Raw genomic sequence first — 57671 nt, forward strand, 5'->3', positions numbered from 1 at the left:
TATGAACCGACGATTTCCCGCGCTTCAATCGCTTTGCCGTAAGACGAAAACATCGCCTTTATGAGCTGCCACATTGCTTCATATCCTTGATGAATATCAATCGCTTTCGTCGTTTCCGGAAAAACAAGCGATACATTGAGCACCCCTTCATCAAGCACGACGGCAAGTCCCCCGGAATTGCGGACAATCACCTTGTATTGGTTTGTTTCTAAAAAAGACACGGCTTCCTGCAGATGGGGAAGCTTTGTATCTTGAATCCCTAACACGACCGTATTGTAATGCACCCAGGTGCGGACGACGGCATCAGACTGTCCCGTTCCAACCGATGTGCAAAGCGTATCATCAATAGCAAACGATTGTCTTGCATCAAACATCGGGCCGAAATGCGATTGGTCAATAATACGCCATTTCGCCTGCTGCAACAATTCGTGAACCATTATGTTTATCTCCCTAAGCAAAGTAATTTTAAAAAATTATATCATAATATATAGAAAAAGGATGACGGTTCTTGTCATCCTTTTTCCGCATTACAGCGATTGCGCTGCAGTAATGAGCGTCAGTTTGTACACATCTTCGGCGTTGCAGCCGCGCGACAGGTCGTTCACCGGCTTATTGAGCCCTTGCAAAATCGGGCCTACCGCTTCAAAGTTGCCAAGACGTTGTGCGATTTTGTAACCGATATTTCCCGCTTCTAAACTTGGGAAAATAAATACGTTTGCATCTCCTTGAATCACCGAATCTGGCGCTTTCTTTTTCGCGACAGATGGAACGAACGCTGCGTCGAACTGGAACTCTCCGTCTAATACTAAGTCTGGGGCCATTTCTTTTGCAAGGCGCACCGCTTCAACGACTTTTTCCGTTTCCGGCGATTTTGCCGATCCTTTTGTCGAAAAGCTTAACATCGCCACGCGCGGTTCGATATCAAACATTCTGGCTGTATTGGCGCTCTCAACGGCGATTTCCGCTAAATCTTGGCTGTCTGGCGCAATGTTAATTGCACAATCGGCAAACACGTATTTCTCGTCACCGCGCACCATAATAAATACGCCTGACGTTTTACGGACACCTGGTTTCGTTTTAATAATTTGCAGTGCCGGTCTCACTGTATCGGCAGTCGAATGGGCCGCGCCGCTTACAAGCCCATGCGCTTTATCCATGTACACAAGCATGGTGCCAAAATAATTTTCATCAAGAAGCATTTCACGCGCTGCTTCTTCGGTCACTTTTCCTTTACGGCGTTCGACAAATGCAGCAACAAGCTCGTCCATTTCTTCGTATTGGTGCGGATCGATGATTTCGACATTCGGAAGCGTCAATCCAAGCTCACTTGCTTTTTGTTTTACCGCTTCTTTGTTGCCGATCAAAATCGGCATTACAATTTGTTCATTTGCCAGGCGGCTTACCGCTGTTAAAATACGCTCATCCAATCCTTCCGGAAAGATGATTTTTCGCTGCTTTCCTGCTACTTTTGCTTTTAATGCGGAAAATAAATCATTGCTCACGAACGAATCCTCCTCAACTAATAAAATCCCCTATATACTAGCATACTCTTATTATGGAGAAACGCAATGAAGTTAAGCCCTTACAACAAATAGTTGTTTTATTAAAATAATTCAGTTTACTCCGCTTCCTATGCGGCTTTCGCGCGTTTTTTGGCTAAACTATGGTATAGTGAAAATGTAAACTATATATAAACAAGGAGTGAAACAAAATATGAGCGAAGCGGCACAAACACTCGATGGCTGGTATTGCCTTCATGATTTCCGCTTGATCGATTGGAGTGCGTGGAAAACTTTAACGAGCGATGAGCGCGAAGCAGCGATTCATGAGTTTTTATCTTTAGTCGAAAAATGGGAAGAAACAGAAGATAAAAAAGAAGGCAGCCACGCCATTTATACGATCGTCGGGCAAAAAGCAGACCTTATGTTCATGATTTTGCGTCCAACGATCGAAGAATTAAACGAAATCGAAACGGCGCTAAACAAAACAAAACTGGCTGAATGTTTAGTACCGGCCTATTCTTACGTTTCCGTTGTCGAGCTAAGCAACTACCTAGCCTCCGGCAATGAGGACCCTTATCAAATTCCGGAAGTGCGGCGCCGCCTCTATCCAATTTTGCCGAAAACGAAGCATGTTTGTTTCTATCCGATGGACAAGCGCCGGCAAGGCAATGACAACTGGTATATGCTTTCAATGGAAGAACGGCGCAATTTAATGCGCGCCCATGGCATGACTGGCCGCAAATACGCCGGCAAAGTGACGCAAATTATCACCGGCTCCGTCGGCTTGGATGACTTTGAATGGGGTGTTACATTATTCTCCGATGACGCTTTGCAATTTAAAAAACTCGTTTACGAAATGCGATTTGATGAAGTGAGCGCCCGCTATGGAGAATTCGGATCGTTTTTTGTCGGCAATCGCTTAACAGCAGAGAAGGTATCGTCGTTTTTCCATGTGTAATGAATCCCCGCTTCTTCACTGAAGGAGCGGGCTTTTTTCGCATGTGCTTCATTTTTGTCGGACAGCCCCCTTTTTTCTGTCATATCCCGCTTTTTTCCCCCATACATATAAATCAGAAATTCGCTTAGAAAAATTACGAGGACGTTGTCACCATTTCTCCTTTGTATCAATAGCCTATTATTATCGAGAAAAAAGACAATTGAGGTGACGACATGGCTGTTGTTGCACATACAGAGGAAGACGTAAGACTGCTGGCAAGGCTGATGCGGGCGGAAGCAGAAGGTGACGGACGGCTTGGCATGTTAATGGTAGGTAACGTCGGAGTGAACCGTTGCATTGCCAATTGCCTTGACTTCCGGGGGATACGCACCATCCGCCAAATGGTATTTCAAAGCCCGGGCGGTTTTGAAGCAGTGCAAAAAGGATATTTTTATCAACGAGCAAGACAACTAGACATGCAATTAGCCCGTCAGGTGATTCGCGGCTGGCGGTACCATCCGGCCACCTATGCGCTTTGGTTTTTTAAACCTCCAGCGGGCGCAGATTGTCCAGCACAGTGGTTTGGTCAACGGAACGTCGGTCGTTATAAGTCACATTGCTTTTTTGCGCCATCGCCGAGTGATTGCCCAAGAGTATATTATTAAAATTCCTTAGAGGAGGTTTTTCCATGTCGAAAAATTCCTATGAAAATGCGTATAATCCTCTAGACGATGAACGCCAACAACCATATCAATTTTATCAACCTTATCAGCCGTATCCATATGGTTATATGTATCCACAAGCTTATTACCCAACAGCTTATCCATACTATTCCCCGCAACCGATGACGACACCAACTCCTGCATTTGGCTTACAAACGCCTTCTTTCGCAATGCAAACGCCGACAACGGCGAGCCAGCCGTCCATTCCGGGGATGCTGCCGATTGAAGAGTCTTACATTGAAAACATTTTGCGCCTCAACAAAGGAAAACTCATTACCGTATATATGACGTTTGAAAACAACCGGGAATGGAACGCAAAAATATTCCGCGGCAACATCGAAGCGGCAGGGCGCGACCATTTGATCTTAAGCGATCCGCAAACAGGAATGCGCTACTTATTGCCGATGATTTATCTTGATTACATCGTGTTTGAAGGAGAAATTTCCTATGAATATCCGTTTGCCGGAGCGACGGCGCAATTGAGCAGTTATTCCCCACGATAACCGCAAAAAATAAGGTTGCTAAACGCAACCTTATTTTTTATGCTGCTGCCCCGCCTTTGAAAAAGCTTCAACCTGGACGCACATTCCCCCGATTATGTGATGCCAATCACACTTAGCCCGCATCCCACATTGTATAATGGTCTCGAACAAAGCAAAAGAGGTGACCCGGCATGGCCTGGGTAGTTCATAAAATTCTATTGGGAATGCATATTATCCTCGCGATGATTTGGGTAGGAGGCATTTTCTTTATCGGTTGGGGAATCTATCCCGTAGCGAAAACGATGCCGGTTTCCCAGCAGCAGCTATTTTTTCGTTCTCTTATGCAATGGACGCATTGGCCGCTTACATTGGCAGGCTCCGGAGTGATCATAACCGGCATTTTGCTCGGCACCGTCGCTGGACCGATCCGCCATTGGCATGACTTGTGGAACACGACATACGGCCATATATGGCTGGCCGCCCTTCTCATCGGCCTTGTTACCTTGGCATGGGGAGTGTTTGTCGGCTATCGGCAGGCAATAAACATTTTTACCGACGATTCCCTTTGGCAACAAGCAGAAAGCGGTGACTCCGTGCCGTTGGCGAAGGCAATGGCGACCGTCGTCGCCGTAGAGTCGGTAGAAGTCATCGGCTTTGTCGCTTTGATCATCTGTATGCTTTTGCTGCGCTGATAGAAGCGTACTTATGCTGCAAGGAGGTGAACAGATTGGGCATCACGAAGAAACACCGTTCTGGTTATCGTCGTCATAACTGGTCCTATCGCTTTTCGTGGGTTCACCTCATGCGGCCGCTAACCTTCACTGGCACGCTCAGTCCGGTGCTGGCCGGCACTGTCTTAGCCGCTAAAAAGGGGCACGTCCGCGCCGACATGTTTGCGGCAATGCTTGTCGCCGCCCTATTGGTACAAGCGGCGACAAATATGTTAAATGATTATTTTGACGTCCTGCGCGGCCAAGACCGCGACAAGTGGGCGACACCCGGAGATCCGTCATTCGGCCGCGGCCCCGCTCATCATGTTGTTCCTGCTGTCGCCGGTGTCATGCTCTCTGCGGCGGTGCTGCTTGGTGCATACCTAGCCTGGCACAGCCGTTTATGGATTGCCATCGCCGGCACTTTAGGAATCCTGTTCGGTTACGCCTACTCGGCTGGCCCACGTCCTTTATCGTCGCTAGGCTTAGGGGAGCTTGTCGCTGCTGTATTCATGGGACCGGTGGCCACTTCCCTCGCCTATACCGTGCAAGGCGATCCACCCGATGTCCAGGTTTTTGCGGTCTCTTTTCCTTTCGCCCTGCTGATCGCTTCCATGATTTTATCCAACAATATACGCGATATCGAAAAAGACCGGACATTTCGCCGCACCTTGGCGATCGTTCTCGGACGCGCGGGCGCTGTACGTTTTCTTGCCGTTATACTCGCCCTCGCCTACTTGTCCATGATTAGTTTGATCGCTTTCCATATCGTTCCATGGACAGCGGGAATAGCCTTGCTTGCTCTGCCACTAGCCATTCGGCTTCGCTGGTGTTTCCGCTGTGGAGCCGAACGGATGGAAGAAATCAGCGGCATGAAATGGGCTGCCTGGCATCACTGGGTCTTCGGATTGCTCTTTGTTTTTGGCATATGGTTATCCCCGTAAATGAACGTCAGAAAAACTTTCAGCCATTTGCCACCCGCAAAGAACCGTTTATATTCGGAAAAAGAAAGAAGGAGCGCTTCATGGAAACGCTCCTTTCAACCTATTTTCATTGCCGCATAACCGATCAACACCCACGCAATTAAAAACGCAACGCCGCCAAACGGGGTGATCGCTCCAAGCGGTTTGATTTGCGTCACGCTTAACACATACAAGCTTCCGGAAAATAAGACAATGCCGACAAACATCATCCAGCCGGCTATGCTGATCAAGCCTGCTTGCGGAAACTTGCCAAGCAGCAGCCCAACGGCCAACAGGCCAAGCGCATGAAACATTTGGTACTGCACCGCTGTTTTCCATATTTCAAAATAACGGTCGGGAATTTTCCCCTCGAGCCCGTGCGCCCCAAACGCCCCCAGCGCAACAGCTAAAAAGGCATTCAGCGCTCCAAGGAAGACAAACGTTTTCATGGTATCTCCGCCCTCTCCTGCACAGTTTTCACCCCTATCATAACGTATTTCGACAACAAAGAAAAACCCTTCTGCTTCAGAAGGGTTTTTCAGCGCTGCTGTAAATACATTTCCAGCACTTTTTTCACTTTTTCTTCTTCATCACGGTCGGCGTGAATTTCATAATGATCGCCATCCACTTTTGCTTCAATTTGCGAAAAACCTTGGTTTCGCAAAAACTGTTCCACATCCACTACGTCCTCATTAGAGCCAAACAGCGTCTTATATCCGACAAAATCGCCGTTCACATATACTTCGTAACGATCGTGGGACAATTTTACTTCATTTTCATCGGTATCAACAAAAGGGAAAAAATCAAAACGATCTGACATATTGCCACCTCCGTTTATTGACCATTATTCCCTTTTGCCTACCGATTATAAGAAAATCACGCTTAAAAATCGAATAGCGACGGACCGTTCGCATCGTCGCCGATATCGATTCGCTCTCCCTTTTCTTGCCGAATCAAAAGCGGCGGCGCTTCCGGCAAAGAAACCGCCGGCATTTCTCGTTTTTCCTCTTCTTCCAACACCAAGTCGCATAAAGCACGCACAGCGGCGATATGCTCCCGCACGCGCTGCGGGCTGCCCGCCGTCCTTGCTCTTTGCAGCTCTTCCTCCATTTTTGCCAAAATCGTCGCAATCGAAATCGCCAATGTGTTCACTCCTCGTCTCATCCATATCACTTAAGCTTTGTTTCCTATGTTCTCAATCTGCCAGTCAATCGGATCGTACCCGCATTGCTGCAAAAACGCGTTCGTCCGCGAAAACGGGCGATGGCCAAAAAAGCCGCGTGACGCCGAAAACGGGCTTGGATGCGGCGCCTCAATAATGTAGTGATGCCGATTCGTAATGAGCTCTTTTTTAGCCTGCGCATGCCGCCCCCACAAAAGAAAGACGACCGGATCTTGCTTTTCGTTTACGAGCTCAATGACGCGATCCGTGAAAAACTCCCATCCTTTTCCTCTATGGGAATTGGCCTGCCCGCGACGCACCGTCAATACAGTGTTTAATAACAACACTCCTTGCTTCGCCCATTTTACCAAATATCCATTGTCTGGAATGTAACATCCTAAATCATCGTGAAGCTCTTTAAAAATATTGACAAGCGACGGCGGCAGCGGCACTCCCGGTTTGACAGAAAAACTCAGCCCGTGCGCCTGTCCCGGCCCGTGGTACGGGTCTTGTCCTAAGATCACGACTTTCACTTGCGCATACGGCGTATAGTGAAGCGCATTAAAAATATCGTACATGTCCGGATAAATCGTCCGTGTACGGTATTCTTCTTTCAAAAATTCGCGCAGTTTTATGTAATATGGCTTATGAAACTCTTCTTCCAATAGCGGAGCCCAGTCATTTTTCAAAATAGCCATCTCGCTAACCCCTTTTCGTTTGCTTATTATTAATGTACCAAATCGAACAGGCTAAATAAACCGTTCAGAGAGGGAGATAAATTCCATTTCCTCCTTTTTCTTCTCCTAAAAAATATCCATCATAGTTGCTGTTTCAATATTTTAAAATATGGGTAAATCTGTTGTAAACATTGAAAGGGAGTGGTTTGATGGCCGTTGTTGCTGTTTTTGCGAAAACATCGGAAGCCATTCGCGCCATTCACGCATTGTTACAGGCCGCCCTGCCAAAACATCGTCTTGCGATCGCCACGACGGATGAAGAGGCGGCGAAATATATCCAAAACGAAACAGGCGTGACTGTATCCTCTTCTTTTGACCAAACCCATCTTTTCGAGAACATAAAGCATAGCCACTCAAGAAGCATATTGTTAGCGATTGATGAACCTGTTCATGAGAGCTGGATGGACATTTTGGAAAAATGCGGTGCCACCGTACAAACAAAGGAAAGCCAGGAATTGATCAGCGGCTATATGACGAATAATGAAAAAGACGTTAAGTTGCTCGGAAAACAAATGGAAAAACTGCGAACCAACAAAGAACTACAAGCGTACGGGAAAATACCGGATCCACTGCAATAGCCCAATTTATGGTATGATAATGATATAAACAAAAAGCATCCATCATTCGGCAATGAGGTGAACAGACAATGAACACGAAACTGTTTGACGTCATTCATGAGGAACAGAGCGACAGGCATGTCATCTATGTAAAAGGCGAGCTCGATTTGGCAAGCGCTGAACAATTCCGAAACATCGCCGAACCGCTGGCCAATGATAAAACCAAAACGCTTGCCATCGATTTGAAGGATTTAACCTATATTGACAGCACCGGAATCGGTATTTTTGTATCATTACTAAAACGGCGCCAGCAATTGCAAGCTCCTGTTTTGATTGAGAACATTCCGCCGAAAATACAACGTTTATTCGACCTTACCGGCGTCTCCCGCTTTTTTGCAGCAGAACGTGAAACAACAAAACAGAAAGGACAGAAGGCGAACGATGAAAGAGTTTGAACAAGTTGTGCAGCTATCGATCCCAGCGAAAGCAGAGTTTATCGACTTAGCACGCCTTTCGTTATACGGAGTGGCGGCAAAAATGGGATTTTCCTACGAAGACATCGAAGACATGAAAGTCGCCGTCTCGGAAGCGTGCAATAACGTCGTGCTTCATGCCTATGATGATGAACCCGGACGCATCGATCTTCGTTTTGAAATGCAGCCCGATGCCATCCGCATCATCGTCAAAGACTATGGGAAAAGCTTTAACTACGAACAAGAAGCAAAACAGGCGGCATCCCTTCACCATCAATCATTAGACGCTGCGAAAATCGGTGGTCTCGGTTTGTTTATGATGCAGGCATTGATGGATCAAGTAGAAGTATTAACGATTGACGGAACGGAAGTTATTTTAACCAAATTTCTCAATCGGAACGAAGGAGAGCATAACCATGAATTCATATCCTCCTCTTCCATCCAAGAGCAACCTTAAGCAGCTTATTCGCGATTACCAAAGGACGAAGGCAGAAGAAGTCGCGACCAAGTTACTGCTCCATTTTGAACCGCTGATCATCGCCGCCGCCAAAAAAATGTCGCGCAACCGCCCCGATCTTTACGAAGACTTATTCCAGGTTGGACGCCTTTCTTTTTTAAGGCTGCTAGAGCATTATGACCCAAACCAAGAGACAAACCTGAAGCCGTATGTGATGAAAAGCTTGATCGGCTATATGAAAAACTATTTGCGCGACAAAGCATGGTATATTCAAGTCCCACGGAAAGTAAAAGAAAAAGGCGCCAGAGTGCAACAAGCGATTGACGAGCTAACCATGAAGCTGGAACGCTCTCCGAATGTCGAAGAAATTGCCCAATATTTAGGCTTATCCGTTGAAGAAACGATTGAAATTTTAGCAGGTCGCGAGCATTATCAAGCCATTTCCATGGATGCGCCGCTGCAGGATGGAAAAAAAGACGCGAGCACGATTGGCGAATTCGTCGCCGACGAAACGGATGATTTTGAAACGCTGATTAACCGCCTCGACTTAGAAGATGCGATGCAAAAGCTAAGCGAACAAGAACGGCTCATACTGAAGAGGATTTTCCACCGCGGCGAAACCCAGCGCTCTATCGCGAGCCAGCTTGGCATTTCCCAAATGACTGTCAGCCGCATTCAAAAGCGAGCCATGAAAAAGCTCAAACAATGGTTAGCGGCCACCAATACATTGTAACGGCACAAAAAAAGAGAAAAGGACCCTTTTCTCCTTTTTCTCATTTGCGGCGAAGCAATAGCAATGTCTGATCGTCTTTAATCTCGTATTGGTGATATGCTTTTACTTGTTCATACAAATCATGAATGATTTCTTGCGCCGATTTTGTCGTATCGATTTTCTTCATCATCTCGGCCAATACAGAAAAGTCATCCCCTGTTTCGCTGTCTCGCCGCTCTGTCACCCCATCGGTATATAACAAAATGATATCCCCTGACTCCAGGCGGACAGACTTCGTTTCAAAGGCAAACTGCGGAAACAGCCCAAGCGCGCATCCTTCTGTTGCCAGAGGCACGCATTCATGCGTTTCCGCCCGATATAAAAGGCCTGGCTCATGCCCCGCGCTTGCGTAGGAAAATGTATGGTTCTTTTCATTGTAATTTCCAACAAACATCGTGACAAACATGGACGCCTCCGTATAGTCATACACAAACCGATTTAATAAATCCAAATAAATATGCGGCTGCGTTCCGTAATGAAGAGTGCGGTCAAGAATAAACTTCATTAACGTCATCAGCATCGCCGCCGGGATCCCTTTTCCCGACACGTCAGCGATGCCGACGGAAAAGGACGCCTGGTGAGCGGAAAAATGGTAAAAGTCGCCGCTTAAAATGCGGGCAGGAACGCTTAATACCCCGACATCCACATAGGAAGGCAGTTTCATCTCCTTTAGGTCCTGGAGAAGAGATCGCTGCATGTTGGCGGCCAGCGACAGCTCCAAATCAAGCTGCTGCCGCTCGCGTTCCAACCGCTCCTTTTCTTTTTTCTCCGTCATATCGCGGAATACGACCACCATGCTCGTCAACGTCCCGTTTTCCAACACCGGCGCCAACGTATAGCTCACCGGCAAATACGTTCCGTCTTTGCGGCAGAATTCCTCTTCATCCACGCGGATGACTTCCCCGTTTTTTAACGGCTTAATCAGGCGAATAAGATCTTTGCGGCTCCACACGTCACTTGTCGAGCCGACGCGATATATAAATTCAAACAGCGGCTTATTCCTCGCCTCGGCAAACGACCAGCCTAACAGCCGCTCCGCTTCCGGATTCATCCATACGATCCGCCCTTCCCGGTTTAGCATAATGACCCCTTCGCCAAGGGCATTGGTCATCATTTCAAGCTGTTGTTCGTGCTGCTTCAACTCAATATATGGCTGTTCAATATTTTCTAAGTAAATACCTCTCATGAAATACAAAAAACCGACAGCCTTATAAATATGGGCCCATAGCGCGTATAAATCGTTAACGCCGACATCCATCGCCAGCTGGCATTCGCAAAGGATAAAGAAAAACAAAGCAAGCAACAAATATAACAGCGCTGGCGACCGTCGCTTCCAATAGCGGCGGAATATCCAAATCATTGTCGCGGCGTGAATGAAACATACCGCATATTCCATTCCGTGTTTCCAGAGCGTTGTTCCTTTTCCCTCCACAACGACAGCTGGCAACATCGAAGAATATAAATAAACGGCGACAATCATCGCAACCGTATATACAAACGAAAAGAAAAATGCATGGAGCCGATGGTCGCTCGGTTGCTCTATCACTTCATCCGGACGTGAAAAAATAAACAACAACCCTAACGCCGCGGTACTCCGTGCTAATATCCAAAACCAAACCGACTCATGAAACGACGGCCGCGTTAAAAACGGCGGCATGCCCGGATAGGCCAGCGTATGAAACCAATCCAATATCCCAACGGAAAAAAAGAGCGCCGCCAGCCATAACCGCTGCATCGACAGCGTATGCGGAAAAATCATCCACCCTTGAATGGCGATGGAAAAGGAAACAACAATGCTAATAAACTCTAAAATTAGATGAATAGAAACATAGCTCGTCCCGTCGTAAAACGGCATCAACTGCTCATACCCAACGCGATGCAAAACAAAGAAACAGAGGCTAAAGGCGGCGAGCGATAAATGAACGCGTTCAAAACGATATAAATTTTTCAGACTCACAAATGCGGAAACCTCCATGCCTGTTTATACAATTTATGTATTTATTATAACATAGCACTTTTTACCAAACCTATAAGCATATTTTCCCCATTCAACAGGTAACGGAAAGCGCACGAAACGTTCATGGCGGCAAGCATGATAGATATAATAGATATAATAAATGGCAACATGTAGATAAACTTCCTTTTTCATTACCGATTAGTTTTCCCCTCTTGAAACAAAAAAACCAGCGCACGAAAAGCGCTGGCTTTTGTTTTCTTTTCCCTTAAAACTGTATCTTTTCTTCCAAAAAGCTTTTTAGCTCCGCAATCGGAATGCGCACTTGCTCCATCGTGTCGCGGTCACGCACCGTCACCATGCCGTCCTGTTCGGAATCAAAGTCGTACGTGATGCAGAACGGGGTGCCGATTTCATCTTGACGGCGGTAGCGTTTGCCGATCGAACCGGACTCGTCATAATCCATCATGAAATATTTCGACAGGTCTTCATAAATGCGGCGCGCGCCTTCCGATAGCTTTTTCGACAGCGGGAAGACGGCTGCTTTATAAGGGGCAAGCGCCGGATGCAAATGCATCACCGTCCGTGTCGTGCCGTCTTCGAGCTCCTCTTCGTCATAGGCGTCAATCATAAACGCGAGCGTGACACGGTCCGCGCCAAGAGATGGCTCAATGCAGTAAGGGACGTACCGTTCATTCGTTTCCTGATCGAGATAATGGAAATCTTCGCCGGAATATTCCATATGCCGTTTCAAATCGTAATCGGTTCGCGACGCGATGCCCCACAGCTCGCCCCAGCCGAACGGGAATTTGTACTCGATATCTGTCGTCGCGTTGCTGTAGTGCGACAGCTCTTCCTTCGTATGGTCGCGGAGGCGGATATTTTCCTCTTTCATCCCTAATGACAACAGCCATTGTTTGCAAAACTGTTTCCAGTAATTAAACCATTGCAACTCTTCGCCAGGCTTGCAGAAAAACTCAAGCTCCATTTGTTCAAATTCGCGGGTGCGGAACGTAAAGTTGCCTGGCGTAATTTCATTGCGGAAGCTTTTGCCAATTTGCGCGATGCCAAACGGCAGCTTCTTTCTCATTGTGCGCTGCACGTTTTTAAAGTTGACGAAAATGCCTTGCGCCGTTTCCGGACGCAAATAAATCTCATTGGCGCTCGATTCGGTGACGCCTTGATATGTTTTAAACATTAAGTTAAATTGGCGCACGTTCGTGAAATCATGGCTGCCGCATTCCGGGCACACGATGTGATGCTCTCGAATAAGCTCTTCCATTTTCTCAAACGGAAGTCCGTCGACCACGATTTCGATTCCTTTTTCTTTTAGCGCATTTTCAATCAGCTTGTCGGCGCGGTGGCGCGCTTTACACTGTTTGCAGTCGACCATTGGATCGTTGAAGTTGCCTAAATGGCCGGACGCTTCCCACGTTTTCGGGTTCATTAAAATCGCCGCATCCAAGCCGACGTTATACGGAGATTCTTGGACAAATTTTTTCCACCATGCCCGCTTAATGTTATTTTTTAATTCCGTTCCTAACGGCCCGTAATCCCATGTGTTCGCCAAACCGCCGTAAATTTCTGAGCCAGGAAAGACAAAGCCGCGATGTTTGGCGTGGGCTACGATTTTTTCCATTGTTGCTGCCATCTTCGCTTCCTCCTCCACAATTGCTTTTTTTTCGAAAACAAAACGCCCTCGCCACTAGGCCTGATGCCTAGGGACGAGAGCGTGACTCCCGCGGTTCCACCCTAGTTGATGCGATCGTCTCGCATCCACTTTTTGAACGAGCAACTCCGGACTGCCGTTTCATTAACCATCTTCACCGGGCTTCCACCATCCCCGGCTCGCTAGCGAAGAGAGGGTTAACTACTATTGGTCCATCATCGTTACCATATACCCATTTTGCTAATTATAATAGCAAAATCGCAAAACGCTCGTCAATGGCCCGCCGCATTTTTTACACGCGATTTTGCCGCTCGGCCAGCCTAGATACGATCGGAAACCCGTCCCATATCACTTTGCTGTTGGCGCGCCGCTTTTTCACCTCCGGCTCTTCAAGGAGCAGCCAAAAGTTTTTCATCGGCAAGTCGCCAAGCCCATGCTTTTCACTTAAACGGTTTAAGTACATGCGCCGCTTATCATCCATCTGTCGCGACAAGTTGTCGCCGTTGTCCGCAAAAGCGTACAATACGCTCGCCACCGCGACGCGTTTGACGCGACACGCAGCGGACACGCGTAAAAAAAAGTCCCAGTCCCAATAATGGTGAACATACGGATCGAAGTAGCCAAGACAGTCATGAATCGCTTTTCGGTACAAACTCCCCGACGGCACATAAGTCGAAAATTTCCGCATCGCTTCCCGGTCATATTCATAAGCGAATAAAAAGCGGGCCGTCGGGATGCGCTGATTGTTTTCGACTCGATAATGGAAAATTTCCACATCAGAATAGACAAAATCGGCATCCGCGATTTCCGCGACCATCCGCTCCATATGAGACGGAAGCAGTAAATCATCGTCATCGCAAAGCATGACAAGCTCCCCGTTTGCCGCTTTCACGCCGATATTTCTCGCCTCAACATGTCCGATATTGTCGCGACAATGAATGAGATGGACATCGAGTTCCGGGTATAGCGCGACAATGTCGTCGACGCGCTCGCCGCCGTCATTGACAAGGACGACTTCAAAATGCCGGTACGTCTGCCTGCTTAATGACTCTAGCAGCTCCGCGAGCGGGTGCGGGCGATTATAGGTAGGAACGACAACCGATACAAGGGGACGCAAAGCCTGTTCACCGCCTCTCTTTTTCTCCCCGCAAAAAAGAAGAAGCAATTACCCTTAAGGTATAGCTTCTTCCCTGTTTTGTCAACCGCTATGCCAGTTCTTGCCGCTTTGTTTCTTTGCCGAGCGCCCAGACGGCGATGACGCCGATAAACACGGACAGGCAAAACACCGCGAAAATGGTGGTGATGGCGGCATGCTGGGCGACAAGATAGCCGACAAAAAGTGGGCCTAAAATGCCACCGAGGCGTCCAAATGACGCGGCCATCCCCGCTCCCGTGCCGCGGATCGACGTCGGATACTGCTCCGGTGTGTAGGCATATAACGCCCCCCAAGCACCAAGGTTGAAAAAGGAAAGCAAAATGCCCGAAGTCATCAGCTGCGCAAGGGAATCGGCGTTTCCAAAGAAGTACGCGCTGACAGCGGTGCCGATTAAGTACGTGATGAGCACAAATTTCCGCCCCGCTCGTTCAATGAGCCACGCGGCGCTGAAGTAGCCCGGCAACTGCGCCAGCGTCATCATCAGGACATATTCGAAACTTTTAATGAGACTAAACCCTTTCATCACGATCACGCTTGGCAACCATAAAAACATGCCGTAATACGAAAAGACGACGCAAAACCAAAGCACCCACAGCATGATCGTTTCTTTACGATAAGGAGTCGACCAAACTTTTACGATATTGTCCCATACCGTCTCTTCTCTCCGCATGCTTGCAAACCGCGGCGAATCCGGTAAACCCCAGCGCAAATAGAGCGCGTACAGCGCTGGGACGGTCGCAAGCAGCAACGCCATTTGCCATCCGTATTTCGGAATGACAAAGTACGAAATGAAAGCCGAGACAAGCCAGCCTCCCGCCCAAAAGCTTTCGAGCAGGACAACGACCCGTCCCCTGTCTTTCGCCGGGACACTTTCCGCGACAAGCGTCGATGCGACCGGCAATTCACCGCCCAATCCCATGCCGATGAGAAAACGCAGCACTAAAAACGCCGCCAATGTCGTCGTCAAGGCAGATAGCCCGCTGCCGACGGAAAACAATAAAAGCGTCAAAATAAATACATTTTTTCTGCCGACCCGATCAGCTAACAAGCCAAATAAAAGCGCGCCAACCGCCATCCCGATCGAGTTGACGCTGCCAATCCATCCCATTTGTTCCACCGTCAACCCCCAATCTTTTTGCAACGCCGCCATAATAAACGACAACATGCCGACATCCATCGCGTCAAACAGCCAGCCAAGTCCGGCCACTCCTAACAGCTTCCGCTGCGAAATTGCCTTTTGATTCATGTCAATCCCCCTATTATTACAAGTGTAAAGACACTTTCTTACCTCATTATAGGGGGTTTTAGCTGTTTATTCAATAAAGATTGGGTTGGTTTTATCATGAAAATATGGGCAGTTTTTGATTTTTATAGATGTTTGGATACGATGTTCTGCATGAGCAAAAACATTCCCCAGGCGCCAATGCCAAGGGCAATAGATACAATCAGGGAAAAAGAGGCCTTCAAACATAAGGCTGTGACTAGCAGCAAAAAAGCGGTTGCCGGAAATCCCCATAATACGCCAAATAAAAATTTACTTAAATGTTGTGTTGCTTCCCCTTGAACATATAGCCAACATAAACTGAACAAACTGACTAACGGTAATGCTGCGATCATTCCCCCGAACTTCGGATATATTTTTGCCACTTCTGTGATCACACTAATTAAAACGGCGGAAACGATTACTTTAACTAACGCAAACATTTTTTTGCTCCTTCACTGAGAATCGCAAACGCTTTTCGAATCAGTTCGGCATCGCATGGATCCATTTGTACCAGAACTTTTTTTAATTTTTCTTTGTCTAATCGGGTATGCCGATATAAGATGTGCCTTCCTTCCTCTGTTAACACAACAAATACTTTTCTCTCATCAAGGCTGCCTCTTTTTTTACTAACCAATCCTTTTTTTATCAACCGCTTTGTATGTTCGGAAGCCGTGTTATGAGATACTGCCAAATGTTCTGCTAAATCTCCAATTGTCGCCTCTCCGTTTTTTTCAATATACTGCAATAAGCGAATGGCTTGGTGTGTAAGATTGTCCTTGTTTGTATAGTGCAGCAAGTAATAAATATCGGTCCATTGCTCGTTAATCATTTCGATCATGTCGTCAATCTGCATCTTTATCGCTCCTCCTTTAAATATATCTTAATATACGATATAATCTTAAGTAAAGATATAATAAAAAGAGGATAAGCCATTGACTTATCCCCTAGTTATGCCAGATTATCTTGCAAATACTTCTTTAATTGTATACTCCAGCCACGCTTTCACCGTCGTAAACGCAAACGGAACATTGAGGCGTTCTGTCCACTGATGGGCGTCGCGCCCGACCGGACCGACGTTCAGCACCGGAACTTGAAATTTCGCCAGCGCGTCAAGCGGCAAATCATAGCCGCGGTTCCAGAGCGGCATATTGTCGGTAAGCGCTCGCAAGGAAGCAGGCGACTGCTGCAGACCGGCGTAGCTTAAGTCGGAGATGCCGCCGAAGTAATGCTGCTGCACGAGCGAAACTCCATGTGTTTCTTTCGCATACGTTTTTAGCTTGGCAACGAGCTGCCCGATAAGCGGATCAGCGCTGGAATTGACGGCAGGATAATATGGCGGCGCGTAAAACAGAACGATCACCGGCGCAAAATCTTTGCAAAGCATCGCCAGCTGATCGACAAGTGCGATCGTCTTCTCGCGTTCATCTTTGTTCGTATTCTTCGCCAAAATGTTGGCTTCCAGCTCCTCCACTTTTATCTTTCCAAACATCTCTACCGCTTTTTTTCTTAGCTCGGCAAACGTCCATACATGGACAGCAAGCGATGTTGGCGACGATTGTTCCAGCTTGGCGAAGCGGGATGCCTGAACGTGGTACCGTTCTTCGATTCGTTTCGCCGCGCGCTTAGCCACTTCCACAAGCGAGCTCGTCACGTCATCGAGCGATTTTTGCTGCAAAAATAAATTAAATAACGTCACGGCGCGATGTGGTATTTGTACAGAATAATCCTCCTTTAAATCGGTTTGCCACAAATTCGTTGGCGGCGGGCTGACTTCCCCGCGAAACACTTCACAAAAATCGGTGTTTAGCTCTAATTCATTCACGATTTGTGCGACCATCCAATTAGCGTTAAGACCTGCAAACGGTTCGCCGACATGTGTTTCTTTCCCGTAACAATAAAAGCCCGGAAGCACTTTGCCGATGGAGCCAGTGTAAATGTAATTCGTTTTGTCGCCTGGATAGCGCGTAAACATCGGTTCGGAATTGAGCACAAGTCGATAGGTTAATCCGTATTTTTCCGCCATTTCAACAAGGACCGGCACCGCCGCGCGCATTCCGGCCGAGTTCGCCTCCTCGTCCGGCACCGTTAGCAGCAATAAATTGCCGTTAAACTTGCCGTGGCATGCCTGTTCGATGAGCGCCATATGCAAAGCCAGCCCGCATTTCATATCCATCACGCCGCGGCCAAACAGCCATTCTCCTGCTTCCATGTCCGCCTGCACGTCCGCAGGAAGCTGCGGCTTCTGATCGCAAAACCGCTTCGTCAGCTCCTCTGGCGAAAAGGCGGCATCCTTCCATGCTCCGTAATCTTGCACATCGACGACATCAAAGTGGCTGAGAAGAATGACGGTGTCGCGTACTTGTTCCGCTTTTTTGGCAAGCGCTGTCACAAAATAGCGCCCGTCCTCAGTCGGGTGCAATTGGACAAACTCATTATTTCCCCGGAAATAATCAAGGGTGAGCAATTGGTCCGCTATATATTGCGCCAGCCGCACTTCCGCTTCTGTCCCGCTGATGCTTGGATATTCGACTAAGCGACAAAGCAGTTGTTTCAACTGCCCGGTTGTTTGCCATTTCATACCGATCCCCCATTGCCATCATTATTTCTTTTATTTTAGCAAAAAAATAACGCCGCAACCTATCGTCATTGCGGCGCTACAAACTCCATTTTTGGATGTCGTCATTTTTTCGCTTTTGAAACGCGATGCCCACACCCATAACCATTTTTTCTTTTCCGTCATCCAACACGACGACCGCATTGTTATTTAAAATTTTGTGGATTCTTAATGCCATCATGCCATCCCCCGATCAGCATGGTATTATGCTTTCATCTCTATACGGAAAAGAACCGTTTCCCCTTTTACCGCCGTTGTTTCCGATGATTTTTCTAAACTTGCCACTGCATCGCCGTTCGTCACAATGATCGGGGTGATCGTGCTTTTCGCTTTTTGTTGGACAAGCCCGAAATCAACCGTTAATAAGCGCTGGCCTTTTTTCACACGGTCCCCCGCCTTGACGTGCGCCGTAAAACCTTCGCCGTTCATGGAAACCGTTTCTAACCCGACATGAATCAACAGCTCAACGCCCGCTTCGGAACGCAATCCAACAGCATGCTTTGTCGGGAATACTTGTACGACTTCGCCGTCCACCGGCGCCACGACTTCCCCGCCTGTCGGCTCAATCGCGATGCCGTCGCCCATCATTTTTTGTGCAAAAACCGGATCCGGAACCTCTTCCAGCGGTTTTATTGTTCCTGTCAATGGAGCGACAACATCCTCATGTGCCGATTTTTCTTTTTTGCCAAACCATTTTTTAAACATCGTGTTCATCCCTTTCTTATTCTTGCTCTTCTACTCTTTAATATAACCGCACAAAAAAGACGGGAAACCCTACGGCAGTGCCCGTCTTAGATCTTGCCTGCATGCGCAGTTATCATCCCTGCATGCCGGCTTTTTCATATTCAGAGTAGCTAGAAGCGGCGCATTTGTCAAAGAAAAATGCCTATCCTTTCAAAACCACGCGCTCGCTATGCTAGTTGCTTTAAGCGGCGGCAATTTCCTCCGTTACTTCCCGCGTCGTCGCCTTTCCGCCGATATCAGGCGTTTTCACGCCGTCCGCGGTCACGTCTTCGATCGCCTTTAACAGTACATTGCCCATTTTCTCTTCTCCGAAATAATCGAGCCAGTTTAGCCGTCCAAATTGCAGCCCGTCATCTGGCATCATTTTTCCGTACTCCGTGTAATACTCACAATTCCATGGAAATTCGGTAAAGGTGAAGCGCAGCCCCCGTGTACATCGGCAATCGTCAGCAATACGTTTAAAGCGGCAGGCACGACTTCCTTGCCGATTCCATCTTCGGGAATGACCGCAATCTCTAACTGTTTCCCTTCTATTCGCCACCTATGAAAACATTTCTCCAAAGGCTGGATGCAATCATACATCATTTCTTCATTTGGTTATTCGATATATCGTGCTGCAATTCCTACGCATAAAGCAACATGTATCATCGAAAAAATCGTTTCATGGTAGAATAGAAATACACTATTTCGCATGGAGGAAACGATATGTCTCATTACGATGACCCTTTTCGCAGCAATTTTGACAGCCTAGAAGAGTTTGCCGACCATATTAGCGAACTTTTACAATGCCCGATTACGATTGAAGATGCGAACCATCGGCTGATCGCCTACAGCGCCCACGACGACTATACCGACCCGGCGCGGACGGCGACAATTATCAGCCGGCGCGTGCCGGAAAAGGTAATTAATAGTTTATGGAAACAAGGAGCGATTCCGGCGTTGCTAAGGAGCCGCGAGCCTGTCCGTGTCGCTGCCATTTCCGAAGTCGGCCTTGGTAGTCGCGTTGCCGTCTCGATTTGGAAAAACGATGAAGTGATCGGCTTTATTTGGGCGCTCGAAACCGACCGCACGTTATCGCAAGAGGATATGGAACTGCTAAAAAAAGCAGCCAAAGCCGCGAAAAACAAAGTATTGCAGCTGTATATGCGCAAAAACAAAAAAGAAGAGCGGGTGCAAGAATTGTTTTGGAAGCTGCTGACCGGGCACATGACGACAGAGGAGGAAATTAAAGAAAGCTTTGCGACGATGCAAATCCCGGCTGCTCCGTTATTTTCTGTAATCGTTTTCCGCTTTGCCACCGAAATAACACGGGAAATTGAAAAGCAAATTTCGTACTTGCTGCAGACGACCCAGCAAATCCAGCTTCTTCTCTATACAACCGACCGCAATGATGTCATCTTGTTAGCCGCTCCGAAATCAATGAATCAGCCGTTAAAAGAATTGCACACGTTTATCGAATCATTCGCACTCAAAATGAAAGAGCGCTTTCATATCAACAGTGTCCAAAGCGGCTTCGGCGGCATCTATGAAACATACACGTCCATTGAAAAAAGCTATCAAGAAGCGTTGACCGTGCTGAAAATAAAAGAGAAATTTTCGGAACAAATTTGTTCTATTTATGGATATCAACAACTTGGTATTTATCAATTTTTTGATTTATTGTTGGAAAAAAAGCGGCAAGGGGAGTTCATCAATCCGTCCTTAACCAAATTGCAGGCTTATGATCAAAAGCATCATAGCGATTTAGTGAAAACGTTTGAAGTCTTTTTCGACCACGACAGCAATGTCAATGAAACGGCAAAAGCGCTGAACATTCATCCGAATACCCTCTCCTACCGGCTGAAACGCATCGCCGAGATCGCTGAAATGGACTTGCATGATATGAATCAAAAAGTAAAATTGTATATTGATATTAAATTGGCCAAATATGAAGCGCTTCATTAACTTTGTGGAAATCCACAAAAGGGCGGCGCTTCTTTCTTTTTTCCTAACAAAGCAAAAATAGAAACAACCATTTATACTGGAATTGAGGCCATTTATAAGGAGGATTTTGCTGATGATTATTGGGGTACCAAAGGAAATAAAAAATAACGAAAACCGTGTCGCTATTACACCAGCAGGTGTCATGTCATTTGTTCAGGCAGGACATACCGTGCTGATTGAAAAAGATGCAGGAATTGGAAGCGGTTTCACCAATGAGGATTACGCAAGCGCCGGAGCGCAAATTATCGAACAAGCGCAAGACGTATGGGCAAAAGCGGATATGGTGATGAAAGTAAAAGAGCCGCTGCCAAGCGAATACGGCTATTTCCGTCCGGGATTAATCCTATTCACCTACTTGCACCTTGCCGCTGAACCGGAATTGACGCGCGCCCTTAAAGAAAAAGGCGTCATTGCCATCGCCTACGAAACGGTGCAAGTCGGGCGCACACTTCCGCTGCTTACACCGATGAGCGAAGTCGCAGGACGGATGGCAGCACAAATCGGCGCGCAATTTTTAGAAAAGCCTTACGGCGGAAAAGGAATTCTCCTTGGCGGCGTGCCGGGAGTAGGCCGCGGCAAAGTGACGATCATCGGCGGCGGTGTCGTCGGAACGAACGCAGCAAAAGTCGCTGTCGGGCTTGGCGCGGATGTCACAATTATTGATTTAAACGCCGATCGTCTCCGCGAACTAGACGACATTTTCGGCCACCAAATTACGACGCTAATGTCCAATCCAATGAACATCGCCCAAGCAGTCGCAGAGGCCGACCTTGTCATCGGCGCTGTGTTAATCCCTGGCGCGAAAGCACCAAAACTCGTCACGGAAGACATGGTAAAAGCAATGAAGCCAGGCTCTGTCATCGTCGATGTCGCGATTGACCAAGGCGGGATCGTGGAAACGAGCGATCACGTCACCACGCACGACAACCCGACATATGTGAAGTATGGCGTCGTTCACTACGCTGTCGCCAACATGCCGGGAGCGGTTCCAAGAACATCGACGCTTGCCCTAACGAACGTAACGCTTCCGTATGCGCTGCAAATCGCCAATAAAGGCGTTCACCAAGCGATCGCCGACAACCATGCACTCAAACTTGGCGTCAACGTCGCTAATGGCGAAATTACGTATGAAGCAGTCGCCCGCGACCTTGGCTATAACTATGTCCCAGTAGAAGAAGCGTTAGGAAAACAACTAGCTGCAAACTAATCGATCATACCGGTGCTGCCCGCCTTCCGCAGTGCCGGTTTCTTTATATACCCAATCACTTCTCTATCTTATCGAAATGATTTGTGCTATGATTAAATAATACATAATCACTGATACCACACAAAGGAGGAATACGTCATGGCAATGCCTAAAGCACTGACAATCGCCGGCTCTGACAGCAGCGGCGGCGCCGGTCTGCAGGCAGATTTAAAAACGTTTCAAGAGCTTGGCGTATATGGAATGACCGCAATTACAACAATCGTCGCAATGGATCCGCATAACCATTGGTTTCATCAAGTGTTTCCAGTCGATCTCTCAACCATTGAAGCACAGATTGAAACGATCGTCGTCGGCGTTGGGGTTGACGCAATGAAAACAGGAATGCTGCCGACGACCGATATTATTGAACTCGCGGCAAAAACGATTGAAAAACATCAATTAACGAATGTCGTCATTGACCCTGTGATGGTGTGCAAAGGAGCAGACGAGCCGCTCCATCCGGAAAACACGGTTTGCTACCGCGAAGTGCTCGTTCCAAAAGCGACGGTCGTCACGCCAAACTTGTTTGAAGCAGCTCAGTTAAGCGGACTTCGCCGCATCGAAACGGTGGAAGATATGAAAGAAGCGGCAGGCCGAATTCATGAGCTTGGCGCTAAATACGTCATCGTCAAAGGCGGACGCAAAATTCCGCATGAAAAGGCGGTTGATGTCCTATACGATGGAAAAACGTTCGAACTATTGGAATCTGACCGCATCGAAACAACGTATACACACGGGGCAGGCTGCACGTTCTCGGCGGCCATCACGGCCGAGCTCGCCAAAGGCAAACCGGTAAGGGAAGCGATTGCCACGGCGAAAATATTTATTACCGAAGCCATCCGCCACTCCTTCCCGCTCAACCAATACGTTGGTCCAACGAACCATGCCGCATATCGCCGCTATCATCAACAATAAGGCAGGAGGAAACCTCTCCTGCCTCCCTTTTGCTTTATACAAAAAAACAAACGTGATAATATAAAGACAAAAAATTACAAAAGAAGGATGTGTGATACGATTGCGGGTATCTGCTGTACAATATCATTTGCATACGATCAGTTCGTTCCAGCAATTTGCCGATCAAGTGACCCATTACGTGAAAACGGCGCAAGAATTTGAAGCGGAGTTTGTTTTGTTCCCGGAATTTATGACGACACAGCTTTTGTCCATTCCATCCAATACAGGCAAAACGCCAACGATCGATGACTTGCCAAATTATACAGAACCGTATTACGAACTATTTACTTCACTGGCGAAAGAAACCGGCATGTACCTAATCGGCGGCACGCATGTCATTTGCAAAGACAAAAAATTGTACAATGTCGCGCATTTATTTACCCCCGACGGACAAATCCACCAGCAAGCCAAGCTGCACATTACCCCGACGGAAGTAAAGGAATGGGGCATTGCTCCGGGAGAAAGCGTCAATGTGTTCGAAACGGAAAAAGGAACAATCGCGCTGTTGACGTGCTATGATATTGAGTTTCCGGAAATCGTCCGCATCGTGCGCGCCAAAGGGGCGGACGTCATCTTTTGTCCATCGTGCACCGATGACCGCCATGGGTTCCATCGCGTCCGGTATTGCTGCCACGCGCGCGCCGTCGAAAACCAAGTGTATGTCGTCACGACAGGCACGGTCGGCTCGCTACCAACCGTCGATTTTATGCGCGCCAACTTCGGCCAAGCTGCGGTCATTACGCCAAACGACATTCCGTTCCCGCCGCGCGGCATTTTAGTCGAAGGGGAAATCAACGACGACATGATTGTCACCGCCGACCTCGACTTGTCGCTGTTGTATAAAGTGCGGGAAAAAGGTTCAGTGACGACATGGCGCGACCGCCGCACCGACTTGTACCCAGACTGGAAATAAAGGGAAAGGGACAAACCGATTAATACGTACAAATTACAAACATTCACGAAAACAAAAGTGGAATTGCCGCCGATTTAAACGAAAAAACCCGGGCACGATAACGCGTCCGGGTTTTTTTCCTATAACGATGCTTTGAAATGGTCGAACTGTTCAACAACTTTTTCTTGCGGCTCCTTCGTTAACAAGCTGACGATAACAATCGCCACCAAGCTCGCTGCAAAGCCTGGAATCATTTCATAAAGCAAGCCTTTTAAATATGCTGATTGCGTCCAAAGAATAACGGTCATAGCTCCTGCGACCATGCCGGCAAACGCCCCCCATTTCGTCATGCGCCGCCAGAATAGACTTAATAAAATTACAGGACCAAACGAAGCGCCAAAGCCTGCCCACGCATAGCCGACCAAGTTTAAAATCGTATCGTTTTTCGTGTATGCGAGCGCAGAAGCTACCAATGCGACAAGCAATACAGACAGGCGGCCGACCAATACTAACTCCTTATCGGAAGCAGAACGGCGGAATAATATTTTATATAAATCCTCCGTCAGCGAACTGGACGTCACCAGAAGCTGCGAAGAAATCGTGCTCATAATGGCTGCTAAAATCGCCGCCAGCAAGAATCCCGTGATCAGCGGATGGAATAAAACTTCCCCGAGCCTGATAAAGACAGTTTCCGGATCGCTAAGCTTCGAGCCATGCTCGAAAAAGTAAGCGATTCCAAAAAATCCTGTCAACATCGCTCCGACAACGGAGAAAATCATCCACCCCATTCCGATGCGGCGGGCGCTTTTCATTTCCTTGACCGACGAAATCGCCATAAAGCGGACGATAATGTGCGGCTGTCCGAAATAGCCGAGGCCCCAGGCAAACAGCGAAATAATGCCGAGGAAGCTTGTTCCTTTCCATAAATCGAGCAAATTAGGGTCAATGTTTTTAATGGTAGTAAACGTATCGCCGACACCGCCCGTATGGAAAAGCGTTACGACCGGGACAAGAATAAGAGCAATAAACATAATCGTTCCTTGCACAAAGTCTGTCCAGCTGACCGCTAAAAATCCGCCAAACAGCGTATACGCCACAACAACGCCGGCAACGATCCACAATCCCGCATGATACGTCATGCCAAACGAGTTTTGAAATAAAACAGCTCCAGATACAAGACCGGAAGATACATAAAAAGTAAAGAAAATCATAATAACAAGGCCAGAAATCAAACGAAGCAGCTTGGATGTATCACCGAAGCGGTTTTCCAAAAACTCCGGAATCGTGATGGAATCATTCGCCACTTCCGTATACACACGCAAACGCGGCGCCACATACAGCCAGTTGGCGTACGCTCCAAGCGTAAGCCCGATTACAATCCAGGCTGCGCTTAGCCCTTGCGCATACATCGCTCCCGGCAGCCCCATCAACAGCCAGCCGCTCATATCGGAAGCTCCTGCGCTCAGCGCCGTAACAGCCGGGCCTAACGTTCTTCCCCCCAGCATATAATCGGAAAGGTTAGACGTTCGTTTATACGCCCAATACCCAATCAGCAACATTCCAATCATATAAATTGCAACAGAAATGATAGCCAAAGTAGCCTCTCCTTCCTTTGTTGTCCTTCACTATCATCATAACGGAAGAATATTATTTTTACAATAATAATCATAATTTTCCAATTGTTAAAAACATAAATATAACTATAGATTTTTCAAAAAACAAAACGAATATTCATTTAATTTATAATATAAAAATAAACCAAGCCGTTTCTACTACATTATTTTATAAAAATGAATATTCATTTATTTAAAGAATATTATAAATTGAAATTTAACTAAATAAAATAGGTAAATAAAGGTGTTTATCTACATAATATAAGGAACCAAAATATTCAAATAATTATTTTTATAAATAGTATTGCATAAATGTAAAAATATTGATAGTATGAAAGCGTCTATCATCAATTGCACAAAGGGGGACTTTTTTATCATGGTCAAAAAAGGGGCAATTATCGCTGTAGTGATTGCATTGCTTACAGCGTTGGCTGCATGTGGAAAATCAACGGAAACGAGTTCTTCTTCTTCAGGAGAAGCAAAGAAAAAAGTGATCGTCGGGACAGACGCTGCGTTTGCACCGTTTGAGTATATGGATAAAGGAAAAATCGTCGGTTTTGACGTCGATTTGCTAGATGCGGTAATGAAAGAAGCAGGCATTGAATATGAACTGAAAAATATCGGCTGGGATCCGCTTTTTGCCGCATTGCAAAGCAAAGAAATCGACATGGCAATCTCCGGCATCACGATCAATGATAAGCGGAAACAAACATACGATTTCTCCATTCCTTACTTTGAAGCCACCCAGATGATTATGGTGAAAGAAAATAGCCCAATCAAAAACGCGCTTGACTTAAAAGGAAAAACGATCGGCGTCCAAAACGCGACAACCGGGCAGGAAGCAGTAGAGAAATTGCTAGGCAAAGGCAATAAAAACATTAAAAAATTTGAAACGACGGTTGTGGCAATTATGGAATTATTAAACGGCGGCGTCGATGCAGTCGTGACTGATAACGCAGTGGCAAACGAATATGTGAAAAACAATCCAGACAAAAAAATTAAAGTCATTCCAGATTCGAAACACTTTGAGTCGGAGTTTTACGGCATGATGTTTCCGAAAGGAAGCGACTTAAAACCAAAAGTGGACAAAGCATTGAAAAAACTGATGGAAAACGGAAAATATGCTGAAATTTATAAAAAATGGTTTGGAACAGAGCCAAATCTCGATAATCTAGTAAAACAACAATAAACGCGCAAACATCGGAAAATGCGTAACTGCTTATTTGAGTTACGCATTTTTTATAAGAAAGGTGAGGGCTAATGGATTTTCGTTTTGATATTATTCAGGAATACGCCCCGTTTTTCCTAAGAGGGGTGTTATTAACTATTGGGGTTTCGATCGCCGCCATCATCGCCGGCTTGATTCTCGGTCTTATGATCGGCCTTGGCAAAATGTCAACGAAACGGCTCATCCGTCTCCCGTTTGAATGGTATATTAACTTTTTCCGGGGAACTCCTTTATTAGTACAAATGCTGCTTGTACACTTTGGGGTTATGCCGCTGTTTTTTGCCCAGCCAAGCGCGACCGTCTCGCTGATTGTATCGCTGTCCTTAAACTCGGCAGCGTATGTCGCAGAAATTTTCCGCGCTGGCATTCAATCAATTGACAAAGGGCAAATGGAAGCGGCCCGCTCGCTCGGTATGACACACGCACAGGCGATGCGCTACATTATTTTGCCGCAAGCGTTAAAACGGATGATCCCGCCGTTTGGAAATGAGTTTATCGTTTTAATTAAAGACTCGTCCCTCGGCCTTGTCATTGCCGCCCCAGAACTTATGTATTGGGGAAAAGCAGCTGCAGGAGAGTACTACCGCGTTTGGGAGCCATATTTAACCGTGGCGTTTATTTATTTGCTTTTAACCCTTTCCCTTAGTAAACTACTACATTATTTGGAAAGGAAGTATTCAAACCAATGATTAAAGTAAGCAATTTAAAAAAATCATTTGGCAACCTAGAAGTGCTGAAGGGAATTAATGCCCATATCCGCGAACGGGAAGTCGTCGTTGTCATCGGCCCATCAGGTTCTGGGAAATCAACCTTTTTGCGCTGTTTAAACCTTTTAGAAGACTTCGATGAAGGGGAAATCATCATTGACGGGATCAACATCAAAGAAAAGCAGACAAACATTAACAAAGTGCGCGAAGAAGTCGGAATGGTGTTTCAGCGCTTTAACCTATTCCCGCATATGACCGTGCTAGATAACATCACGCTCGCCCCGATAAAAGTGCGGAAATGGCCGCGCGAAAAAGCAGAAGCAAAAGCAATGGAGCTGCTCCAAAAAGTCGGGCTGCAAGAAAAGGCAAACGCCTACCCGGACTCTTTATCGGGCGGACAGGCGCAGCGCGTCGCAATCGCCCGGGCGCTGGCGATGGAACCGAAAGTGATGCTGTTTGACGAGCCGACGTCCGCCTTAGACCCGGAAATGGTCGGGGAAGTGCTGGCGGTCATGAAACAGCTCGCAAACGAAGGCATGACCATGGTCGTTGTCACGCACGAAATGGGCTTTGCCCGCGAAGTCGGCGACCGCGTCCTGTTTATGGACGGCGGCTACATCGTCGAAGAAGGCACGCCGAACGAAATTTTTGACCATCCGAAACATGAACGGACAAAATCGTTTTTATCAAAGGTACTGTAATCTCGTATTTGCCTCATTGCCGCAGTAAGCAAAGCAACAGTTTTTTATGGACCACAACAGCAAAAAGCACTGGTATGCTGCTTCCATCCGCAAACACATAGCCCTGGTTTTTGTGCCTACAAAAGGCTGGAAACCAGGGCTATATTTATCTTTATACCGAAGCGGCTTGAAGCCGCTTTAATTCCTCGCCTAAAAACTTGGCCACTTCTAACATGCCAAACTTGCCGGCGCGCGCTTCCGCCTCCGAGTTGTAGTTCGTATTGGTGTTGACATCGTACGTAAAAATCGTGCCATTTTGATCGCGGATAAACTCGATGCCGGCAATATGAATATCATTGGCGCGCAAAAATTGCTCGTATTTCTCGAGTATCGGATCGGAAAAACCGTCGATAATTTCAAATTTCGGACGCGTTGCCGTTTCGCCGACCGGACAGAACAAATCGCCGATTTGGCAAGCATCCGCAGGGCAAAGCTCGAACCCTTCCGATGTGTCTACGCGCACGGCGTACATAAATTTGCCGCCGACAAATTCACAACGGGTGATGAACGGCTCCGGCGCTTGAATGTATTCTTGCACCAGTGTAATGCCGTCGACTGAATCTTCAAAAGCAGGGCTTTCAAGATATCGCTGAAGCGCTTCAATGGAATGGAACAATTGCACGCCAAGCCCTTTGCCAGCGCGGTTATGTTTCGTAATAAACGACGGCGCGCCAAGCTGTTTTGCCGCTTCCACAATTTGTTCCTTGCCGACGGCGGCAATCGTTTTCGGCGTGCGGATTCCATGCGCATTTAATGCCATATATTGATTCACTTTGCTTACTTCTAAACGGAGCGCCCGGCTTCCGTTGAGCACCCGGCGCCCATGGCGCTCGAGCCAAGCGAGCACCGCTTCCGTGAGTTCCGGGGCAAAACGATGCGCCCGCGTATGGGATGAGGCACTCATTCGGCTGTAGAATACTCCTTCCGGAGGCGTCGTCGATAAATCGACCATCCCTTTGTCTAAAAACCATTCTTCATAAGGCAGACCAAGTTCGTCCAACCGCCGCGTTAAATGCACAGTCCATTCGCTATTTTCATGAATAATGTAAATTTTGCTCATCTTACTTTTCCCCTTTCGCCACAAACCGATTCCGGCGTTCCTCGACAAGCGGCATCACTTGTTTGGCAAACCGCTCCATTTCCTCTAGCTGAGGTGAAAACTGCAATATCAATAAATCGACCCCTGCATTTTCATATGCCAAAATGCGGTCAGCGATTTGTTTCGGTGTACCAATTAGATTTGGACGCAATCCCCTGTTCGATACAGAATAGTCTTGCAATTTCAATTGCAGTTCAAGCTGGGATTTGCTGACGAAATCATGATATCCTGCATAGCCGCTCGATAATTTAACGTCGGTAATGCGCTTTAATTCCGCCTGCGCCTCCTCCTCGCTGTCGCGGCAAATGACAAACGCCGCCATGCCAAACGAGCGAAACGGCTCTTTTCCTGCCTGTTCGCGGCGTTGTTTCATGTCGGCAACTTTGCGGGCGATTTCTTCTACTGTTCCGCCATGCATCACATATGCATCGCAATGCTCGACAATCGCTTGTTTTCCCCGTTCGCTCTCGCCGCCGGCGTATAAAATCGGATACGGCTTTTGCACCGGTTTCGGCGCTAAATGGGCTCCTTTTACTTCATAAAATTTTCCCCGGAAATGAAATACATCGTTCGTCCACATTCCTTTTAACACTTGAACGAATTCTTCCGTGCGATCATAGCGCTCATCATGTTCGGTAAAAATGCCGCCATATTGACGCGCTTCTTCCTCCCACCATGCCGATACAACGTTCAGTGTAAAGCGGCCGTTGCTAATGTGGTCAATATTGGCCGCCATTTTCGCCGTAACGGCCGGATTATGAAAACCGGGACGGACTGCCGTCATAATTTCCAATTTTTCTGTCACCGCCGCCAGTGCCGCCGCCGTCGACCATGCTTCCAGCGAATCCCTCTCCGGCCCTTTTATATCATTTAAATACAGCTCCGCGACTAATGTTGTGCTATATCCCCATTGCTCTCCTTTTTGCGCCACCGTTTTCGCATATTCAAACGTCGCCGGCATGTTTTCATCCTCAACGTTGCGCAGCCAGCCTCCGAAAATCGGCAGCCAAAATCCATATCTCATCTTTCTCCTCTCCTCCCCTAATAATAAAAATAAAAAACTTCTTCGATAAGAAGAAGTGGTGCGCTTCATCTTATCTTCCAGAACCAGCCTGCGCGAATCAGCGCTTTTCTGACCAATATCAGCGGCTGCCGGGCTTCATTGGGCCATTCCCTCTGCCGCTCTTGATACTATTTATTTTATTTTCTCCTTCTTTTCTTATCTGTTTTATCAGATTTATTTTATCCTACCATAATGTCATTTACAGCGTCAATATAAAAAACCCCGGCTCTTTCGCAGGGAAAGAGCCAGGGGTTTTATTACAGCACAAATGACATCGTCCAAACCGAACCAGCGACAACGACCACCGCGATAAAAAAGCTATATGCCATATTGATCGTTTGAATTTTGCCGCTGTCGCTTTCCGTCATATGCATAAACATAAATAGCTGCAAGCTTGCCTGAATGATAGCAAAAATGATGATGACGCCAATAATCGCTTTCGCCGTTAATCCCGAAGATAGCGCGACCCAAAGCGCAGCGAACGTCAGCACAAGCGAAAGAACAAAACCGACGACATGTTTCCAAGGAAATGATTCATGGTGATTGTTTGCACCCATCCTAGATCACCATCCCGGTCAAATAAACTAATGTAAAGATAAAAATCCATACAACGTCAAGAAAATGCCAATACAAGCTGACGATAAACACTTTTCTTGCCGTCCGCGGCGTAAATCCGCGCTGGAGCAGCTGAATGATAATTAAAATCATCCAGCCAATTCCAAGGCTGACGTGCGCCCCGTGCGTTCCGACAAGCACGAAAAAGCTAGAGAGAAACGCACTTGTTTGCATCGTCGCTCCTTCATGGACGTAATGAATAAATTCGCGAATTTCAAAGGTAATAAACCCTGCACCTAAAAGGAGCGTCACCAACAGCCATGTTAATAAACCGCTAAGGCGATTGCGGCGCATTTCAAAAATAGCCAGGCCGCACGTAAAACTGCTGGTTAATAGAAGCAACGTTTCAATTAAAACATCTTTTACCTCAAATAAGTCTTTCGCAGTCGGGCCGCTTCCCGTACGTTGGAATAAAACAAGATAGGTGGCGAACAAGGTCGCAAACAACGCGACCTCGGCGCCAAGGAAAATCCAAAATCCTAAAATATTTAAACGGCTTTCTTCCGTCCGATACTCGAGCGGCATTGTTTCATCATATCGGTGAGCTGCTTCTGCCATCCGTTACGCCCCCTTCCGTGCCAAACGCTCCGTGTGTTTAATTTCGTCCACGCTAATGTAATAGCCGTCATCATCGTCAAACGAACGGAGAATTAAACCGAGAATAATGAAGATCGCAGCAATAATCGCCAACGTAAACCATTTAAAGACAAGACCAAAGCCCGCGAAGAAAAATGCAATCGAAATCAAGAACGGGCGGCCTGAGTTGCTTGGCATATGAATCGGCTTTAATTGTCCTTCTTTTACTTCCAACCCGTTTCCGTTTTTCTTCATAACCCAATAAGCGTCCAAATCCGTTACTTCCGGAGTGATTGGGAAGTTATAGTGCGCTGGCGGTGAAGCAGTCGCCCACTCGAGCGTGCGACCGTCCCACGGATCTCCGGTCATGTCGCGCTCGCCGTAACGCGCGCTGTAATAAATGTTATAGCAAAGCACGATAAAGCCAATGCCCATCAGCGCCGCGCCAATCGTCGCCACAACGTTCAACGGCGTCCAGCCAAGTCCGGCCGAGTACGTGTACATGCGTCGCGTCATTCCCATTAATCCTAAGAAATACATCGGGAAGAAGCAAACATTAAACCCAATCATAAAGAGCCAGAACGTCCATTTTCCTAAACGTTCGTTTAATAGATGACCGAACATTTTCGGATACCAATAATGAAGCCCAGCAAAACAAGCAAACACCGTACCAGCAATTAATACATAATGGAAATGGGCAATTAAGAAATAACTATTATGGTATTGATAGTCCGCCGCTGCCATAGCGAGCATAACGCCAGTAACCCCGCCAATGACGAAGTTCGGGATAAACGCCAGCGTCCAAAGCATCGCTGTCGTAAAACGAATTTTTCCTTTGCGCAGCGTAAACAGCCAGTTAAATACTTTCACTCCAGTCGGAATCGCAATCGCCATCGTTGTAATCGAGAAAAACGAGTTCACCGCTGGACCGGCACCCATCGTAAAGAAGTGGTGCACCCAAACGATAAAGCTTAAAAAGGCGATACCAACGATCGAACCGACCATTGCTTTATAACCAAATAGACGTTTGCGGGAAAATGTGCTGACAATTTCCGAAAAAATCCCGAAAGATGGCAAAATGACAATATATACTTCCGGATGGCCCCAAATCCAGAACAAGTTTGCCCAAAGCATGGACATACCGCCGTTGGCCATCGTGAAAAATTGCGTGTCAAACAAACGGTCAAACGTCATTAACGCCAATGCGACCGTTAACACTGGAAACGCGAAAATAATGATGACACATGTAATTAAAACCGTCCATGTAAACATCGGCATGCGCATAAGCGTCATACCCGGCGCCCGCATTTTTAAAATCGTCACCAAAAAGTTAATTCCGGTCATCAACGTCCCAATTCCGGAAATTTGCAAGGCGACTGCATAATAGTTGTTGCCAACCCCTGGGCTAAATTCATTGCTAGCAAGTGGAAAATATGCCGTCCAGCCGGCATCCGGGGAGCCGCCGATGACAAACGAAATATTAAACAGCATCGCCCCGAAGAAAAAGAGCCAGAAGCTTAACGCATTTAAGTACGGATACGCGACATCACGCGCCCCGATTTGCAGCGGGACGACAACGTTCATTAATCCAATAATAAACGGCATCGCCATAAATAAAATCATAATCGTACCGTGCGTGGTAAAAATTTCGTTGTAATGTTGCGCATCGAGAAATTTCATATTTGGTGCCGTTAGCTGTGCTCGCATTAATAGCGCGTCTACACCGCCGCGGAACAACATTAATACAGCACAAATAATATACATGATCCCAATTTTTTTATGGTCTACCGTCGTTAACCATTCATCCCAAAGCCATTTCCATTTTTTAAAATACGTCAACACAAAAACAATACCAATAATGGTTAACACAATCGCAACATCCGCTGCATAAATAAGCGGTTCACCAGTGACAAAAAACTCGCTCCACTTCAATTACGGTTCCTCCTTTCCCGCCATTAATGTTCGTGGTGATCATTTTCCATGTTCCCATGGTGATCGCTATGTTCTCCATTGTTCATATGGTGGCTGTTTTGTTTCGCATGGTCTACCCATTCAAGATGCGTATTCGAAAACGTCATCCGCCCGACTAACCCAGGTTTTAAAATTTCCGCATATTTGTCTTTCGTTAGCTTTGGCGCCGTTTGTTGAACTTCTTTTACCCATTTCTCAAAATCTTCTTTTTTCTGGGCAACCACTTCAAACTCCATATGCGTAAACTGTTTTCCTGAGAAGTTCGCGCTCCGTCCCATATAGGAACCTGGCTGGTCTGCTTGCAAAATTAATTGTGTTTCCATCCCATCCATCGCATATTTTTGGCCGCCTAACTCCGGCACCCAAAACGAGTTCATCGGACCGACGGATGTCAGTTTAAACTTTACGGGAACGTCTTCAGGAATATTGACGTAATTCACCGTTTCAATATGTTGGTCCGGATAGCTGAAAATCCATTTCCAGTTTGCTGCGGTGACATGGATTGTTAACGGCTCGACATCATGGCGCTGCGGTTTTTCCAGCGCAAACGTCGCTTTCACCGTTGGAATTGCCAACACAGTGACAATAATAATCGGAATCGCCGTCCATACGATTTCCAAGAGCGTGTTTCCTTCTTCATCCGGTGGCTCATAATCGGCATTTTCCGGCTTTTCCCGATATCGAATGAGCACAACGGCAAACAATACAAATACGACGGCAATAATCAATAACATGAAGCCAATCGACCACATAATTAAGTCGTATTGTACTTTTGCGACAGGTCCTTTCGGATTTAATACCGCTATGTTTTCACTGCATCCGCTTAACAAAAGCAACAAGGACAAGGGAAGCCACGCAAACCATTTTCGCCCCCGTTGTTTTTCCTGCTTCATTCCGCTCGCTTCCTCCTTTTATGGCACATAGTCCAACTATCATCCTCATAATAAATGAATATCGATAACCTATATTTCTACCATATCAAAAGTGAAAATAGTTGAAACCAACAAGAAGGGGATTTCATAAATTCGAAACATATTTGTCACAAACCATTCAACAATTGTTCAATAAATATTCACGGTTATGGCTAAAAAATGAAATTTACCCAGTCAAAGCCCTTTCAAGAAAAATAAACCTTCCCCACTAATCAGGGAAGGTTAAAAAGAACGGCCTAACCGCACCTTAAGCTGTTTGCGCAGACGCGGATTTAACGTTTGCCACATCCATGTTTCATATAGTTCTTTTTTCTCGGTAAATGATAAATAATAGCGCTCACCTGCCTGCTGACGCGCTCTTTCGGTGACATCGTACAGTGAAAGCGCCGCCGCCACCGATATATTAAAACTTTGGACAAATCCATACATCGGAATCATAAACGTCGCATCGGCGGCACGAAGCGCCTCCTGCGACACACCGCTATGCTCGTTGCCAAATAAAAGAGCTGTCGGCCGTGACACATCGATGTCAGAAAGAGGAATCGTCCCTTCTCCAAGATAGCTGGCATACACTTGATATCCTTTTGCCTGCAAATCGCGAATCGCCGTTATAATATCCGGTTTTTGATAAAGCGTCAGCCATTTATCGGCATGCCGCGTCACAAGCGGGCTCGGCTGAAACGAGGCTTTCCCGGTGACGACATACACATCCTGCACACCAAACGCTTCCGCTGTCCGCAACACCGCCGCCTGGTTGTGCGGATCATCGACCGCTTCGGTCAATACCGTCACGTAGCGTGTCCGCTTTTGAAGTACTTCATACATTCGTTGAAGACGCTCCGGTAAAATCATTTCCCAGATAAGGCGATTTTCTTCCGTCAGCAACCCTTCTTCTTGCAGCTGTTCAATGAACGTTTTTGCTGCTTGTTCGTTCATTGCCATCACCTTCATTCCGCATTAATTGATTAGAGCGAATTTCATTATACAAAATGTGAACCTCCCCGACTAAATCAAAAATTCTATTCGGGACATCCATTGTCTTCAATACAGCTGTACTTACGCTGTTTTTAACGTTTTTATCGTGAAAAGTAATGGTTTCCCAAACCCAATCGTTGTTTTTATAAATTTTCATTTGCGCTTGGTTTCGGGATAAACGTTGAAACATATTCCCTTTATAAAAAACGGGAAAAGCATGATGATCAACTCGAAAAGACGGAGTTTTTTTCGTAAACCTCTTGCTTTGGAAAATCGCCTTCATTCATTCATTTTCCCAATTTTCGAGGTTGGAATAATAACTTTTTTACGTCTCCGAACGCCTTCGCAATCGCCGTTCTTCGAAAATTAAGAAGGAAATTTATAAAAATGATCCGTAAAATTATATTTCGGGAAAGGATTGGTTTTGGTTCGATGGATGAGCTTTTCGACTGCCGGGATCACTTGTTTGTTATTTAAATGTTTCAGATGATCAAACTCTTTTTGAATCACATCGGCAATAAACGCCAACGCCTCCCGATAGATGGTTATCGTTGGTTCGAATGTTTTTGCTCCGTGAGAAATAATTTTGTTTTTTATCGTTTTGGTTTTTTCCAAGCTAACTTTTCCTATCAAACAAACCTTTTATCCGAACATTTGTTTTGCGTCTTTATTATAAAATATTTTATATTTAGTTGAAAGAGGTCGATTTTATAAATTTTACATCTTTAAAAAACATCCCTCGACGAACCCCTCCTAAATGTTTAGCATTATAGAAGGGGAATGCGTTGACGGTTTCGGTTCAAGTACGCGGGCAAATTGCGCCCGCAAATTGCCAAAATGAATTCCCCCATGGTGGAGCATACTAAATACAACAAGATCAATAACTACATTCCGATTTTGTTAATTTTATTAATATTATTACAATAATAAAAACAACGACTATTTACCATATAAATACATTTACAAATACTTATAAATTATGTACCATATTCATGTAAGCGTTTTACAAAATGTTTTGGATATAATCACCGTTGTCCTGACGGATGGGAGGAAACAAAGATGCAAATGGCAAAAAATGAACAAAAACTGCATCGCGGACTAGAGGAGCGACATATTTCGCTGATGTCCCTTGGGGCTGCAATCGGAGTCGGGCTATTTCTCGGCTCTGCAAATGCCATCAAACTAGCGGGACCGGCGATTTTACTTGCATATGCGGTAAGCGGCGTGGTTATGTTCTTTATTATGCGCGCGCTCGGAGAGATGGCCGTGGAAAACCCAGTGGCCGGTTCATTCAGCCGCTATGCGCACAACTATCTAGGACCGCTTGCTGGTTACTTAACCGGATGGAACTATTGGTTTTTATGGGTCGTTACTTGTATCGCGGAAATTACGGCTGTCGGCATTTATATGCAGTTTTGGTTTCCGGACACGCCAAGATGGATATGGGCGCTGGCCGCTTTAGTCTTGATGACATTGATCAATTTCCTCGCTGTCAAAGCGTACGGGGAATTAGAATTTTGGTTTGCCCTTATTAAAATTGTTACGATTGTATTTATGATTGTCGTCGGTTTTGGCATGATTTTGTTTGGCATCGGCAATGGCGGAGTCGCCACCGGCATCAGCAACCTTTGGAAACATGGCGGATTTTTCCCGAACGGCATTACCGGCGTATTAATGTCCTTGCAAATGGTAATGTTCGCTTATTTAGGAATTGAAATGCTCGGCGTCACAGCCGGCGAAGTGAAAAACCCGGAAAAATCGCTCACCCGGGCCATTAACACCGTATTTTGGCGCATTTTAATTTTCTATGTTGGTGCACTGTTTGTCATTATGTCGATCTATCCATGGAATGAAATCGGACAAAAAGGAAGCCCATTTGTGCTGACGTTTGAAAAAATCGGCATTCACACTGCTGCGGGGATCATCAACTTTGTCGTGTTAACCGCGGCCTTGTCTTCCTGCAACAGCGGCATCTTTAGCACCAGCCGAATGCTCTTTAACCTTGCCGAACAAAAGGAAGCGCCGCCTTCTTTCGCCAAATTGACAAAACGCGGCATTCCTGGAATCGCACTGATCGTCACAGCCATCGCAATGCTGTTTGGCGTTTATTTAAACTATGTTTCCGAAAAAGTATTTCAATGGGTAACGAGCGTTGCCACATTCGGCGCGATTTGGACATGGGCGATTATTTTGCTGGCGCAATTGCAGTTCCGCAAACAATTAAGTCCAGAAAAACAACAACAATTAAAATATAAAATGCCGCTTTACCCTTACAGCTCTTATGTTGCTCTCGCCTTCCTCATCGGAGTTACCGCTTTGATGGGCTATTTCAAGGATACGCGAATCGCTCTCTACATCGGACCAGCCTGGCTTATCTTGCTCGTTGCCGTCTATTATGCAAAAGGCATGCATAAGCGTCATGCCCGCGCTTCTGAGGAAAAACAAGTCAGCTAAACAACCGTCTCCATCCCTATAAAAGGGATGGAGATTTTTATTTTTCACCTCCTTCTTCATGTTTATTGCTTCTTTTTCTCGATCTGTTATATCGTTATATCATCATTTATTTCATATTGCTCAATATTTCACAAACTATTCAATAATAGATGGTTATAGTCATCAAAAAATGTAATATTGTATAGACGAAAGCTGTTATATTATTTTTATCAGCCTGTTATATTTACAGGCGATTGGGAGGGGATCTGTTATGAAACAAACCACTGTTGTATTAGACCCTTGGCGAAATTTTAAAGGGTCAAAATGGAAAAAGTCCATTGATGTCCGTGACTTTATTTTAAACAACGTAACTGTTTACTATGGGGATGAATCATTTCTAGAAGGACCTACAGAAGCAACAAAAAAACTATGGGAACAAGTGATGGAATTGTCGAAACAAGAGCGCGAAAAAGGCGGCGTTCTCGATATGGACACATCTGTTGTTTCGACCATCACTTCCCATGGACCAGGTTATTTAAACAAAGACTTAGAAAAAATCGTTGGTTTTCAAACAGATAAACCGTTTAAACGCGCATTAATGCCGTTCGGCGGCATCCGCATGGCACAGCAATCATGCGAAGCTTACGGCTATAAAGTAAGCGACGAAATAAAAAAAATTTTTACGGAATATCGCAAAACACATAACCAAGGTGTATTCGATGTTTACACCGAAGAGATGAAATTAGCGCGCAAAGCCGGAATCATCACCGGTCTTCCAGACGCGTACGGACGCGGCCGTATTATTGGCGACTATCGTCGTGTAGCATTATACGGCGTCGATCGTCTGATTGAAGAAAAACAAAAGGATTTGAAAAATACTGGCGCAAGAACGATGACAGAAGACATTATCCGTCTTCGTGAGGAAATTGCTGAACAAATTCGCGCGTTAAACGAATTGAAACAAATGGCATTAAACTACGGTTACGACATTTCCAAACCAGCGCGAAACGCACACGAAGCATTCCAATGGCTCTATTTCGCTTATCTTGCCGCTATTAAAGAACAAAACGGCGCAGCGATGAGCTTAGGACGCGTTTCTACCTTCTTAGATATTTATATCGAACGCGACCTACAAGAAGGTACACTAACAGAAAAAGAAGCACAAGAACTTGTCGACCATTTCGTAATGAAATTGCGCCTCGTCAAATTCGCAAGAACGCCGGAATATAACGAACTATTTAGCGGCGACCCAACATGGGTAACAGAATCGATCGGCGGAATGGCTATCGATGGTCGTCCGTTAGTAACGAAAAACTCGTTCCGCTTCCTTCATACGTTAGATAACTTAGGACCTGCGCCAGAACCAAACTTAACGGTACTTTGGTCGAAACAATTACCGGAAGCGTTCAAAGAATATTGTGCGAAAATGTCGATCAAAACAAGCTCGATTCAATATGAAAACGATGACTTAATGCGCGTTGAATTTGGCGATGACTACGGAATTGCCTGCTGTGTATCGGCGATGCGAATCGGTAAACAAATGCAATTTTTCGGAGCGCGCGCCAACCTTGCGAAAGCATTGTTATATGCGATTAACGGCGGCGTCGATGAAAAATTAAAAATTCAAGTTGGCCCTGAATTTGCGCCAATTACCTCCGAATATTTAGATTACAATGAAGTCATGCGTAAATTTGATCAAGTGCTTGAATGGCTTGCCGAACTTTATATTAATACGCTTAATGTCATCCATTACATGCACGACAAATATTGTTACGAACGAATTGAAATGGCGCTTCATGATACCCACGTTTTACGTACAATGGCAACTGGTATTGCCGGGCTATCGGTCGTCGTCGATTCGTTAAGCGCGATCAAATACGCAAAAGTCAAACCGATTCGCGATGAAAACGGCATTGCCGTTGATTTTGAAATTGAAGGCGACTTCCCGAAATACGGGAATAACGATGATCGCGTCGACCAAATTGCAGTTGATTTAGTCGAACGTTTTATGACGAAATTGAAAAAACATAAAACGTATCGCGATTCGAAACATACGCTATCGATTTTAACGATTACATCAAACGTCGTATACGGGAAAAAGACAGGCAATACACCAGATGGCCGCCGCGCCGGCGAACCATTTGCCCCGGGAGCGAACCCGCTACACGGCCGCGACACAAAAGGAGCGCTCGCTTCGTTAAGCTCTGTCGCGAAATTGCCATATGAACATGCATTAGATGGCATCTCGAATACGTTCTCAATCGTACCGAAAGCGTTAGGAAAAGAAGAACAAACCCGTGTTCGTAACCTTGTCGCCATTTTAGATGGTTACATGGAAAAAGGCGGGCACCATCTCAACATTAACGTGTTGAATCGTGAAACGTTATTAGATGCGATGGAACATCCAGAAAAATATCCGCAATTAACGATTCGCGTCTCTGGATATGCCGTCAACTTCATTAAATTAACTCGCGAACAACAAATTGACGTCATTAACCGCACGTTCCACGAAACGATGTAACTATCTTCCCCCTCCTTCTTGAGAGGAGGGGATTTCTCTTAGGAAGGTGATCATCCTATGAAAGGGTTTATTCATTCGATTGAAACATGCGGTACCGTCGACGGCCCAGGCCTTCGTTATGTCCTCTTTACACAAGGATGCGTGCTGCGCTGTCAATATTGTCATAACGCTGATACATGGGAAATTGGAAAAGGAAAAGAAATGACCGTAGAAGAAATTATCGAGGATGTGAAAACGTACTTGCCGTTTATCAACGCCTCCGGCGGCGGAATTACCGTCAGCGGCGGGGAACCTTTGTTACAAATCGACTTTTTAACCGAGCTATTTAAAGCATGCAAACAACTGGGCATTCATACAGCGATCGATTCATCAGGGGGATGCTACACGACGGAAGCGTCATTCCAGCAAAAATTAAATGAATTGCTTTCCTATACGGATTTAATTTTACTTGACTTAAAACATATCGATGAAAAAAAACATCGGAAACTGACGGGAAAAACAAATAAACATATTTTACAATTTGCTCGGTTTTTGTCCGAAAAAAACGTTCCTGTTTGGATTCGACATGTTCTCGTTCCAACCATTACAGACGACCCTAATGACTTGCGCCGTCTCGCTGCTTTTATCCGTACGTTAAACAACGTCAAAAAAATTGAAATTCTGCCATATCATAAATTAGGAGTATACAAATGGAAGGCACTTGGATTGAAGTACCCTTTGGAAGAGATTGAACCTCCTTCGGAAGAAAGCGTGCAAATGGCACAGCGAATTCTAAATGGAATGGAAAATGGAGTGCCTCTTTAAGAAGTTTTTTCTGTTTATATGTTTAGAAGATCTTCTCATTTCCTTCATTGCAGTGAAACTGAAACATATACATGAAAAAGGATGGCCCGCCACGCTTACCAGCGAGTATATGGACGATCCTCTTTATGGGGGAGGTTGTTTTAACATGTCCACCGAGAAGCCTCCCACCTTTAAACAGAGTGTAGGTGGGGGAGGAATCGGTTGTTTTTTCTCCCAAAAGAAGAACATATGTTCTATACTATTCTTACCCATGATTTGGTGAAAGGAGGACCTACCATGCTTCGTGGGCAAAAAGTGGCCTTCCGGGCATCGAAGGCGGGCCTTGAGCGGCTTCGGGCTTGCAATCGGGAATTGGCTCGTGTCTGGAATGAGTCCCTCCGATTGGCCAAAGAGCATTTCCCTCAACACGGCCGCTGAATCTCAAAAAGCGAGCTGTAAAAACAAACGAAAAGGCGATTCCATCTTCACAGCCAGTCCATTCAAGCCGTCTGCCACCAATACCTCTTCGCCTGGTAATCCGCTCGAGCCGCTATCCAGAAAGGACATCGCCACGTTCGTTATCCGTACAAACACAAGAGATTCTTCAACACCAAATGGGCGAAAGACGGATTCACTATTCATGAAAATGGGAAAATCACGCTGTCCATGGGCATCCATGGCGGAAAACACGAAAAACCGATGATCGTCTACGTCTCACAGCTGCCGCAGGGAACGATCAAAGAAATCGAATGTTGTTATGATCATGGCTGGTATCTTGCCATCACCTGTGACAACGGCCAGGAAGCGAAAGCGTACCAGCCGGGGCATGCGGTTGGCGTCGACCTTGGCGAAATCCATACGATCGGGGCGTTTTGCGAAATGGCCAATCCTTGATCATCACGGGGCGAAAGGTGCGCTCGCTTCACCGGCTGCGGAATAAAAAACTGGCGGAGATCCAGCGGCGTCAATCGAAATGTCGAAAAGGATCACGCCGATGGAAAAAGTATGAGCGGGCGAAACAATACGGGTTATCAAAATCCGAAAGACAGTTGCGCGATGCTACGCCACGTTTTGTTTCTTCCACTGCCAGCTTTGCTAATGCCATATGCTGATTGAGCCCAGCTAACGCCATTTCTTTGACGATATGATTGATCGTTTCTTGATCATAATCTCGAAATTGTTCTAATGCTTTCTGTGCATTAGCAACAAGCTTATCAACCATTTTTACCGCTTCGATTTTTTATTGATCACTCTTTCCCCAACAGCCATACATAGTCTCCTTCCATTGTAAAATATTTCCCAATAAAACCAAAAAAATATAAGATGAGAATATTTCCAGGAAATATTCCCATCTATTACAACCCCATCATAACTAGGCAACGGAATTTTTAGTTTGTCTAATTTGTGAAACATTGATCAATTTGTTCATAAAATGTTCAAAAATTCACTGTTCGTCAAAAACTGTTTCATATCTTTCCTTCCTTACCTATCTTCCATCCTGCCAGTAGTTGTATTTTTCGATAATGAGCTTAGGCGTTATTTTCTTCTAAAACTTGAGGCATCATTCCACATTACACGTCTTAAGTTTGATGCAAAATCAGTATATAAGAAGGCTGCCTTAGGGCAACCTGCGTAGACTATGACAAATTGGGTTTCGATGAATGCCTGAAGTCTAATTTATATATGGAAGCTATTTGACTAACGAATGTTTAAATGCATAAATGACCGCTTGTGTGCGATCTTGTACTCCTAATTTGCTTAATATGTTGCTGACGTGGACTTTCACCGTTTTCACCGCAATAAACAACTCATCAGCGATTTCTTGATTCGTTTTTCCTTGCGCCATTAACAAAAGCACTTCCATCTCCCGGTTTGTCAATTCTTCGTGAGGGAAGAGTTCTTTCTTTTGTTTCATTTTTGTCATCACTTTATTCGTCACTTCCGGTTCCAACACCGATTGACCGTAAAACGTCGCGCGGATCGCGTTGGCAATTTCGTTCGCTTTCGACGTCTTTAGCATATAGCTCGTTGCTCCGGCTTCCAAAGCCGGATACACTTTCTCATCATCTAAAAAGCTTGTAACAACGATAATTTTCGCTTCCGGCCATTGGGCAATAATGTGCTTTGTGGCTTCAATTCCGTCCATCTCCGGCATCACTAAATCCATTAAAATAATATCCGGACGCAGCTCTAGTGCCAGATCTATCGCTTGTTTTCCGTTATCGGCTTCTCCCACCACTTCCATATCCGGCTGTGACGCCAAAAACGCAGAAACCCCGATTCTCACCATTTCATGATCATCGGCCAATAAGACACGGATCACGATGTTCCCTCCTCTATGATTGGCACTTTCACCTCTAACCGCGTTCCCTGATTGGGCACACTGACGATTTGCAGCGTTCCGCCAATCTCCAGCGCACGCTCATGCATATTTTGCAAACCGTACGACCCTGCTTTCACTTGGTCGACGTTGAAGCCGACGCCATCATCTGATACACGCAAAATGACAAGTTGGTCTCGTTTCACTAACAATACTTCCAATTTTGTCGCCTTGGCATGACGAAGCGTATTGGAAATCGACTCTTGCAAAATGCGAAATAAATGGTCTTCTACCCCTTTATCAAGCGGAATGTCTTCCACTTTCCACTCGATATGCATTGGCACTTTTTGCTTTAGCTCCATCAACAACTCTTGAATCCCTTCTTTTAGCGATTTGCCCTTCAGTGCTACCGGGCGAAGGTGAAGCAATAACGCCCGCATTTCCAATTGCGATTGGTGAATCATTTCTTCAATTAAACGAAACTGTTTTTCTTCGCGCTCATCAGAAAACGTTTTTGTTTCATTGATGGCGGAAATAAGCATCGAGGCGGCAAACAGCTGCTGGCTAACGGAATCATGAAGCTCGCGCGCAAGCCGATGCCGTTCCTGGGAAATGATATCTTGAATCCGCTTTTCTTGCTCTTCCGCCTTTTCATTGGCGAGCCGCTGCGACAATTTCACTTGTTCCGTCATCTGCTTTTGAATTTTTTGAACGCGCGCTACTACCGCCGCCGCTTCTTTCAGCTTTGAAGGCTCCAGAGGGGAAACAGGCTGGCCATGTTCAAGCTGGCGCAGTGAATCCATCACCGTCCGCCACTGTTTTTGCGAAAAAAATCCGAACATAATCCCAAACGCTATTCCAGCGGCAACACTAACCCCCGCCATAAATAAAAGGAACGGAACACCCATGATTTCTTTTTCCCATAATAAAGACCAGTTCGGTAATGGATACTTGAGAAATATTAGCACCGCCGCAATGATGGAAACGAACAGCGAAAAGGCAATTCCCGTAACAATGTAACGCTGCACCGTATTCATACATGCTTCACCTCGATTGTTCCAATGATCATCGAGGTGAGTATTTTGACTTTTTGCTCCGCTTCCTCATATCCTTTTGTTTGAAAACAAACGATTTCGTTCCACAAATTCGCTTCCTTTCGCTCAAAAACAATAGCGGAACCATAGATCACCGAATGGTGCAGACGCACTTCCACCTCATACGGCACAAGGATTTGTACGTTCCCGATCAAATGACGGATGACAATGACCGCTTCTCCTCGCGGAAGCACCGTATAGCTTAAATCAATCACCACATCGGAAATCCCGCCTTGAATGTTAATATCTTCCCATTCATAAACACGTTCAGGTGTTTTTTGGCTGCTAAAGAAGCTGTTTTTCCAGCGCGGTTTTCGTTCAAGGAGGGAGGATGTGTCATGCTTTCGCTCGACCATGACTGGCTGTATCTGCACAGGAGCTTTTTTCGATTGCATGTACTGCCAAATGATATACACCAAAATAAAAAACAGGGAAATGCGAAATGTCACCATGCTAGCTAACGAAATGACGAAACTAATGAGTCCAAACCAAAACAGAATAACGCCTGATAGCTTCGGCATCCGCTTTCGTCCTATATACATACAGCCAATCGCAAAGAGCAGAAAGAAAACATCCCCATGTTGAAACAGTAGCAGTTCTGCCAAAAAGAGAATGATGGCGATCATGACAAGCCTAGCGGCAAGATCTGTTTTTTGCTGACGAAACATCTCTCTTCCTCCCTCCTTTATGACGATTGCCGCATCTCCATTATATAGCTAGTGAAAAAAGGGCGCTAATTACGTATACGCCCTTTTAGAATACCACGTTTTCGTTATGAAATTGAATTTGTCTTTTCTGTTTCCAGCTTTTTCTCCAATTGCGCGATACGTGCGTCAATCGTGCTTGCATAATAATTGGCTTTGACGTTTTGTTCCAGGCGTTCTAAGTATTGTTCCATTTCGTGAAAACGAGAATAAGCGGTATCGTTCCATCCTGCCTGCAGCACTTTATCCATTCGATAATGCGCGCGTGCGACATTTTCCCGCCCCATGAGCTGCATGCGGCGAATGTGCATATCTTTTAATTTATGTTTCATTTCTTCATATTTTCTTTCTAACTGTTCCAGCTCGTTTGTTGCTTGCTGGAGCAACTCTTGTATTCGCAATGCTCTTTCTTCATATTTTGCCTGTTCCAAAACGGCAAATTCATATAGTTCATTTTCCCCCGCCTGGGAAGCAATTTGCGCTTGATACTTTCGCTTATCCGCAAGCTCTTTCGCCTGGTTGTATTCGCGCGTGAGTTCTGTCTTCAACAGGTGCTGCCGCTCCAGCAGATGGCGAACCTTTTCGGCCTCCTTTTCGCATTGCCGTAAATATTCATTTAATAAAGCAATTGGGTTTTGCTTTTCTTTTTGATCGATCATCTCATGTAAATCAGCCATGATGATATTTTTGATTCTCGTTAATAAATCGGCCATCACTGTTTTCCTCCTTTTTAAAAGTTTCTTTCTAACTCTGCCCACTGCTTTTCAAAGTGAGCAAACGGGTCATCCATTTCTTTCGGTTTCATCTGTTTTGTTTCATTCCATTTTTTATAAACTACATACAATACATATGCAGCGGCAACTGCAATGAGCGCAGGCGCATTCGAAGCGGAAGCAACGAAAGCGACGATTCCGATCGCGATCCAAAACAGTTTTTTCATCGTTGTTTCCGCTTTCATCCATCGTTTCCATGCGTAATACAAAATGACAAGGCTCACTGCCAAAACAGCGAGAGAACCAATGTTTGCGAAGAGCGTAACCGCCGCAATCGCACCGAGGACAAACAATCCAATCTTTTTCACCTTTTTCCCTCCTTTCTGTCTTCCATCCTACCAACCGTTCCTTATTTCGATAATGAGCCAAGGCGTTATTTTTCTCTAAGACCTAAGGCGTAATTTTCTGATCAACATCCATTATGGTTTCGATGCGCACCATTTCCCAAACATTGCAAAAGACTTCGATACAACATAAAAAAAGAAGGCGGCCTAATGGGCGCCTTCCTATTCCGTTGCTTTCATATACGCTTGTTTCGGATGATTCGGCTGATCTGGATATTTCAGACGGATTTTTCCTTTCTCCAATAGCTTGCCTAAATAGTTGTTTCTTAATCCATCTGGCGTTCTTTCCAACAGAGCCGCTAATTCCTTTAACATTAGCGGCCTTTGCGCACAAAGCTGTAAAATGATATTTTCCATCACACTTGGTGGCAATCGTTTTTTCTTTCTCGCTAGCTCCGCAATATTCCATAATTTCTCGTCGATTTCATCAGAAGGTAACTCTTTATTTACGGAGTTAGACAATTTATTTACGGAGTTAGGTTCGTTATTTATGGAGTTAACACCATTATTTACAGAGTTGGACAGGTTATTTACGGAGTTCGGTCCGTTATTTACGGACTTTTCATCTTTATTCACGGAGTATATTTCGTTATTTATGGAGTTAATCTCCTTATTTAAGAAGTTGAGATCGTTATTTACGGAGTCCGTTTCTTCGTCCATAAATGAAATATCGATTTCTTCCTCATCATGCTGTTTCATATTTTGAGGTATATCTGTTTCATAGGCAGCCGCTGTTTCCGCTGGAAAATGAAATGGATATAGTATAACGATCGTCCGTTCCGGATTCGAATGTTGAATAAATTCTGGCTGCTTCCAGCTCCGATCATTCCAGGTAGCCGCAATATGCTTTAAACCAAATCCGGCCCGCTTGCAAAGACCGATTAAAATAAACATTTTAAATAAATTCGGATTGCGAAGATTGCTCATATGTCCCGAAAGCGCAGAATCGACCGGGATGCGGAACAACCCCGGATTGGCAAAACGAAATATGCCATTTTCTTTTTCGATGATAATGCCGCCTTCTCCTAAATAATCAGCATGCACAATCGCATTAATTAGCGCTTCGTACACCGCTGTTTGCAGCGCGGAATCCATCTCATGGTGCTGAAGCTGTGAGATGACTTTATGATAAAAATCATATAAGTTACCCGACCATGTACCATCCTGCGAGGTAAACCGCGTTGTCCAGTCGTCGGTTACTATACCGTTCAAACTTTCCCGATATTCCAGGAAGTATTGTGGTAAAACTTCCGTGATGATGCGTTCCTCGCTAAACATTAACAATCCTGCTAATGTAACCCCTTCTTTGCTGCTGTCCCGCAGTTTTCCCCATGCACCAATTTTGTATAAAAATTCCTTCGTCTCCAACCCATTCCATGGATGATTAGGTTTTACCGCAGCAAATTTTTCGCGATAACTTTTTACCGATTCAAAATTTAGTTCATTTAAACCGTAATGCTCCAAAATCGAGCTATCGTGCCAAACAGCTGCATTTTCTTCACGGAAACTTGAATATTTATTCACTCCCGATCTTCCTTTAACTATTATTTTTATAAAATATACGTATCATTCTTTATTCCTATTGTATCATCTTTCGTTTTTCTTGCGTGCAATTACCAAAAAGAAAAAGCCGATGCCGTTTTTTACACCTGCCTTTCCGTACACATATTTTCTAATACTGGCGGATAGTTTTTCCCTCATAAGGCCAAACTAATAAAAATACTATTAAAGGAGGCCTGCGTAATCTATGCCATCTCTTCCATCATCACTGGAACCATATTGGCGGACATCTGTCGAGCTGCCTTCGTTTCCAAAACTAGAAGAAGATATTCGTACCGATGTTGCCATTATCGGCGGAGGAATCTCTGGAATTACCACTGCTTATTTGCTTGCTAAAAAGGGGGTTCGTGTCGCTTTATTAGAGGCCGATCGCCTTCTCAACGGAACAACCGGTCATACGACTGCAAAAATTACGGCACAGCACGACATCATTTATGATGAGTTTATTCAACACCTTGGACAGGAAAAGGCGAAGTTGTACTATGAAGCATGCATGGACGCATTGCGTTTTATCCGCAATACGGTCGAGCAGCACGACATCGATTGCGATTTTATGGAACAGGATGCATATATATACACTACTTCTTCTGACTCACTAACCAAATTAATCAATGAATGGAAAGCATATGAAAAGCTCGGCATCGAAGGAGCGTTTGTAGAAACGATCCCGCTTCCGATTCCAGCGAAAGCCGCGGTCGTCATGAAAAATCAAGCCCAATTTCACCCGCTGAAATACTTAATGAAACTAGTCGACACGGTTGTCCAAGCGGGCGGAAAAATCTACGAATACACGCCTGCCGCGGATATCGAACAAGGACAGGCGCTGACCGTTGTCACCCGCGACAAAAAGCGGGTGACGTGCGAACATGTCGTCATTTGTTCCCATTTTCCGTTTTATGACGGCGGTTTCTATTTTTCGCGCATGTATGCGGAACGCTCTTACGTATTAGGCGTGAAAATCGCTGAAACCTATCCTGGCGGCATGTATTTAAGCGCGGACGCCCCAAAGCGTTCCGTCCGCTACACCACCATGAATGGAGAAAACTTAATTTTAATCGGCGGGGAAAACCACAAGACAGGACAGGGCGTTCCAACAATGCAGCATTACGAGTCATTGCAGTCGTTTGCCTCGGAGTTATTTACGGTGACCGACATCCCTTACCGCTGGTCGGCGCAAGATTTAACAACGCTCGATAAAGTGCCGTACATCGGGAACATGACCGCGGACACGCCGAACATTTATGTCGCGACAGGGTACCGCAAGTGGGGCATGACAAACGGAATAGTGGCGGGGCTATTAATCAGCGACCTGATCCTAGGACGCGACAACCGCTACCGTGACTTATATACACCGTCGCGGTTTTATGCCGACCCAAGCGTCAAACATTTTCTTACGCAAAATATCGATGTCGCAAAACATCTTGTCGAAGGGAAAATCGAAGTGGCTGTCCGCAATCCGGAAGACTTGGCCAACGGTGAGGGTGCGGTCGTGACCGTAAACGGAAAGCGCGCTGGCGCGTATAAGGATGAAAGCGGGACATTGTTCATCGTTGATACGACATGCACCCATATGGGATGTGAGCTGGAGTGGAACAGCGGCGACCGCACTTGGGACTGTCCGTGCCACGGCTCGCGCTTCTCTATTCACGGCGATGTCGTCGAAGGACCGGCGCAACGACCTTTAAACAAAATAGAGGACTATCCATCATAATCAAGAGCTGCCCAAATAAGGCGGCTCTTTCTCTATTCCACAACTTTTTACCGGAACTTACGGTATCTATTTATTCTATTTCCGATGTCGAATTACGTTAATATTAAATTGTGAAAGGGCTTACAATAAAAAGGGGGGAACAACGTTGAAACTGCTTGCCATTACTTCATGCCCTAACGGTATTGCACACACATATATGGCCGCCGAAAAACTAGCAAAAGCAGCTGAAAAAATGGGACATGAAATTAAAGTAGAAACACAAGGTTCCATTGGAGTGGAAAATGAGTTAACTCCAGAGGACATTCAATCTGCAGACGGAGTTATCATTGCTGCCGATAAACAAGTAGATAAAAGTCGCTTCTATGGAAAACGAGTGCTCGAGGCATCCGTCACAGACGGTATCCGTAAACCTGAAGAGCTCATTGCTAAATTTGAACGTAACGAAGTTCCAGTATACGGAAAGCCACAGTCCGATACACTCAAAACGATTGAAGAAGTAAAAACAGAAAGAAAACAAAAACAAAGTCCTATTTACCGTAACTTGATGAATGGCGTTTCCTATATGATCCCATTCGTCGTGATCGGTGGGCTTTTAATTGCTCTTTCTCTCGCTATTGGCGGCGAACCAACGGACAAAGGTCTTGTTATCCCAAAAGGGTCTATATGGAACGATATTCTAAATGTAGGAGCAGCTAGCTTTACCTTCATGGTTCCAATTTTATCTGGCTTCATCGCAATGAGCATCGCTGATCGCCCTGGTCTCGCGCCTGGTATGATTGGTGGTTATATTGCAGCAAATGGAAGTTTTTATGGCAGCGAAGCAGGCGCTGGATTTATCGGAGGAATTATTGTTGGATTTTTAGCTGGTTACATTGCAAAATGGATTAAAAGTATTCCTGTTCCGAAAATCGTTCAACCTATTATGCCAATACTTGTAATCCCATTATTTTCCTCGATCCTTGTAGCAGTCATTTTTATTTTTATCCTTGGACAGCCAATTGCCGGCATTATGGAATGGCTTACTTCTTGGCTCAATAGTATGCAAGGAGCTAGCAAAGTTATTCTTGCCATGATTCTCGGAGCAATGATTGCGTTTGATATGGGAGGGCCTGTCAATAAAGTTGCCTTTTTATTTGGTTCTGCTATGATTGCAGAAGGAAATGTCCATATCATGGGGGCGATTGCTGTAGCGATTTGTATACCGCCTCTTGGACTAGGATTAGCCACTTTACTTAATAAATCCAAATTTACGGAAGAAGAACGGGAAGCTGGAAAAGCGGCGCTCGCTATGGGACTCGTCGGTATCACTGAAGGCGCTATTCCATTCGCAGCGCGAGATCCTCTTCGCGTCATCCCAAGCATTATGATCGGTTCGATGGTCGGCTCCGTCATTGCCATGTTAAGCGGTGTTACCGACCATGTACCACACGGCGGCCCGATTGTTGCAGTATTCCAAGCTGTAGAACATGTACCGATGTTTTTCGTATCCATCATTATCGGAATGGTTGTCACTGCTTTACTTGTCAATGCCATTAAAAAAACTGTTTAGTTCGCCTCATTTCAGAATCTCTGCTATAAGCAAAGATTCTCCCTTTTTATCTATTGAAAAAGGAGGTGAGCATTGATGCTTTCCCGCCATAAACAATTATTAAAGCAGTTATTAGCTGCTCATACGCATACTTCGGTTGCAACGTTGGCAAGTCAACTAGTTTGTTCGGAAAAAACGATTCGTAACGATTTAAAAGCACTCGATGAATTTCTTTCTGAGAAATACCCAAACATTGTTATAGAGCGAAAACCAAGTGTCGGAGTCATTATTAGAGGAAAAGAGACGGAAAAACAAAAGCTTCTTCATGATTTGGCCCGGCTTGAAGAAACAAATTCTTCCCAAGATTATCGGAAACTTCAATTAATAAAAATACTTCTCACAGAAGATAAACCGGTAACGATGCAACAGCTCGCCGAACAATTTTATATTAGTAAACCAGCTATTCAAAATGATTTAGAAGAAATCGAACAATGGCTGCAATCGTTCGGCCTCGTACTTATTCGGAAACCTCACCTCGGCATAAAAGTAGAAGGAACCGAACAGGCATGGCGTACCGCCTTATCGCGATTAGTAGAACTTCTTGTAGACCATTCTTACTATATATTCGACGCCAAGCAACTAAAATTAATCGAAGACGTATTGAAGCCATACGAGCTTGCCTTGATTGAAAAAGAAATACGAAAAATGGATGAATGGCTTGAATTTCCTCTTACCGATCAGTCTGTGATCAGTTTAACAGTGCATATCGCTATTGCAATCAAACGGATCAAAATGGGCCATCGTATTGATATCCATACAAATCAATTGCAAGAGTTGCAAACAAAACCAGAGTATCGGCTTGCCGAACAATTGGCAAAACAAATCGAACAATGGATTGCTGTAAAAATTCCTGATGAAGAAATTGGGTATATCACGTTGCACCTGCTTGGCGCAAGATTGCGATATGATCAGACAAATGAAAAAAAAGATATCGAACAACTGTTAACAAAAATGGACAACGAAGCATTGCAAATCGCAAAAGAGCTTATTCATGATATTTCTTTGCATACCGATGAACGTTTACGTAAAGATAAAGAGTTATTAATCGGGCTTACGATCCATATTCATTCTACACTCAATCGATTGCGGAACGGGTTAGCCGTAAAAAATCCCTTATTAAAAGATATCAAACAAATGTATCGCTATCCGTTTGAAATCGTGTTGTCACTGATCCCAAAAGTCGAGAAAAAAATAAATGTTCCAATTCCCGAGGATGAGGTCGCCTATATTGTTCTTCACATTCAAGCGGCTTTGGAACGGATACAGCACAAGAATGAAAAAATAAGAGCGGTTATTGTTTGTGCCACTGGTTCGGGAACATCCCGGCTCATCGAAGCAAAGATATCCGCTGCCTTTCCAAAATTGGAGATTGCTGCTGTTGCATCTATCGCGAAACTCAATGAAATCATTGCTGCGACAAAGCCAGATGTGCTTATTAGTACTGTTCCATTGGAACATCGAAAAATTCCTGTGATCACGGTAAGCCCACTGCTGCCAAAACCAGAACTTGATATGATAGAACAATGGATAGAACGTGTGTCCCAGCCAAGCCGCTATGAAATGTTGAGACAACTAATGAACCCTTCATGTATTTTTCTTGATATATCGGTTTCCAATCGCTTTGAAGCCATTGACTATATAGCAAATGAACTTTGTAAACGAGGATATGTAAAACAACTATATGGACAAAGCGCCAAAGAGCGTGAAGCGCTTTCCTCGACATATATCGGTGGGGGAATCGCCATTCCACATGGTCAAATTCAATGGATTAATCAATCTGTTGTTGCCGCGGCTCGTTTATCTTCACCAATTGATTGGGATGGTGAGCAGGTAAAATTTGTGTTGATGATTGCCCACCGTCTCAACGATAACAGGCAAATAAAAAAACTGTTTCAAGAAATAGCTCTTCTTTCCGAGGACGAACAAATGCTAAAACAGCTATCCATCTGCAAAACAGCAGATGAATTTATCAATTACTTCAAATCTAGAAAGAGGGGAGAAATCGGAAATGAAATTAACAGAATTAATGACTATGGAATTGATTGAGCTACAACTGAAAGGGGAAACGAAAGATGAGATTATGGAAGAAATGGCTACCATGATCGATCGTTCTGGCGCCTTATACGACAAAGAAGCATATAAACAATCGCTGTATCATCGCGAAATGGAAGGAAGCACAGGCATCGGATTTGGTATTGCGATTCCTCATGGCAAAAGTCATGCTGTAAAACAAACGTGTGTTGCCTTCGGGGTAAAACGTGGCGGTGTAGACTGGGACAGCTTAGATGGCGAAAAAGCTCAGCTCATTTTTATGATCGCTGTGCCAGAAGAACAAGCGAGTAACGAACATTTAAAAATTCTTCAATTCTTATCTCGAAAACTTATGGATGATGAATTTCGCGAACATCTTTTACAAGCAAAAACAAAAGAAGAAATCATGCAATTATTCGAACAAGTATAATGTATAATGAAGATATGGCATTCATGTATAACTCTATAAAAGGGGGGATTCCCATGCAAATCGAGCCAATTTTTCTCACTCCTATTTTTCAAGAGCGCATTTGGGGTGGTACAAAGCTAGCGGAACGATTCGGCTATTCGATTCCGTCGCCGCATACAGGCGAATGCTGGGCGGTATCGGCTCATCCAAATGGTCAAACCGTGATTAAAAACGGACCGTTTCAAGGAATGACGCTGGGACAACTTTGGGAAGAGCGCCGCGACTTATTTGGCCACTTTCCATCAGATCGCTTTCCATTGTTGACGAAAATTTTAGATGCCAACGCCGATTTATCAGTACAAGTGCATCCTGATGACGCGTACGCGCAAAAACATGAAAATGGCGAACTCGGGAAAACAGAATGCTGGTATATTATCGACTGTAAACAAGGCGCAGAGCTTGTTTATGGGCATCATGCAAAAACGAAAGAAGAACTGAAGGAAATGATGGAACAAGGACAGTGGGACAAACTGCTTCGCAAAGTCCCAATCAAGCCCGGCGACTTTTTCTATGTCCCGAGCGGCACGATGCACGCCCTTTGCGAAGGGACGCTCGTCCTCGAGACACAGCAAAGCTCAGACACGACCTATCGCGTCTACGACTATGACCGCGTCGACAGCAACGGGAAGAAACGCGAACTCCATTTAGACAAAGCGTTTGACGTCATTACCGTCCCGCATCGTGATGCTGCCGTTCATCCGCGCGTCACACAAATGGACGGCGCTGTCGTTACCACCTTTATCGAAAGCGACTATTTTGGCGTGCAAAAGTGGGAAGTGGACGGGACTGCCGAATTCGAGCAAACGCGGCACTTTTTGATCGTCAGCATCCTTGCCGGACAAGGGGAACTCGTATCCGGAGAACGTTCTTACATACTGAAAAAAGGAGATCATTTTATTTTGCCGCATCAATTTGGCCGCTTTGCCATTAAAGGAGCACTGGAAGCGATCGCCTCATGGCCGCGCGCATAATACCAAAGGGAGCTGTCCGCGTGTAGACAGCTCCCTTTGTATTAATCTTCGTTTACCGCTTTTGCGTGAGAGGTTGGATATTCTTTTTCCCAAAAGTCAGCACCGGTAATACCTAGTTTTACTGGATCAAAGACCGGATCTTTTCCAGCTTTTTTCTGTTGTTCATAGTCCTTAAGAACCTTTAACGCCGGTTTCGTCAATAAAAGAATCGCAATCAAGTTGAGCCAAGCCATGCTTCCAACACCAATATCGCCCAGCGTCCATGCTAGTTTCGCCGTTTTTATGCATCCGTAAAATACGACTGCCAACATAGCCACTTTTAATGCATATTGAAGCCAGTTTGCCTTATTTAGCTTTAATAGGCGGGCCATATATGCGATGTTCGTTTCTGCCATATAGTAGTAGGCCATAATCGTCGTAAACGCAAAGAAGAATAAAGCAATTGCGACAAACGGCGCCCCAAAGCCCGGAAATACCGTTTCCACCGCTTTTTGCGTAAAAATAGGCCCCGGCTCCACATCTCCAAGTTTTTGCACAATCGGTGCTTTTCCTTCCGGTGTGACATTATACATGCCAGTGATTAAAATCATGAATGCCGTCGCCGAACATACAAACCATGTATCGACGTAGACGGAAAATGCTTGAACTAAGCCTTGTTTCGCCGGATGCGACACTTCCGCCGCTGCGGCTGCATGCGGCGCCGTCCCTTGTCCCGCTTCATTGGAATAAATGCCGCGTTTCACACCCCAGGAAATCGCCGCGCCAAGAATGCCGCCAAACGCTGCGTCCATGCCAAAGGCGCTGCGGAAAATTAAACCGAGTACGTGCGGCAGTTCGGAAATATTGGCAAAAACGATAAATAAGGACATTAAGATATACCCTAGCGCCATAAACGGGACAATCCATTCAGCTGCACGTGCAATCCGTTTGACGCCTCCAAAAATGATAACACCTAAAAGAATAACAATGCCAATTCCCGTAACCGTCGGGCTGATCCCAAAGGCATTTTTAATCCCTTCGGCAATGCTGTTGGCCTGCACGCCTGGAAGCAGCACACCGGTCGCCAACACCGTCACAACTGCAAATAAGACCGCATACCATTTCATATTCAAGCCTTTTTCAATATAATAGGCTGGACCACCGCGAAACTGGCCATCTTGCTTCGTTTTATACACTTGCGCAAGCGCTGCTTCGACAAACGCGGAGCCTGCCCCTATAAATGCAATGAGCCACATCCAAAAGACGGCGCCAGGCCCCCCAAATGCAATCGCCGTCGCAACACCGGCGATATTCCCTGTCCCGACCCGTCCGGACAATGCAAGCGACAGCGCTTGGAAAGAGGAAATTCCCGCCTCTGAGCTTTTGCCCTGGAACATTTGCTTGATCATTTCTTTCATGTGCCTCACTTGTAAAAAGCGAGTAAGCAGTGAGTAAAAAAGACCTGTTACAATACAAAGAACGACTAACGCCGGACTCCAAATAATCCCGTTTAACCACTCTACAAATTTCTCCACTTCAATCCCCCTATATCTACTCGTCTAATAACATTTATATTATAAAATATTTTTAATTTTCATTTAATATTAAATTAAAAAAGTCCCTTAAATCGAAGGGACTTTTTACTCCATACTTTTTCCAATTTTGCATGCCGCAGCAATGTTTCGTGCTGCCTTTGTAATATAATATTCTGCGTTTTCAATGGCTTTTTCCAGTGAAATAATTCCCGGGACAATGCTGTAAAGCGCGTCAATGCCGTGGTTTAGTACAACGTCGCTGTCATCGGAAACAGAACCGGCAAGGGCAATAACTGGTATATGGTACCGCTTGGCTGCTTTTGCGACACCGACGGGCGTTTTTCCGAAAATCGTCTGCCCATCGATGCGCCCCTCTCCGGTGATCACAAGCGCAGCGCCTTGAATTCGCTCGGAAAATTTCACTGTTTCCAGTACAATGTCCACTCCGCGCTTTAGCTCTGCGTTCAGAAAGGCAAGCAGCCCCGCGCCTAAACCGCCCGCCGCCCCGGCGCCAGGGATGTCTTTCACTTGTTTCCCTAACGTTCGTTCAATGACAGCGGCGTAGTGCTGCAAATTTTGATCGAGCACCGCGACCATTTCCGGCGACGCCCCTTTTTGCGGACCGAAAATCGCCGACGCTCCGTTTGGACCTGTCAGCGGATTGTCGACATCGCAGGCCACCTCGATTTTGACATGTTTCAGCCGCGCGTCCATCCCGGAAAGATCAATGTCGGCCAATTTAGACAAGCTGCCGCCTCCCGGACCGATTTCCTGGCCATGGCGGTCTAAAAGGCGGCCGCCAAGCGCCTGCACCATTCCGGCTCCTCCGTCATTGGTCGCGCTCCCGCCGATGCCGATAATAATATGCTCAGCGCCTTCATCGAGAGCGGCGCGGATTAATTCCCCCGTTCCTCTTGTTGTTGTCTCCAGCGGGTTGCGCTTGTCCCGTGGGACAAGGTGCAAACCGGAAGCGGCCGCCATTTCAATCGCAGCCGTTTTTCCGTCGCCAAGCATGCCGAAAAAGGCCGACACGCGCTCCCCGAGCGGTCCGGACACTTCCGTTTTGACAATGCGTCCGCCTGTCGCGTCAACGAGCGACTGGACGGTGCCTTCTCCGCCGTCTGCCATCGGCACTTTCACATATTCCGCCTCCGGAAATACTTCGCGGAAACCTTTTTCCACTGCATTCGCTACTTCGAGTGCAGACAAACTTTCTTTAAACGAATCTGGCGCAATAACGATTTTCATCTTCTTTCCCCCCATTGTGATCATGAAAACAAGCGAAAGACACCAAAAATAAGCGTCGAGATGACAGTGAGCGTCAAACCGATCAGCGACTCATACGGAATTAATTTCAGCCGTTCCTTTATCTCCATATGGACGCTGC

General features: G+C 45.7%; 59 protein-coding genes, 3 pseudogenes and 1 riboswitch (2 of these 63 cut by a window edge). Of the genes and pseudogenes, 25 read left to right on the forward strand and 37 right to left on the reverse strand.

Features of this window, described 5'->3' with window-relative positions; genetic code table 11:
- Together lipL and pta are read right to left on the reverse strand one after the other, a co-directional pair.
- On the reverse strand, positions 1-437 hold the 5' portion of the coding sequence (gene lipL / locus HT574_RS07710) for an octanoyl-[GcvH]:protein N-octanoyltransferase (protein ID WP_175244109.1). Its footprint begins 397 nt before the window's first position; only the first 437 of its 834 coding nucleotides appear in the window; it begins with the start codon at positions 435-437; its stop codon lies beyond the left edge, outside the window.
- Between the two features lie 90 nt (positions 438-527).
- Positions 528-1502, reverse strand: coding sequence for a phosphate acetyltransferase (gene pta, locus HT574_RS07715; protein ID WP_175244110.1), 975 nt, complete (start codon positions 1500-1502; stop codon positions 528-530).
- Positions 1503-1713: 211 nt separating this feature from the next.
- Here pta and hemQ point away from each other — a divergent pair, with 211 nt between their 5' ends.
- From hemQ to HT574_RS07740, 5 genes are all read left to right on the forward strand, one after another.
- The gene (gene hemQ, locus HT574_RS07720; RefSeq protein ID WP_175244111.1) at positions 1714-2460 is read left to right on the forward strand and encodes a hydrogen peroxide-dependent heme synthase; all 747 of its coding nucleotides are present in this window, start codon (positions 1714-1716) and stop codon (positions 2458-2460) included.
- 212 nt (positions 2461-2672) lie between these two features.
- Positions 2673-3104, forward strand: a complete 432-nt coding sequence (locus tag HT574_RS07725; RefSeq protein ID WP_175244112.1) for a cell wall hydrolase — start codon at positions 2673-2675, stop codon at positions 3102-3104.
- A gap of 23 nt (positions 3105-3127) precedes the next feature.
- Positions 3128-3664: a spore coat protein GerQ gene (gene gerQ / locus HT574_RS07730; protein ID WP_175244113.1), complete on the forward strand. Its 537-nt coding sequence runs from the start codon at positions 3128-3130 to the stop codon at positions 3662-3664.
- 170 nt (positions 3665-3834) lie between these two features.
- Positions 3835-4335, forward strand: a complete 501-nt coding sequence (locus HT574_RS07735; protein ID WP_175244114.1) for a hypothetical protein — start codon at positions 3835-3837, stop codon at positions 4333-4335.
- A 110-nt stretch (positions 4336-4445) separates the two neighbouring features.
- On the forward strand, positions 4446-5297 hold the full coding sequence (locus HT574_RS07740; RefSeq protein WP_175244115.1) for a prenyltransferase: 852 nt from the start codon (positions 4446-4448) through the stop codon (positions 5295-5297).
- A 95-nt stretch (positions 5298-5392) separates the two neighbouring features.
- Here the strand turns inward: HT574_RS07740 and HT574_RS07745 are convergent, their stop codons facing one another.
- From HT574_RS07745 to HT574_RS07760, 4 genes are all read right to left on the reverse strand, one after another.
- Entirely contained in the window at positions 5393-5764 is a 372-nt protein-coding gene (locus tag HT574_RS07745) for a DUF423 domain-containing protein (RefSeq protein ID WP_175244116.1), read from the reverse strand.
- Between the two features lie 89 nt (positions 5765-5853).
- Positions 5854-6135, reverse strand: coding sequence for a hypothetical protein (locus HT574_RS07750; RefSeq protein ID WP_175244117.1), 282 nt, complete (start codon positions 6133-6135; stop codon positions 5854-5856).
- Between the two features lie 62 nt (positions 6136-6197).
- Positions 6198-6458 carry a YwdI family protein gene (locus HT574_RS07755; RefSeq protein ID WP_017436936.1) on the reverse strand — a complete coding sequence of 87 codons (261 nt, stop codon included), beginning with the start codon at positions 6456-6458 and terminating at the stop codon, positions 6198-6200.
- 30 nt (positions 6459-6488) lie between these two features.
- Positions 6489-7175, reverse strand: a complete 687-nt coding sequence (locus HT574_RS07760; protein ID WP_042406881.1) for a uracil-DNA glycosylase — start codon at positions 7173-7175, stop codon at positions 6489-6491.
- A gap of 188 nt (positions 7176-7363) precedes the next feature.
- Here HT574_RS07760 and HT574_RS07765 point away from each other — a divergent pair, with 188 nt between their 5' ends.
- From HT574_RS07765 to HT574_RS07780, 4 genes are all read left to right on the forward strand, one after another.
- Entirely contained in the window at positions 7364-7792 is a 429-nt protein-coding gene (locus HT574_RS07765; protein WP_175243813.1) for a hypothetical protein, read from the forward strand.
- Between the two features lie 68 nt (positions 7793-7860).
- A complete protein-coding gene (locus tag HT574_RS07770) occupies positions 7861-8226 on the forward strand; it encodes an STAS domain-containing protein (RefSeq protein WP_175244118.1) in 366 nt (121 codons plus the stop codon).
- A complete protein-coding gene (gene rsbW, locus HT574_RS07775; protein WP_175244119.1) occupies positions 8213-8701 on the forward strand; it encodes an anti-sigma B factor RsbW in 489 nt (162 codons plus the stop codon). The genes HT574_RS07770 and rsbW overlap by 14 nt, the downstream gene beginning before the upstream one ends.
- The gene (locus tag HT574_RS07780) at positions 8661-9434 is read left to right on the forward strand and encodes a sigma-70 family RNA polymerase sigma factor (RefSeq protein WP_175244120.1); all 774 of its coding nucleotides are present in this window, start codon (positions 8661-8663) and stop codon (positions 9432-9434) included. Before rsbW ends, HT574_RS07780 begins: the two co-directional genes overlap by 41 nt.
- A gap of 40 nt (positions 9435-9474) precedes the next feature.
- Here HT574_RS07780 and HT574_RS07785 read toward each other — a convergent pair whose 3' ends face one another.
- From HT574_RS07785 to HT574_RS07830, 11 genes and pseudogenes are all read right to left on the reverse strand, one after another.
- Positions 9475-11430, reverse strand: coding sequence for an MASE3 domain-containing protein (locus tag HT574_RS07785; RefSeq protein ID WP_175244121.1), 1956 nt, complete (start codon positions 11428-11430; stop codon positions 9475-9477).
- A gap of 265 nt (positions 11431-11695) precedes the next feature.
- A complete protein-coding gene (locus HT574_RS07790; protein WP_175244122.1) occupies positions 11696-13078 on the reverse strand; it encodes a glycine--tRNA ligase in 1383 nt (460 codons plus the stop codon).
- Positions 13079-13388: 310 nt separating this feature from the next.
- A complete protein-coding gene (locus HT574_RS07795; protein ID WP_175244123.1) occupies positions 13389-14213 on the reverse strand; it encodes a glycosyltransferase family 2 protein in 825 nt (274 codons plus the stop codon).
- 88 nt (positions 14214-14301) lie between these two features.
- Positions 14302-15498, reverse strand: a complete 1197-nt coding sequence (locus tag HT574_RS07800; RefSeq protein WP_175244124.1) for an MFS transporter — start codon at positions 15496-15498, stop codon at positions 14302-14304.
- 122 nt (positions 15499-15620) lie between these two features.
- Complete coding sequence (locus HT574_RS07805) at positions 15621-15956, reverse strand: DUF3147 family protein (RefSeq protein ID WP_175244125.1); 336 nt, start codon at positions 15954-15956, stop codon at positions 15621-15623.
- Positions 15944-16369 (reverse strand): MarR family winged helix-turn-helix transcriptional regulator, encoded by a 426-nt coding sequence (locus tag HT574_RS07810; RefSeq protein ID WP_017436952.1) that lies wholly within the window; start codon positions 16367-16369, stop codon positions 15944-15946. The genes HT574_RS07805 and HT574_RS07810 overlap by 13 nt, the downstream gene beginning before the upstream one ends.
- Before the next feature lie 105 nt (positions 16370-16474).
- Positions 16475-18094: a M20/M25/M40 family metallo-hydrolase gene (locus tag HT574_RS07815; RefSeq protein WP_175244126.1), complete on the reverse strand. Its 1620-nt coding sequence runs from the start codon at positions 18092-18094 to the stop codon at positions 16475-16477.
- Positions 18095-18182: 88 nt separating this feature from the next.
- Positions 18183-18308: pseudogene (locus tag HT574_RS07820) on the reverse strand (CAT RNA binding domain-containing protein); the annotation flags it as partial.
- Positions 18309-18334: 26 nt separating this feature from the next.
- Entirely contained in the window at positions 18335-18835 is a 501-nt protein-coding gene (locus HT574_RS07825; protein ID WP_175244127.1) for a PTS sugar transporter subunit IIA, read from the reverse strand.
- 220 nt (positions 18836-19055) lie between these two features.
- A pseudogene (locus HT574_RS20465) lies at positions 19056-19215 on the reverse strand (tartrate dehydrogenase); the annotation flags it as partial.
- Positions 19215-19456 (reverse strand): annotated as a pseudogene (locus HT574_RS07830) (hypothetical protein); the annotation flags it as partial. The pseudogenes HT574_RS07830 and HT574_RS20465, both read right to left, overlap by 1 nt.
- A 123-nt stretch (positions 19457-19579) precedes the next feature.
- On the opposite strand from HT574_RS07830, the gene HT574_RS07835 reads away from it, so the two are divergent.
- The 4 genes from HT574_RS07835 (at position 19580) to HT574_RS07850 (ending at position 23970) form a co-directional block, all read left to right on the forward strand.
- Positions 19580-20818, forward strand: a complete 1239-nt coding sequence (locus HT574_RS07835) for a PucR family transcriptional regulator (protein WP_175244128.1) — start codon at positions 19580-19582, stop codon at positions 20816-20818.
- 112 nt (positions 20819-20930) lie between these two features.
- Positions 20931-22064 (forward strand): alanine dehydrogenase, encoded by a 1134-nt coding sequence (gene ald / locus HT574_RS07840; protein WP_175244129.1) that lies wholly within the window; start codon positions 20931-20933, stop codon positions 22062-22064.
- Positions 22065-22202: 138 nt separating this feature from the next.
- Positions 22203-23018 (forward strand): pyridoxine/pyridoxal/pyridoxamine kinase, encoded by an 816-nt coding sequence (pdxK, locus tag HT574_RS07845; RefSeq protein ID WP_175244130.1) that lies wholly within the window; start codon positions 22203-22205, stop codon positions 23016-23018.
- Between the two features lie 94 nt (positions 23019-23112).
- Positions 23113-23970 (forward strand): carbon-nitrogen hydrolase family protein, encoded by an 858-nt coding sequence (locus HT574_RS07850; protein ID WP_198430983.1) that lies wholly within the window; start codon positions 23113-23115, stop codon positions 23968-23970.
- A gap of 119 nt (positions 23971-24089) precedes the next feature.
- Here HT574_RS07850 and putP read toward each other — a convergent pair whose 3' ends face one another.
- Complete coding sequence (gene putP / locus HT574_RS07855; RefSeq protein ID WP_175244131.1) at positions 24090-25544, reverse strand: sodium/proline symporter PutP; 1455 nt, start codon at positions 25542-25544, stop codon at positions 24090-24092.
- A 394-nt stretch (positions 25545-25938) separates the two neighbouring features.
- Between putP and HT574_RS07860 the strand changes: the two genes are divergently transcribed.
- The 3 genes from HT574_RS07860 (at position 25939) to HT574_RS07870 (ending at position 28198) form a co-directional block, all read left to right on the forward strand.
- Entirely contained in the window at positions 25939-26751 is an 813-nt protein-coding gene (locus tag HT574_RS07860; RefSeq protein WP_175244132.1) for a basic amino acid ABC transporter substrate-binding protein, read from the forward strand.
- Positions 26752-26822: 71 nt separating this feature from the next.
- Entirely contained in the window at positions 26823-27479 is a 657-nt protein-coding gene (locus tag HT574_RS07865; protein ID WP_017436964.1) for an amino acid ABC transporter permease, read from the forward strand.
- A complete protein-coding gene (locus HT574_RS07870) occupies positions 27476-28198 on the forward strand; it encodes an amino acid ABC transporter ATP-binding protein (RefSeq protein WP_175244133.1) in 723 nt (240 codons plus the stop codon). Before HT574_RS07865 ends, HT574_RS07870 begins: the two co-directional genes overlap by 4 nt.
- Before the next feature lie 151 nt (positions 28199-28349).
- Here the strand turns inward: HT574_RS07870 and HT574_RS07875 are convergent, their stop codons facing one another.
- From HT574_RS07875 to HT574_RS07910, 8 genes are all read right to left on the reverse strand, one after another.
- Positions 28350-29297, reverse strand: coding sequence for an ATP-grasp domain-containing protein (locus HT574_RS07875; RefSeq protein WP_175244134.1), 948 nt, complete (start codon positions 29295-29297; stop codon positions 28350-28352).
- Between the two features lies 1 nt (position 29298).
- Positions 29299-30360: an LLM class flavin-dependent oxidoreductase gene (locus tag HT574_RS07880; RefSeq protein WP_175244135.1), complete on the reverse strand. Its 1062-nt coding sequence runs from the start codon at positions 30358-30360 to the stop codon at positions 29299-29301.
- 67 nt (positions 30361-30427) lie between these two features.
- A riboswitch (SAM riboswitch) is annotated at positions 30428-30531 on the reverse strand.
- A 125-nt stretch (positions 30532-30656) separates the two neighbouring features.
- The gene (qoxD, locus tag HT574_RS07885; protein WP_017436968.1) at positions 30657-30956 is read right to left on the reverse strand and encodes a cytochrome aa3 quinol oxidase subunit IV; all 300 of its coding nucleotides are present in this window, start codon (positions 30954-30956) and stop codon (positions 30657-30659) included.
- 1 nt (position 30957) lies between these two features.
- The gene (qoxC, locus tag HT574_RS07890; protein WP_017436969.1) at positions 30958-31572 is read right to left on the reverse strand and encodes a cytochrome aa3 quinol oxidase subunit III; all 615 of its coding nucleotides are present in this window, start codon (positions 31570-31572) and stop codon (positions 30958-30960) included.
- Positions 31573-31575: 3 nt separating this feature from the next.
- Complete coding sequence (qoxB, locus tag HT574_RS07895) at positions 31576-33522, reverse strand: cytochrome aa3 quinol oxidase subunit I (protein WP_175244136.1); 1947 nt, start codon at positions 33520-33522, stop codon at positions 31576-31578.
- 23 nt (positions 33523-33545) lie between these two features.
- Positions 33546-34454 carry a cytochrome aa3 quinol oxidase subunit II gene (gene qoxA, locus HT574_RS07900; RefSeq protein WP_042406939.1) on the reverse strand — a complete coding sequence of 303 codons (909 nt, stop codon included), beginning with the start codon at positions 34452-34454 and terminating at the stop codon, positions 33546-33548.
- A gap of 261 nt (positions 34455-34715) precedes the next feature.
- Entirely contained in the window at positions 34716-35429 is a 714-nt protein-coding gene (locus HT574_RS07905; RefSeq protein ID WP_175244137.1) for a TrmH family RNA methyltransferase, read from the reverse strand.
- A 405-nt stretch (positions 35430-35834) separates the two neighbouring features.
- Positions 35835-36083 carry a hypothetical protein gene (locus tag HT574_RS07910; RefSeq protein WP_175244138.1) on the reverse strand — a complete coding sequence of 83 codons (249 nt, stop codon included), beginning with the start codon at positions 36081-36083 and terminating at the stop codon, positions 35835-35837.
- 450 nt (positions 36084-36533) lie between these two features.
- Here HT574_RS07910 and HT574_RS07915 point away from each other — a divergent pair, with 450 nt between their 5' ends.
- The 3 genes from HT574_RS07915 to pflA all read left to right on the forward strand — a co-directional run bounded on the left by HT574_RS07915 (position 36534) and on the right by pflA (position 41226).
- Complete coding sequence (locus HT574_RS07915; RefSeq protein WP_175244209.1) at positions 36534-37922, forward strand: amino acid permease; 1389 nt, start codon at positions 36534-36536, stop codon at positions 37920-37922.
- A 250-nt stretch (positions 37923-38172) separates the two neighbouring features.
- Positions 38173-40422 (forward strand): formate C-acetyltransferase, encoded by a 2250-nt coding sequence (pflB, locus tag HT574_RS07920; RefSeq protein ID WP_175244139.1) that lies wholly within the window; start codon positions 38173-38175, stop codon positions 40420-40422.
- A 57-nt stretch (positions 40423-40479) separates the two neighbouring features.
- Entirely contained in the window at positions 40480-41226 is a 747-nt protein-coding gene (gene pflA / locus HT574_RS07925; RefSeq protein ID WP_175244140.1) for a pyruvate formate-lyase-activating protein, read from the forward strand.
- A 420-nt stretch (positions 41227-41646) separates the two neighbouring features.
- Here pflA and HT574_RS19845 read toward each other — a convergent pair whose 3' ends face one another.
- Positions 41647-41799: a hypothetical protein gene (locus HT574_RS19845; protein WP_254698610.1), complete on the reverse strand. Its 153-nt coding sequence runs from the start codon at positions 41797-41799 to the stop codon at positions 41647-41649.
- A 72-nt stretch (positions 41800-41871) separates the two neighbouring features.
- Here HT574_RS19845 and HT574_RS19850 point away from each other — a divergent pair, with 72 nt between their 5' ends.
- Positions 41872-42099, forward strand: coding sequence for a hypothetical protein (locus HT574_RS19850; RefSeq protein ID WP_254698611.1), 228 nt, complete (start codon positions 41872-41874; stop codon positions 42097-42099).
- Between the two features lie 70 nt (positions 42100-42169).
- Here HT574_RS19850 and HT574_RS20470 read toward each other — a convergent pair whose 3' ends face one another.
- The 7 genes from HT574_RS20470 to HT574_RS07965 all read right to left on the reverse strand — a co-directional run bounded on the left by HT574_RS20470 (position 42170) and on the right by HT574_RS07965 (position 47964).
- Positions 42170-42427: a hypothetical protein gene (locus HT574_RS20470; protein WP_175243814.1), complete on the reverse strand. Its 258-nt coding sequence runs from the start codon at positions 42425-42427 to the stop codon at positions 42170-42172.
- Positions 42428-42895: 468 nt separating this feature from the next.
- A complete protein-coding gene (locus HT574_RS07940) occupies positions 42896-43528 on the reverse strand; it encodes a response regulator transcription factor (protein ID WP_175244141.1) in 633 nt (210 codons plus the stop codon).
- Positions 43525-44562: a sensor histidine kinase gene (locus tag HT574_RS07945; RefSeq protein WP_081160695.1), complete on the reverse strand. Its 1038-nt coding sequence runs from the start codon at positions 44560-44562 to the stop codon at positions 43525-43527. Before HT574_RS07945 ends, HT574_RS07940 begins: the two co-directional genes overlap by 4 nt.
- Positions 44559-45287, reverse strand: a complete 729-nt coding sequence (gene liaF / locus HT574_RS07950) for a cell wall-active antibiotics response protein LiaF (RefSeq protein ID WP_175244142.1) — start codon at positions 45285-45287, stop codon at positions 44559-44561. Before liaF ends, HT574_RS07945 begins: the two co-directional genes overlap by 4 nt.
- A gap of 104 nt (positions 45288-45391) precedes the next feature.
- Positions 45392-46036, reverse strand: coding sequence for a PspA/IM30 family protein (locus HT574_RS07955; protein ID WP_175244143.1), 645 nt, complete (start codon positions 46034-46036; stop codon positions 45392-45394).
- Between the two features lie 17 nt (positions 46037-46053).
- Complete coding sequence (locus tag HT574_RS07960; RefSeq protein ID WP_175244144.1) at positions 46054-46404, reverse strand: lmo0954 family membrane protein; 351 nt, start codon at positions 46402-46404, stop codon at positions 46054-46056.
- 198 nt (positions 46405-46602) lie between these two features.
- Positions 46603-47964 (reverse strand): ATP-binding protein, encoded by a 1362-nt coding sequence (locus tag HT574_RS07965; protein WP_175244145.1) that lies wholly within the window; start codon positions 47962-47964, stop codon positions 46603-46605.
- A 223-nt stretch (positions 47965-48187) separates the two neighbouring features.
- Between HT574_RS07965 and HT574_RS07970 the strand changes: the two genes are divergently transcribed.
- The 5 genes from HT574_RS07970 (at position 48188) to manA (ending at position 54770) form a co-directional block, all read left to right on the forward strand.
- Entirely contained in the window at positions 48188-49711 is a 1524-nt protein-coding gene (locus tag HT574_RS07970) for an FAD-dependent oxidoreductase (RefSeq protein ID WP_175244146.1), read from the forward strand.
- A 145-nt stretch (positions 49712-49856) separates the two neighbouring features.
- Positions 49857-51260 carry a PTS fructose transporter subunit IIC gene (locus HT574_RS07975; RefSeq protein ID WP_175244147.1) on the forward strand — a complete coding sequence of 468 codons (1404 nt, stop codon included), beginning with the start codon at positions 49857-49859 and terminating at the stop codon, positions 51258-51260.
- 75 nt (positions 51261-51335) lie between these two features.
- Entirely contained in the window at positions 51336-53345 is a 2010-nt protein-coding gene (locus tag HT574_RS07980; RefSeq protein WP_175244148.1) for a BglG family transcription antiterminator, read from the forward strand.
- The gene (locus HT574_RS07985) at positions 53308-53760 is read left to right on the forward strand and encodes a PTS sugar transporter subunit IIA (protein ID WP_175244149.1); all 453 of its coding nucleotides are present in this window, start codon (positions 53308-53310) and stop codon (positions 53758-53760) included. The genes HT574_RS07980 and HT574_RS07985 overlap by 38 nt, the downstream gene beginning before the upstream one ends.
- A 53-nt stretch (positions 53761-53813) precedes the next feature.
- Positions 53814-54770 carry a mannose-6-phosphate isomerase, class I gene (gene manA / locus HT574_RS07990; protein ID WP_175244150.1) on the forward strand — a complete coding sequence of 319 codons (957 nt, stop codon included), beginning with the start codon at positions 53814-53816 and terminating at the stop codon, positions 54768-54770.
- 41 nt (positions 54771-54811) lie between these two features.
- Here manA and HT574_RS07995 read toward each other — a convergent pair whose 3' ends face one another.
- From HT574_RS07995 to HT574_RS08005, 3 genes are all read right to left on the reverse strand, one after another.
- Complete coding sequence (locus HT574_RS07995) at positions 54812-56284, reverse strand: alanine/glycine:cation symporter family protein (RefSeq protein ID WP_175244151.1); 1473 nt, start codon at positions 56282-56284, stop codon at positions 54812-54814.
- A gap of 105 nt (positions 56285-56389) precedes the next feature.
- On the reverse strand, positions 56390-57532 hold the full coding sequence (locus HT574_RS08000) for a glycerate kinase (protein ID WP_175244152.1): 1143 nt from the start codon (positions 57530-57532) through the stop codon (positions 56390-56392).
- Between the two features lie 20 nt (positions 57533-57552).
- Positions 57553-57671: the 3' end of a GntP family permease gene (locus HT574_RS08005; protein WP_175244153.1), read on the reverse strand. Its footprint extends 1147 nt past the window's final position; 119 of the gene's 1266 nt are visible here — the last part of the coding sequence; the start codon falls outside the window, past its right edge — the gene reads right to left on this strand; the stop codon is at positions 57553-57555.

It is taken from the genome of Parageobacillus sp. VR-IP (assembly GCF_013357975.1).
Taxonomy (GTDB): domain Bacteria; phylum Bacillota; class Bacilli; order Bacillales; family Anoxybacillaceae; genus Saccharococcus; species Saccharococcus caldoxylosilyticus.

What these genes read in the sequence shown, in the direction of transcription:
- hemQ (WP_175244111.1), top strand. Translation starts at nt 1,714, where the DNA reads ATGAGCGAAGCGGCACAAACACTCGATGGCTGGTATTGCCTTCATGAT.
- HT574_RS07725 (WP_175244112.1), top strand. Translation starts at nt 2,673, where the DNA reads ATGGCTGTTGTTGCACATACAGAGGAAGACGTAAGACTGCTGGCAAGG.
- gerQ (WP_175244113.1), top strand. Translation starts at nt 3,128, where the DNA reads ATGTCGAAAAATTCCTATGAAAATGCGTATAATCCTCTAGACGATGAA.
- HT574_RS07735 (WP_175244114.1), top strand. Translation starts at nt 3,835, where the DNA reads ATGGCCTGGGTAGTTCATAAAATTCTATTGGGAATGCATATTATCCTC.
- HT574_RS07740 (WP_175244115.1), top strand. Translation starts at nt 4,446, where the DNA reads ATGCGGCCGCTAACCTTCACTGGCACGCTCAGTCCGGTGCTGGCCGGC.
- HT574_RS07745 (WP_175244116.1), bottom strand. Translation starts at nt 5,764, where the DNA reads ATGAAAACGTTTGTCTTCCTTGGAGCGCTGAATGCCTTTTTAGCTGTT.
- HT574_RS07750 (WP_175244117.1), bottom strand. Translation starts at nt 6,135, where the DNA reads ATGTCAGATCGTTTTGATTTTTTCCCTTTTGTTGATACCGATGAAAAT.
- HT574_RS07760 (WP_042406881.1), bottom strand. Translation starts at nt 7,175, where the DNA reads ATGGCTATTTTGAAAAATGACTGGGCTCCGCTATTGGAAGAAGAGTTT.
- HT574_RS07765 (WP_175243813.1), top strand. Translation starts at nt 7,364, where the DNA reads ATGGCCGTTGTTGCTGTTTTTGCGAAAACATCGGAAGCCATTCGCGCC.
- HT574_RS07770 (WP_175244118.1), top strand. Translation starts at nt 7,861, where the DNA reads ATGAACACGAAACTGTTTGACGTCATTCATGAGGAACAGAGCGACAGG.
- rsbW (WP_175244119.1), top strand. Translation starts at nt 8,213, where the DNA reads ATGAAAGAGTTTGAACAAGTTGTGCAGCTATCGATCCCAGCGAAAGCA.
- HT574_RS07780 (WP_175244120.1), top strand. Translation starts at nt 8,661, where the DNA reads ATGAATTCATATCCTCCTCTTCCATCCAAGAGCAACCTTAAGCAGCTT.
- HT574_RS07790 (WP_175244122.1), bottom strand. Translation starts at nt 13,078, where the DNA reads ATGGCAGCAACAATGGAAAAAATCGTAGCCCACGCCAAACATCGCGGC.
- HT574_RS07800 (WP_175244124.1), bottom strand. Translation starts at nt 15,498, where the DNA reads ATGAATCAAAAGGCAATTTCGCAGCGGAAGCTGTTAGGAGTGGCCGGA.
- HT574_RS07805 (WP_175244125.1), bottom strand. Translation starts at nt 15,956, where the DNA reads ATGTTTGCGTTAGTTAAAGTAATCGTTTCCGCCGTTTTAATTAGTGTG.
- HT574_RS07810 (WP_017436952.1), bottom strand. Translation starts at nt 16,369, where the DNA reads ATGCAGATTGACGACATGATCGAAATGATTAACGAGCAATGGACCGAT.
- HT574_RS07815 (WP_175244126.1), bottom strand. Translation starts at nt 18,094, where the DNA reads ATGAAATGGCAAACAACCGGGCAGTTGAAACAACTGCTTTGTCGCTTA.
- HT574_RS07825 (WP_175244127.1), bottom strand. Translation starts at nt 18,835, where the DNA reads ATGTTTAAAAAATGGTTTGGCAAAAAAGAAAAATCGGCACATGAGGAT.
- HT574_RS07835 (WP_175244128.1), top strand. Translation starts at nt 19,580, where the DNA reads ATGTCTCATTACGATGACCCTTTTCGCAGCAATTTTGACAGCCTAGAA.
- ald (WP_175244129.1), top strand. Translation starts at nt 20,931, where the DNA reads ATGATTATTGGGGTACCAAAGGAAATAAAAAATAACGAAAACCGTGTC.
- pdxK (WP_175244130.1), top strand. Translation starts at nt 22,203, where the DNA reads ATGGCAATGCCTAAAGCACTGACAATCGCCGGCTCTGACAGCAGCGGC.
- HT574_RS07860 (WP_175244132.1), top strand. Translation starts at nt 25,939, where the DNA reads ATGGTCAAAAAAGGGGCAATTATCGCTGTAGTGATTGCATTGCTTACA.
- HT574_RS07865 (WP_017436964.1), top strand. Translation starts at nt 26,823, where the DNA reads ATGGATTTTCGTTTTGATATTATTCAGGAATACGCCCCGTTTTTCCTA.
- HT574_RS07870 (WP_175244133.1), top strand. Translation starts at nt 27,476, where the DNA reads ATGATTAAAGTAAGCAATTTAAAAAAATCATTTGGCAACCTAGAAGTG.
- HT574_RS07875 (WP_175244134.1), bottom strand. Translation starts at nt 29,297, where the DNA reads ATGAGCAAAATTTACATTATTCATGAAAATAGCGAATGGACTGTGCAT.
- HT574_RS07880 (WP_175244135.1), bottom strand. Translation starts at nt 30,360, where the DNA reads ATGAGATATGGATTTTGGCTGCCGATTTTCGGAGGCTGGCTGCGCAAC.
- qoxD (WP_017436968.1), bottom strand. Translation starts at nt 30,956, where the DNA reads ATGGGTGCAAACAATCACCATGAATCATTTCCTTGGAAACATGTCGTC.
- qoxC (WP_017436969.1), bottom strand. Translation starts at nt 31,572, where the DNA reads ATGGCAGAAGCAGCTCACCGATATGATGAAACAATGCCGCTCGAGTAT.
- qoxA (WP_042406939.1), bottom strand. Translation starts at nt 34,454, where the DNA reads ATGAAGCAGGAAAAACAACGGGGGCGAAAATGGTTTGCGTGGCTTCCC.
- HT574_RS07905 (WP_175244137.1), bottom strand. Translation starts at nt 35,429, where the DNA reads ATGAACGAACAAGCAGCAAAAACGTTCATTGAACAGCTGCAAGAAGAA.
- HT574_RS07915 (WP_175244209.1), top strand. Translation starts at nt 36,534, where the DNA reads ATGGCAAAAAATGAACAAAAACTGCATCGCGGACTAGAGGAGCGACAT.
- pflB (WP_175244139.1), top strand. Translation starts at nt 38,173, where the DNA reads ATGAAACAAACCACTGTTGTATTAGACCCTTGGCGAAATTTTAAAGGG.
- pflA (WP_175244140.1), top strand. Translation starts at nt 40,480, where the DNA reads ATGAAAGGGTTTATTCATTCGATTGAAACATGCGGTACCGTCGACGGC.
- HT574_RS19850 (WP_254698611.1), top strand. Translation starts at nt 41,872, where the DNA reads ATGGGCATCCATGGCGGAAAACACGAAAAACCGATGATCGTCTACGTC.
- HT574_RS20470 (WP_175243814.1), bottom strand. Translation starts at nt 42,427, where the DNA reads ATGGTTGATAAGCTTGTTGCTAATGCACAGAAAGCATTAGAACAATTT.
- HT574_RS07945 (WP_081160695.1), bottom strand. Translation starts at nt 44,562, where the DNA reads ATGAATACGGTGCAGCGTTACATTGTTACGGGAATTGCCTTTTCGCTG.
- liaF (WP_175244142.1), bottom strand. Translation starts at nt 45,287, where the DNA reads ATGTTTCGTCAGCAAAAAACAGATCTTGCCGCTAGGCTTGTCATGATC.
- HT574_RS07955 (WP_175244143.1), bottom strand. Translation starts at nt 46,036, where the DNA reads ATGGCCGATTTATTAACGAGAATCAAAAATATCATCATGGCTGATTTA.
- HT574_RS07970 (WP_175244146.1), top strand. Translation starts at nt 48,188, where the DNA reads ATGCCATCTCTTCCATCATCACTGGAACCATATTGGCGGACATCTGTC.
- HT574_RS07980 (WP_175244148.1), top strand. Translation starts at nt 51,336, where the DNA reads ATGCTTTCCCGCCATAAACAATTATTAAAGCAGTTATTAGCTGCTCAT.
- HT574_RS07985 (WP_175244149.1), top strand. Translation starts at nt 53,308, where the DNA reads ATGAAATTAACAGAATTAATGACTATGGAATTGATTGAGCTACAACTG.
- manA (WP_175244150.1), top strand. Translation starts at nt 53,814, where the DNA reads ATGCAAATCGAGCCAATTTTTCTCACTCCTATTTTTCAAGAGCGCATT.
- HT574_RS08000 (WP_175244152.1), bottom strand. Translation starts at nt 57,532, where the DNA reads ATGAAAATCGTTATTGCGCCAGATTCGTTTAAAGAAAGTTTGTCTGCA.